Source organism: Paraburkholderia sp. GAS206C (assembly GCF_050435645.1).
Lineage (GTDB): Bacteria > Pseudomonadota > Gammaproteobacteria > Burkholderiales > Burkholderiaceae > Paraburkholderia > Paraburkholderia phenazinium_B.
In genome coordinates this window covers 228990-286660 of record NZ_JBNDKR010000011.1, presented here as the reverse complement: position 1 = coordinate 286660, position 57671 = coordinate 228990, and the positions used below count along the sequence as shown (strand labels likewise).

Genomic DNA, 57671 nt, shown 5'->3' with positions numbered 1-57671 from the left:
CGGCTTCAGGCCTTGGGCAAATCCATCCGTGTAAATCATCCGTTACCTCCTGCCTGGTTTCGAGGAAATAAGGGCGCAAAAAACGGTCTGATGCGCGGCCTGGCTTTGCCGCATGACCGTCGATACCGCCCTACCTTCACGACGAACGGGAGATCGAAGAATCGACAGCGTCACCTCACAAACCCCTGGCGCCGCAACGTAATCGCGCATTACGGGTTGCCGGCTGCTACGCGCAGGGATATTGTCCATATAATCTAAAAAATGCACCGCAACGGTCGGCAATGGTGGGGGACAAGGTTTTCGCCATGCCGGCCGCAGACTGAAAACTGACTCCGGGGTCAAACCGTGCGCCGTCCGCCGAAGCTGACATACCTCGCGCTGATCGCCGTTTCGCTCGTGTGCCTGCACGTCATATGTCTACTGGCGTTTCGTGCGCAGGCAACGGTCGTCACCTACCCGTTCATGGTGCTGGCGCCCTCGCTTGCCTGCGCCAGTTGCTGCTGGCGGGCCGCGACCGAGCTTCCCGCGTCGCGTTCGCCCTGGATTCTGCTGAGCGCCGGGATGTTTTTGTGGACGTGCGGCATCTTCCTGAGTGCCTGGGAAGATATTTTCCAGCACATTCCGCAAAGCGCCGCGTGGTTCTCCGATTTCTCGTTCTTCCTGTATGGCGTACCGGTTCTGCTCGCCGTTTCGTCGGTATCGGACAAGCAACGCATCCCCTTCTTCATCTGGATGGACGCGGCCCAGGCGCTGCTGACCGGCTTTCTCCTGTACGTGAGCATTTTCTCCGTGGTGCCGTTTTCCGACGCCCCGCTCGAGCCAGTCTCGGCTACAACCCTGGTTCTGACCTACAACGCCGAGAACGTCATTCTCGCGATCGCCGCGAGCCTGCGTCTGCTTGCCCAGCCGCGTGGACAGGAGCGCAGATTCTATGCGCTGCTGTTCTGCTTCCTGTGGATCTACGCCGTCGCGGCCTACGTCTATAACAACTGGGCCGCCTCGACCGATGGGCACGCGCCGATGGACATCCTCGTCGATCTGCCGTTCCTGTTCCTCGCCGTGGCAGCGGTGGCGTCGCGGCCGTCGCGCCCGCTGCTCGAGGAGGTGAAGCACAAGCAGGCGCTCGCGCTGTTCATCGAGAACGTCAGTCCGATCTTCTATACGGTGGCCCTGCTCGCGCTCAGCATCTCGCTGATACACGAGCATTTTTATGCAGGAACGGTGGGGATTTTCACGGCTCTCGTGGTCTATGCCACGCGCTCGACTACGCTGCAGGCCCGGTATATCCGCGTGCAACGCGAGCTGCACGAGGCACGCGACCGGCTCGAACAGATGGCGCTCACCGATGCGCTGACCAATACCGCCAATCGCCGGCGTTTCGACGACGCGCTGACGCTCGAGTGGAATCGCGCCGTGCGCAACCGGCATCCGCTCGCGCTGCTGCTGATCGATATCGACTACTTCAAGATGCTCAACGACCGCTATGGTCATCCTGCGGGAGACAGGTGTCTCGTATCCGTCGCGCTCGCGCTGCAGTCGGCGTTGCCGCGCAGCGGCGATCTGCTCGCGCGCTACGGCGGCGAGGAGTTTGCGGCCATTCTGCCCTCAACCGATGAAGCCGGCGCACGCCTGGTAGCCCTAACGATGCAGGACGCAATCCGCGCACTGAAGATCCGCAACGAGACCTCCACGGGGCTCTTTGTCACCGTCAGCGTCGGCATTGCGGTGTTCGAATCGGCACATGCCGGCACCGCTGAAATCATCGAGGCCGCCGATCAGGCGCTCTACCGGGCCAAGCAGCTTGGCCGCAATCGCATAGAAGCGACTGCGCAGCACGATTTTCTGCGCAATGGCACGCAGTAGGCTTGCGGTCGGCACGCGGCAAGTCGTGGCTCGAAGCGCCCTCGTCGCGCCAGTGTCAGCTTCGGCCTCATCAAAGCGATTCAGCCTGAATGTCCGCCTCTTCGAACCGCTTCCACCGGTAGATAGCCGCCGAAAGCAGCCAGCTGACGATAAACACGCCGACGATCCCATAGCCAATGAGGCCGAAATTGTCGTTCAGGCTGCCGATGAAACTCCAGAACGCACCCGACAGATGCAGCTGGTCGGCGAGCAACCCAAGCCCTTCGATCCCACCCACCAGCAGCGCCACGACGACCGAGATCGTGGTGATGGTGATGTTGTAGTAGAGCTTGCGGATCGGCTTGACGAAGGCCCAGCCATAGGCGCCCAGCATCAGGATGCTGTCGGTGGAATCGATCAGCGTCATGCCCGCAGTGAACAGCACCGGAAACACCAGGATCGACCAGATCGGCAGCCCTTGCGCCGCGCTCGCCGCGGAAATGCCCAGCAAACCAACCTCAGTTGCAGTATCGAAGCCAAGGCCGAACAGAAAACCCAGCAGGTACATATGCCGGCTTTTCGTGATCAGACGGAACAGCGGGCGGAAAATGCGTGCAAGAAAACCGCGGTTGTTCAGCAGCAGATCGAAGTCTTCGTCGTTGTAGGGCTCCCCGTTGCGCACGCGGCGAAACGCGCGGATCACCGAGCGCAGGATCACGAGGTTCATCAGCGCAATCGCGAACAGGAACAGTGTGGAGACGATCGTGCCGATCACCGCACCGATTTCCTTGAGCCCATCCATCCGGCTTTGCAGCGCCAGGGCCGTGGCGGCGATGCCGGCCGAGGCCAGCACCACGATCGTGGAATGCCCGAGCGAAAACATCAGCCCGATGCTGACCGGCCGCTTGCCGGCCTGCATCAGCTTGCGCGTCACGTTGTCGATGGCGGCGATGTGATCGGCATCCACCGCATGCCGCAAGCCGAACGAATAGGCCAGCAGGCTCGTACCCATCAGCAGCGGATAGTGGTGAAACGCGATGAACGCCCATAGCCAGGCGGCGATGTTGAACACCACCAGGAAGCCGTATAGCCCGACGATTTTCCGCCTCAATTGACCACCGCCGCCCAACAACGCTTTCATCAGATCCGTCACTGCCTGCCTCCCTGCATGCCCGGGTCGACAGCCTGCCGCCATGGCTCACTGTCGCGCTCTTGAAGTTGTCCGCCACAATAGTACTTTTTTCAAAAAAGATCATATCGATCCTGTTCCGTTTAGCATGCGGGACGGCCACTAACCGCCCAGCGAGCGCGGCACGCGCGGCGAGTGCGATAATCGAGGGCTACGACCGTGCCTTCAGGAGAGCATTTTGAGCAGCATCGACAATCCTTTACATGACCGCGAAGTCGGTGTGGCCGACCCGACCCAGGACACGACCCGTATCGACGACGTGCGGATCGGCGCGGTACGCCCGCTCATTTCACCGGCACTGCTGCAGGACGAGCTGCCGGTACCGCTGGGCGTGCAAACGCTCGTCGAGCAAAGCCGCGTGGCCATTGCCGACATCCTGCACGGTCGCGACGACCGGCTGGTGGTAGTGGTCGGCCCGTGTTCGATCCACGACCACGACCAGGCGCTCGACTACGCGCGCCGCCTCAAGCACGCCGCGGATGCGCTGAGCGAAGACCTGCTGATCGTGATGCGCGTGTACTTCGAAAAACCGCGCACCACGGTGGGCTGGAAAGGCTATATCAACGACCCGCGTCTCGACGGCAGTTTCCGCATCAACGAGGGGCTGCGCCGGGCGCGTCAACTGCTGCTGGAAATCAGCGAACTCGGTTTGCCCACCGCGACCGAATTCCTCGATCTGCTGAGCCCGCAATACATCGCCGATCTCGTGGCGTGGGGCGCGATTGGCGCGCGCACTACCGAAAGCCCGAGCCACCGTCAGCTTGCTTCGGGCATGAGCTGCCCGATCGGCTTCAAGAACGGCACCGATGGCGGCGTGCAGATCGCCGCCGACGCGATCGTGGCGGCACGAGCCAGCCACGCGTTCATGGGCATGACCAAAATGGGCATGGCGGCGATCTTCGAAACGCGCGGCAACGACGACGCGCACGTGATTCTGCGTGGCGGCAAGAAAGGGCCGAACTACGACAGCGCCTCAGTGGAAGAGAGTTGCGCGGCGCTCAGAAAGGCGGGCTTGCGCGAGCAGGTCATGATCGACTGCTCGCATGCCAATTCGGGCAAGTCGCATCTGCGACAGATCGAAGTGGCGCAAGACCTGGCGCAGCAGCTCAGTCAAGGCGAAAAGCGCATCATCGGCGTGATGATCGAGAGCAATCTGGAGGAAGGCCGCCAGGATCTGAAGCCGGGCGTGCCGCTGCGCTGCGGCGTGTCGATCACCGATGCGTGTCTGAGCTGGGTGCAGACCGAGCCCGTACTGGACACTCTGGCCAAGGCGGCACGCGAGCGCCGCGCACGCTGAAGCCAGCGCGCTGGTGTTTCCAGTGATGGCCATGGTGGCGCTGGTTGCCGTGAAGACGTTGCCGCGAATCGAAAAGCCATAGCGCACGCTGGCGCGGCCGACAACTCAGGGCCTGACGCTATCGCGCAGGCCTGTTCATCCGAGTCACCTGCCGCCTGTCAACGCCCAGCCGGGGCCGGCTCAGGCGTCACGCCGTGACCGCTCACGACGTTGTTGCGCTCGACGGTCATAACGGGTTCGCGTACCGTTTGCACTTCCTGCTCCGACTGTACATCGACCCACGGCGCATCGACCGAAAACGCGAACATGTTGACGCCGTTCGCGCTCTCGACCGACACCTTGCCGCGGTGCATCTCGGCGATCGCCTTGACGATCGCAAGACCGAGGCCGTGATTCTCGCGGCTATTCGTGCGTGACTCTTCCGCCCGGTAGAAGCGGTCGAACAGATGATCCAGTCTCGACGGGTCGATCGCCTGACCTGGGTTCGCCACCGCGATCCGCACCTGACCGTCCTGGCGCGAAATCGTCACCGTGACCGTGTCGCCGGGCGCGCAGTGCTGGATCGCATTCATCAGCAGATTGGTACAGGCGCGGCCGAACAGCGAACGGTTGACCGGCGCAAACGCATCGCCGCGTGACACGGCGCGCACCTGTGCCTCGTCGAACGGAATCTCGAGAAACTCCAGCGTGCGCGCCACTTCCGCGGCGAGCGACACTTCGACGAGCCCCGTGGCGCGCTCGCCCTGATCGGCCCGCGCAAGAAACAGCATGTCGTTGATGATCCCGCGCATGCGTTCGAACTCTTCCAGATTCGACTGCAGCGTGTGACGCAGATCTTCCACGGAACGGTTGCGTGTCAACGCAACCTCGGTTTGACCGATCAGAATCGTCACCGGCGTGCGCAGTTCATGGGCCACGTCGGCATTGAACGACTCGAGCCGCCCGTAAGCGCCGTCGAGCCGCTCCAGCGCGCCGTTGAAGGAATGGGCCAGATCGTTCAGTTCGTGCGGCAGCGCCGCCGTATTCAGGCGCTGCGAACGGTTGTTCGGACTGACCTCGGAGGCGTCCTTGGTCAGACGCCTGAGCGGCGCGAGACCGATACGCGTGACCGAGTAACTGAGGAGCAGCACCGCAAGACTGCCCAAGGTAGACAGCGCGGTGAGCGCGGCGCCGAAGGCCCGCATGGTGCGCACATTCGGCTGACAACTTGCCGCCACCTGCAGTTGCACCGCTGGCCGCACGCCCGCTGGCGGCACCACCAGCGTGCGCGTCAGCATGGCCGGCCCGCCCGCCACGGGCTCGACCCGCGTATAACCGCCCGCCCAGCTATCGGTGACGCGCCCCTGAACCGGCGCACCGTAGTGGAAATCCGGATCGTCGCTAGAAACCGAGTACATCGTCGCACCGTCGCGCGGCGACATATCGGTCAGCTTCTCGCGCGCCATCCGCCATTTATCCAGCGTAACCGAGTGGTACACGATGATCTTCGCGATCTCCATGCGGTCGTCGAGCGACTCGCGCAAATGGTGATCCAGCTGCGAGCGCATCACGAGAAACAGGCCCGAGCCGACCAGCGTGAACACCGACAATGCGACGAGGGCAAACATCATCGCAAGGCGGCGCGCAATCGAGCGGTTAATTGAGCGGGTCATAGCAATTCTGCCTCCTCCCGTACCTCGAGCACATAACCCATGCCGCGCACCGTATGCAGAAGCTTGGTGCGAAATGGACCGTCCAGTTTGGCGCGCAGGCGCTTGATGGCGGTTTCGACAACGTTCGTATGACTATCGAAGTTGACGTCCCAGACCAGTTCGGTAATCGCCGTCTTCGACAGGATATCGCCCTGGCGGCGTGCCAGCACGCTCAGCAGCTGGAATTCCTTGGCGGTGAGGTCGAGGCGCACGCCGTCGCGCGTGGCGCGCCGGCCAATCAGATCGACAAACAGATCGCCGACCGAAATCAGCGTCGATTCCTGCGAACGGGTGCGGCGCGCGAGAGCATGCAGGCGCTCCACCAGTTCGAGAAACGAAAACGGTTTGGTCAGATAGTCGTCCGCTCCTTCGCGCAGACCGCGCACGCGGTCGTTGATGTGGTCGCGAGCGGTCAGCATGATGACCGGTGTGGACTTGCGCATGCGCAGCGCCTTGAGCACGCTGAAGCCGTCGCGCTTGGGCAGCATCACATCGAGGACGATCACGTCGTAGTCGAACTCGGTGGCCAGATGCATGCCCTCTTCGCCATCGAGCGCAATGTCGACCACCCAGCCCTGCTCGGTCAAACCCGAGCGCAGGTAGTCCACCACCTTGTGTTCATCTTCGACGATGAGCAGTTTCATTCACGCCCCCTAATTCCTTACATTATACGAAACGCCCCGTTTTCCCGTGCGCGAGACGGGCACTCCCCCCTTTTTCCTGGTCATGCCCGGTCCATGCCGGGTACGTACCTGGCAATTGTCAGTTCGGATGGTTGTTCATTGCCTGCTTGTCCGTGACCGGTTGGCTGACATCCCAGCCGCCGCCCAATGCCTTTACCAGCGAGACCGACATGGTCATCTGCTGGCCGTGAATCTGCACATCCTGACGCTCGCTCGTCAGCAGCGACTGCTGCGCGGTGATGACGTCCAGATAGGCAACGAGGCCGCCCGAATAGCGGTCGTTGGCGAGCGACAGCAGGCTCTGCGCATCGACCACGGCCTGATGCGACTGTCTGGACGCGCCATCCAGCACCGACAGGCCGGTCACCCCATCCTGCACCTGCTGGAACGCGGTCAACACGGTCTGACGGTAATTCGCCTCGGCCTGCTGATAGCCTTCGCTCGCGAACTTGACGTTCGCCGAGCGGCGCCCGCCGTCGAACACTACCTGCGAAACAGCCGCGCCGAGCGTCCACATCAGACTGGGCGCGCTCAGCAGATCGGCGAAATTAGTGCTCTGCCAGCCGATACTCGGCGTGAGCGTCAGCGTCGGGAAAAAAGCCGCCTTGGCGACGCCGATCTGCGCATTCGCCGCAGCCATCGCGCGCTCCGCCGAGGCCACATCCGGGCGCCGTTGCAGCACATCGCTTGGCACACCTAGCGGAATTTCGGGCACCTTCGTCTCGATCACCTTGGGCTCGATCGAGAATTGCGGCGCCGGCACGCCGACCAGCGCGGCAATCGCATGCTCGAACTGCGCCCGTTGCACGAGCAGCAGTTGCGCCTGCACCTGGGTTGAATCCAGCTCCGACTTCTGCTGCAGCACGTCGAGCCCGGACACCGAGCCCAGATCGTGTTCCGACGTCACGTAGTCGAGCGCTTTCTGCTGCAGGACCACGGAGCGGTTTAACACGTCGATCTCGGCGTCGAGTTCGCGCAACGAGTAGTAGTCGCTGGCGAGATCAGTCGTCAGCACGAGTCGCGCATTGGCGAGATCGTCGGCTGACTGCTCGGCGGAGGCCTTGGCCCCTTCCACCTCGCGACGGATCCGGCCGAACAGGTCCGTGTCGTAGTCGATTTGCGGTCCGACAATCAGGCCGTTCTGCACGGTCGACTGGTTCGGCGTCGAATAGGTAGTGACCGGACGGTTCTTCGAGATCTTCAACCGCTCCGCCTGGCCGCCGAGATCGACCTCGGGTATCTCCTGCGCCGCGGTGTTGGCGAGCGTCGCCTTGGCTTGCTCGTAATGCGCGACCGCAGCGGCGAGTGTCTGGTTCTGGTCGAGCGCCTGGCCTTCCAGCGTATTGAGCGCAGCGTCGTTAAAGCTCATCCACCAGGTCAGATCCATCGGCGCGTGCGAGGGCTCTGCCACGTGCCAGTAAGAGTCGGTGCGCCACTCAGGCGGTGCATCGGCATGCGGCTGATGGTAATCGGGGCCCACGGTGCAGGCTGCCAGCAGCGCAGCCCCCACAGCCGCAGCCATCATACGCAGCGGCGGCACGGCGATCGGGCACCCGCGCATCACGCCGCCCCCTTGTTGGTGGCCGACGGCTGCTGGACTTGCACGTGATCGCCATCGGCAATCGAATCGCTCGGGTTGATGATGATCTTGTCGGTCGGCTCGATGCCGCTTTCGACTTCGAGCGTGTTGCCGAGATCCTGTGCAATCACGACCTTGCGCAGATGCACGATACCGTTGCTGTCGACAACGGCCATCTGCGTACCTTGTGCGCGGAACAGCAACGCATTGCCCGGCACGAGGATATTGGCGTGCGTCGTCGACGGTACTGCAACCTGCACATAGGCTCCCGGGCGCAGCGCGCCGTCCGCATTCGGCAGACGCACTTCGATCTGCAACGAACGGGTCGGCACGTCGATCGCACCGGCGATGTGCGTGATGGTGCCGTGGAACTGCTTACCCGGCAATTCGGCCTGGGTCACCACGACCTCCTGGCCGACTTTCACGTTCTGCGAGTAAGCCTGCGGCATCTGCACATAGACGCGCAGCGGATCGGACTGTGCCAGCGCGAACAATGCGCGGCTCGTGCCGCTGCCGGCATCGATCAGGTCGCCGACATCCACGTTACGCTGCGTCACCACGCCGTCGAACGGCGCCACGATCCGCTTGAACGATTCGAGCTGGTTCAGGCGCCGCACGTTGGCGTCCGCCGCGGCGAGATTCGCCAGGTCCTGCGTATAAGTGCTCTGCCGCTCGTCCAGTTCCTGTTGCGAGACCGCATCGCGCGTGCGCAGCTGCTGCCAGCGCTCGTATGAACTCTTGGCGAGGCCAAGGCTCGAGTTGATCTGATCGCGCTGTGCCTTGGCCTGCTGCAGTTCCTGGTCGATTTCCGGCGTGTCGAGATCGGCCAGCAACTGCCCCGCCTTCACGTGCGCGCCGATATCGACGTACCAGTGCAGCAGATAACCGGTGGCGCGCGCGAAGATCGGCGATTCGACATAGCCGCGCAGCGTACCCGGCAGCAGCGTATTACCGCTGCCGTCGGCCTGTTTGGGCGTCACCACGTTCACGTATTGCAACGCGTTCTGCTGGGTCGTTTCGGCCACCGAACGGTTTTGCAGGATGTCCGCCACCACGGTGCGCAAGGCACCGAGCGCAAGCAGCACGAGCACGATCCAGATCGCGATCTTGGCGCGTTTCCATTCCTGGTGGCGGGGCGGCAAAGCGTGCCCATCCTCAGTGTCCCGCGCGGGGATTGCTAGCGAAGCATGAGTTTTTTCGGTCATCTCAGTCAGCCGTCATTTAACGTTACGCGTGCTTGCCATCGCCGGCGCTAGCGCCGTCGTCGGGGCCCTGCTCGCCATGCGCGCCACCGTTACGGCGAGCGAGGCGCGTATGGATCGCCGCAAAAACCAGCGGCACAAAAAAGAGCGTTGAAATCGTTGCAAACAGCAGGCCGCCGATCACCGCACGGCCAAGCGGCGCATTCTGCTCCGCCCCTTCGCCGAGACCCAGCGCCATCGGAATCATGCCGATAATCATGGCGAAGGCCGTCATCAGCACCGGGCGGATCCGGCTCGCACCTGCCTCGAGCGCCGCGGTCAGCGGCGGCGCGCCGGCGTGCAGGCGCTGCCGCGCGAACGACACCATCAGAATACTGTTCGCGGTCGCCACGCCCATGGTCATGATGGCGCCGGTCAACGCCGGCACGCTCAGGTGCGTGCCGGTGAGGAACAGCATCCACATGATCCCGGCCAAAGCCGCCGGCAACGCGCTAATGATGATCAGCGGATCGACCCACGACTGGAAGTTCACGACGATCAGCAGATACACCAGCACGATGGCCATCGCAACGCCCACGCCCAAACCGAAGAACGACGTGCGCATGGTCTGCACCTGGCCGCGCACCACGATCTGGCTGCCGCGCGGCAGCGTCGCACGGGCCTGCTCCACCAGCTTGTTCACCTGCGCCGCGACGCTGCCCAGGTCGCGTTTTTCGACACTCACATACAGGTCGATCACCGGCCGGATGTTGTAGTGCGACACGAGTGCGAACTGCGTTTGCGGCCCGACCCGCACCAGGTTGCCGAGCAGTTGCGTCGGCCCGTTGGCCGTCGCCGACACAGGCGTGCGCAACAACTGATCGATCGACGAGATGTCGTACTGCGGCGTCTGTATCGCCACGCTGTACTCGACGCCGTTCTTGTTGTTGAACCAGAAGCTCGGCGATGTCTGCGTGCTGCCCGACAATGAGATGAGCACGTTCTGCGCCACGTTGTTGGCGTTGAGGTTCAACTGCTGCAAGCGGGTGCGATCCATGTCCAGATTGATCACCGGCTCGTCGACCAGTTGCTGGATGTGCGTGTCCACCGTGCCGGGAATCAGCCTCACCTGCTTGTAGAGCTTACGCGCCACGTCGAAGTTGCCTTGCTGGTCGTTGCCGACAACCTGCACATCGATGGCGGCAGGCAACCCGAAGTTCAGGATCTGCGTCACGATGTCGGCCGGCTGGAAGAAAAATTCCACGCCCGGAAAGCGCTGCGGCAGGATCTGGCGCAGCTTGTCGACATAGGTCTGGGTAGGCTTGTGGTCCTCGTTAAGCGCCACCTGAATCTCGCCGTCCAGCGTGCCGATCGTGCCGGAATTGCTATAGGATAGGTTGATACCGCTATACGGCAACCCCAGGTTGTCGAGAATCGTCACCAGTTCTTTCTGCGGCACCACTTCACGTACAACCTTTTCCACTTCATCGGCAAGACGCGCGGTTTCTTCAATCCGCGTGCCGGTCGGTGCGCGCATGTGCAGACGGATATCGCCAGCATCGACCGCCGGGAAGAAATCTTCGCCGAGCACGAACACCAGGCCCATCGAAACTATGCAGAAACCGAGGAAGATGGTGCCGAACCTGCCGCGACGTACCAGCACGGTACTCAGGATGACGATATAAGCTGCACGCATGCGCTCGAAGCCGGCGTCGAAGCGATGGTAAAGCCGCATGAACAGATTTGGCTTGCTGCCCGCTTTCGGCGCGTGCGCGTGACCCATCAGCAGCATGGCGAGCGTCGGCACCAGCGTACGCGAGAGGATGTACGACGCGATCATCGCGAACACCACGGCTTCGGCAAGCGGCACGAACAGGTATTTCGCCACGCCCGTCAGGAAGAACATCGGCACGAACACGATACAGATACACAGCGTGGAGACGAGCGCAGGCACCGCGATTTCGCCGGCACCTTCGAGAATCGCCTCGTGCAGATCCGTGCCCATATGCAGGTGCCGTTCGATGTTCTCGATTGTCACCGTGGCGTCGTCCACCAGAATCCCGACCGCCAGCGCAAGGCCGCCCAGCGTCATGATGTTGATCGTCTGACCTAACGCATGCAGGACGATCAGCGAGGTGAGAATCGACAGAGGAATCGACACCGCAATAATGCAGGTGCTTCGCCAGTTGCCGAGAAACAGCAGAATCATCGCTGCGGTCAGCGCGGCCGCAACGAGCGCTTCGCGGATCACGCCCTGCACCGCCGCCTTCACGAACACCGACTGGTCGAACAGCGCCTTGACGTCGAGGTCAGGCGGCAAGGCGGCCCGCGCGGTGGGCAGCAGCGCCTTCAACGAATCGACGATCGCCAGTGTCGAGGCACTGCCGGTCTTGAGCACCGACATCAGCACGCCGCGATGGCCATCCTGGCGCACGATATTGGTCTGAGGAGAGTAGCCGTCGCGCACATGCGCGACCTCTCGCAGATAGGTGGTCGCGCCATTGAGCGTGCGCACCGGCATGTCGTTGAGGCCCGCGATCGTGGCGGGCGACCCGTTCATGTTGACGGTGTATTCCTTGGGCCCGATCTTGGCCGTGCCGGTTGGCAAAATCAGGTTCTGCGCGTTAAAGGCATTCACCACGTCGGAAGGCGTCATGCCTTTTGCGAGCAAGGCGCGCGTGTCCAGGTCGACTGAAACGAGCCGTGTTTTACCGCCGTAGGGGTAAGGCACGGCTGCCCCTGGGATCGTCACGAGTTGCGGACGCAGGAAGTTGAGCGCGACGTCGTTGAGATCCTGCTCCGACTCTTTCGGACTCGACAGGCCGAGCTGGATCACCGGAATACTGGATGCCGAATAGCTGATCACCAGCGGCGGCGTGGCGCCCGGCGGCATCTGCTTCAACTGCGCCTGTTCGACCGCAACCGTCTGGGCGATGGCGGTCTGAATGTTGGCGTTCGGCTGCAGGAACAGCTTGATGATCGTGATGCCGGCGAGCGATTGCGACTCGATGTGCTCGATGTCGTTCACCGTCGTCGTCAGACTCCGCTCATTGACGGAGGTGATCCGGTTGGCCATGTCTTCGGCCGACAGACCCGTGTAGCTCCAGATGATGCTGACGACCGGAATATTGATTTCCGGCAACACGTCGACTGGCGTCGTCAACAGCACGAACGGCGTCGCCAGCAGGATCAGAATAGCCATCACGATGAACGTGTATGGCCGCTTTAGCGCAACGTTGACAATCCACATTGAAACGCGCCCGAAAGAATTCTGGAAAGGATGAGAAGTCGCCGTGACCTGAACGTACGCGTCGTACGCGTTACGTTCACGCCGGATCAACGGTGACGTGCACGCATGACATCCGGGCGAATCACAAACGGATGAACGCCGCGTGCCGCAACGCTAGCGGACGCAATGCCAAACCGGTCGCCCCCGCTGACCGGCGAAGCCACACATGTCCCACGGTAAATCTGAGCCTATGCTAGTTGGTTGGCACCAACGTCTGCATGGCGCCAAAATGGCAAATCTGTCAGGAAGGAGAATGTAAGCTGACGGGTGTCGACGGCTGATTCTGCCGGCCTGACGGGCGAGCAAAAACGTGCTCAGCATAGCCTGTCCGTGTGACGACGAGCATCGGGTATGTTCCCACCTGGGCGGTCTGCGCGGGGTTGCGAACGGTGTGCATCGAGGTGGCTGTGATTTGCTCTATGGCTTCGAAACTCGCCTTGTATTATTGAACGATCAGTCATAATATTCGGACCAGTGTTGGGTCGATTGGCTTTTTGGTGTATGCGGTTCATGACGCGGCCGCTTGCAGGGTTTTCTGAATAAAACGCCACGAAATAACAGCGTTCAGATAAAACGTATGGACACGGACAGTTCCACGGCGAAGACGCCACGGCGGTTCGTCTTTATCTATTTTTTGACCATTCATTCATGAATAAAACACTCGAACCGTCCGTCGCCGTGAATCATGAATCCAGCGCTGCAGCCGCGCCAGGCCCACTCGTCGCCGCATATGGCAGCTATGCGAAAGGCCTGTTTTGCTGTCTCGTCGCAACGGTGTCCTTCGGACTGATGTTCCCGGTGATGACGAGTGCGCTCACTCGCATCGATCCGTTCTCCTTCACGTCGCTGCGCTATCTGGTTGCGGGAGCAGCATTTCTGATGCTGCTGCATCGCAAGGAAGGCAGCGCCGCTTTTCGTCTGCAAGGCGAACCGGTCGTGCTCGCGTGGCTGCTCGGTTCGATCGGCTTCGCGGGTTTTGGCGCATTCGTCTTTCTTGGCCAGCAACTGGCAGGACGCGATGGCGCGCTCACCGCGTCGATCATGATGGCCACCCAGCCCATGCTCGGGCTGCTCGTCAATTCGGTAGTCCGGCGAGTGTTGCCGCCGGTCTATTCCTTTCTGTTCATTCTGCTGTCGTTTTGCGGTATCGCACTGGTGGTGACCAAGGGGGATATCGGCGGGCTGCTGCACGAGCCACAGCATTACGCGGCCAATGCACTTATCGTGGCCGGCGCGCTCTGCTGGGTGATCTATACGTTCGGTGCGACGTTTTTCAAGCAGTGGTCGCCGCTCAGATACACGACGCTGACGATCTGGCTTGGCCTCACCACGATCATCGCACTCAACCTCGCGCTCTTTGCCGTGCACGCGATCGCGGTGCCGCGGCTCGCGGCGGTGGGCGCGATCACACCGCATCTGCTGTATATGGGACTTGGCGCGGGCTTTATCGGCATCCTCAGCTGGAATCTCGGCAACCGGATCCTGACGCCATTGAACGGGGTGCTTTTCATGGACGTCGTGCCGCTCACGACGTTTATCGTCTCGGCGTTGGCCGGCGTGATCGCCACGCCGGCGCAGATTGCCGGTGCCTGCCTGACCGGCGCCGCGCTGGTTCTCAACAATCTGTATTTGCGGCGCCGGGCGCGGCGGGTTACGGCTCTGGGATAATCCGGGGCAACTCGACCGCAAATACAAAGTCCCCGGAGGCACGAACGCACTCCGGGGACGAATCTCGTATCGCTCTCGTCAGACGATAGACACTTCCAGTCGCTTGCCCAGCTTGTTAAACGCCGCTTCAATGGCGTCGAGTTTGGACGAGTGACGCGGATCGAGTAACCGATCGACCTGCGGCATGTGTACGTCCAGACGACGTGCAAGTTCTGATTTCCTGATCCCTTGGCGCATCATCTCGTTGGCAAGCAAAACCTTGGAGACGACGAGTGCCGGCAACGTCACAACTGCTTGTCCTTTCTTCGGCTTTGAGGGAGCAGGAATTTCCCGCTTCTCATCGAAGTAAATCTCAATGGCGCTTTCCAGTGCGTCCAGTGCGTTAAGCAGCGCCTCGTCTTTATCGTCTCCGACCGATACAGCTTCGGGGATATCCGGGAAGGTCACCAGGTACGTGTTGTTCGTATCCAGCTCCAGTTTCACAGGATAAGACAGCATGGCGATTTGATTCTCCTGGTTATCACACCCATTGATAGAAGTGTGAGTCACACATCTATGCATACAACAACCTTTTGGCCCACCTCACGGAGCAGTTGTGAAAAAAACCTTCGCCGGGGCCGTCACCTCACTTGATACCAAGTTGCTTCTTGATCTGCTCAACTAACCCAGTTCCTATTTCCTTCTTGCCATGGTCCGGAAAAATCGTGGTCTTGCCATTGAGCGTTACCCGGAAGTGGCTACCTGTGGCGGGTTCGAATTCGGCACCTAGTTTTTTTAGCCACCGTCTGAACTCGCTATAACTCATAAACCTCCTCTCGTTTACAAGTTACGGCAATAATACAACATTTGTGTTGTGTTACACAAGAACGGCACAACAGATCTGTTGTGCCGTTCTTTTTCGTCTCTCGGGAAAGGGCTGCTAGACAGGCCGCGGGGGCCGACGCGATTGCCAGCGCAGTTCAGCCTGCACCGGGCGCCTACTTCACCACACTCCACTTCCCATACTTCGCTACCGCCTGTTCATCGAAGTCGAAACCAAGCCCCGGTGTCTGATGCAAGATGATCCTGCCGTTCTTGTGCGCGAGTTGCCGGTCGATCAAACGACGGAAGTTAAGCACCTGATCGTCCCAGAAGTACTCCACGTACCGGGCATTCGGAGTGGCCGCCACAAGCGGCGCATGCGCATCGTGGAACCAGTGAGGGCACATCACAACCCCATAGCTCGCCGCAGTCGCCGCGATGCGACGCCACTCGGTAATGCCGCCGCACACCAGCGCATCCGACTGCAGGATCGCCGCACCGCCCTTGTCGAGCAGTTCCTTGTGGTACCAGCGGCCGTAACCGATCTCGCCAGTGGCAACCGGCACACGCGTAAGCCTGGCGAGACGCGCATGATTATCGATGTCGTCCGGTGAAAACGGCTCTTCAATAAAGTACGGATCGAACTGCTCGATACGGCGCACGTGCTGCAGCGCTTGCGTGACATCGGCCCAGCCATTGTTGATGTCGATCATCAGTTCGACGTCCGGACCAACCGCCTCGCGTGCCGCCCTCACCCGTGCCTCCTCTTCGCGCGGCGAGAGACGTCCGCCCTTCATCTTGACGGCCTTGAAGCCCAGTTCGACGTAGCCCGCCATCTCCTCACCGAGCATTTCCGGCGTCTTGCCCTCCAGATAATAGCCACCGCTCGCGTAGGCCGGCACAGTTTCGAGTTCGTTGGCGCCGAGGTATTTGTGCAGCGGCACGCCGTGCGTGCGCGCATTCAGATCCCACAGCGCCGTATCGAGAATACTGATGGCACGCATCACCGTCCCGGCGCGCCCCTGCAGCAGCGCCTCCTGGTACATCGCCTGCCACAGGCCCTCCACTGCATAAGAGTCCTTACCGATCAGTACCGGTGCCAGCAATTGCTCCACCGCGATACGCAGCAGCTCACCGCCCGCACTGCCCACGTAGCAAAAGCCAATGCCCTCGACGCCGTCGCTCGAACGCACCTTTACGAGGCCATAGTGGCGGGTGGACACAGTACGGGTGGCAAACGAGGTGACGCGATCGAGCGGGACGCCGGCTGCGCAGACCGACACTGATTCAATTCTGGGCATTTGAACACTCCTCCATTTTTTGGGTACCGGTCCACGTGTTGCGCGGATCTGGCATGAACGCAGTGTGATAGCCGTGAGGCATCAAAAACAGTATGCTTTGGCTTCTTCAAAAGATAAAAGTTTTATTCGATGGACTCGCGCTATCTGCAAAGCTTTGTCTACGTGGTCGAGTTGGGCTCGATTGCGGAAGCCGCCCGCAGGCTCGATCTGACGCCTGCTGCGGTGGCGCAACGCGTCAAGATGCTCGAAGAAGAGCTGGGGGCCAAACTCGTGCGCCGCTCGGGCCGCACGGTGGGAACGACCGAAGCCGGCGAGCGCATTCTCGAGCGGGCGCGCGCCGTCCTGCACGACATCCGCGATCTGAAGTCGGATCTGAACGACGCTTCGGAGCTGGCCGGCGAACTCCGCCTGGGCGGCACGCCCACCATGATGACGAGCCTGATCCCTGACGTGCTCGGCAAACTGCTCGCGCGGCATCCGCAGATGGATATCTATCTGGAGCCGGGCACCTCGGTCGATCTGTACCGCAAGGTCGTCAATGGCGATCTGGATGCCGCAGTGCTGGTTCAGCCGCTCTTCGATCTGCCCAAAAGCTGCGACTGGCATACGTTTCGTGAAGAACCGCTGGTGTTGCTCACGCCAGCTTCAATGCAGGTGAGCGATGTGCACGAAGCACTGCGCAGCCAGCCATTCTTGCGCTACGACCGCAACGTGGTGGGCGGTCAGCTCGCCGACGGCTATCTGCATCAGCACGGCATCAAGCCGCATCAACGCTGCGAACTGGACGGGCTCGATGCGATTGCGGTGATGGTCGACCGTGGCCTTGGCGTGTCGTTGGTGCCGGACTGGCTGATGACCCGTTTTGGCGGTCTGGCGCTTGCCAAATGGCCGCTGCCGCATGCGTTCCCGAAACGCGTGGTGGGGCTGCTGTGGGGACGTTCGTCGGCGCGCATGCGGCTGGTGCAGGCGTTCCTGCAGACGGCGATGGATCTGGGGCTCGAAGCACCGGGGGCGCCGGCCGCGAGTCAACCCAAGGCTTAGGCCACGCCGGAGCCCGTATCCGGCCGTTTTCGGCGAACACATAAGCCAGAACACGAGAAAATGAAGGCAAACACAAAAATAATTAACGTTTGAAGCAACCGCGCCACTCTTCTTCGTCGTTTGCGGGCACGCAATACTGCATTGGCACCTGAATGCCCGGCATGGGTGCCACAGCCAGCCTGTCGCGGCCCGGCCCACCACGGGCCTATCGCGCCGAGACAAACGAGGTCCGGCCAGGCAGGCCGGCCAAACAGAAACCGAAGGAGACACGTCCCATGAGCATCCCCACTGATGTCCTGCCAGCCACGCAAACGCCGCCGGCCACCCAGGGCCAGGCTTCGCATGGCGCAGGCCTGCGTGGCGTCCTGGCGCCGGTCCTGACACCGTTCAACGCGGACGGCTCAGCCTCGGTGGGACGCTTCGTCAAACACTGCCGCGCGCTGCTCAGTCAGGGCCTGGGGCTGGCCGCATTCGGCACGAACTCGGAAGCCAACTCGCTCAGCGTGCCGGAAAAGCGCCAGTTGCTCGACGCCCTGCTCGACGCCGGCTTGCCGGCAGCGCGCATGATGCCGGGCACCGGCGCCTGCGCGCTGCCCGACACCATCGAACTGACGCGCCATGCAGTGGAGAGCGGCTGCGCCGGCGTGCTGATGCTGCCGCCCTTCTACTACAAAGGCGTGAGCGACGAAGGCCTGTTTCGCAGCTTCGCTCAGGTGATCGATACGGTGGCCGATGCGCGCTTGCGGGTCTACCTGTATCACATCCCACAGGTCTCTCAGGTGGGGCTCAGCTTCGGCCTGATCGAGCGCCTGCTCAAGCGTTATCCGGGCGTAGTGGCGGGCATCAAGGACAGTTCGGGCGACTGGAACAACACCGCCGGCATGCTGAGCGAATTCCAGCCGGAAGGCTTCGACGTGTTCGCCGGCAGCGAGACCTTCCTGCTCGCCACGCTGAAAGGCGGCGGCGCGGGCTGCATCACGGCGACCGGCAACGTCAATTCCACGGCAATCGCACACCTCGCCTCCCACTGGCGCGACGCCGACGCTCCGCAGCAACAGCAACGACTCGACACCACACGCGCCGTGTTTCAGCGCTTTCCGATGATCGCCGCCATGAAGGCCGCGATTGCGTGGCAATCGGGCGACGAAGGATGGGCCGCGATGCGGCCGCCGCTCGTCGAACTCGACGCCGGGCAGCGCCACGACCTGCACACGGGGCTGTCGCAGATCGGCTTTGAGATCCCAGGGGCGGCCTCGCTCGCCGAGCGTTAGAAGCCGTGAGACCGCTGCGCCGGACAGCGAACGGCGCTGCGCAGATTGGCGCAGCGCCACACAATAATTCGCCCGCACGCTCACTAAAACAACCCGCGTGACGGGTCAGGAGACACGCTTTGTTCACCCGTACCTCGCTTTCCCCCGCGCTCGAGGCCGACCCGGCCGATCTGCTGTTCCGGCGCGTCGCCTTCCGCTTCATGCCGCTGCTGTTTATCGGCTACGTGGTTGCTTATCTGGACCGCGTCAACGTCGGCTTTGCGAAGCTGCAGATGCTCAACAGCCTGCATCTGAGCGAGGCAGCGTATGGACTCGGCGCCGGCCTCTTCTTCATTGGCTATTTTCTGTTCGAAGTGCCAAGCAATCTGTTGCTGCACAAGCTCGGCGCGAGACGCTGGATTGCCCGCATCATGGTCACGTGGGCGCTGCTGTCGATGGCCAATGCATGGGTCAGCACACCGCTTGAATTCTACGTGGTGCGCTTCTTTCTGGGCGTGGCCGAAGCAGGCTTCTTCCCCGGCATGGTGCTCTATCTGACCTACTGGTTCCCGTCGCACCGCCGCGGCAAGATGGTTGCGCTGCTGATGGCCGGCAATCCGGTATCGGGGCTGCTAGGCGGTCCGTTGTCTGGCTATCTGATGCACGCGTTGCAAGGCACGTGGGGACTGGATGGCTGGCAATGGCTCTTCGTTGTCGAAGCGCTGCCTTCGATTGTCCTTGGCGTCGTCATCCTTCGCTACCTTGACGATCGCGTCGCGGATGCGACATGGCTCAGCGCCGCCGAGAAGAGTCAGATCCAGAGCGAAATCGACGCCGACGCAGCCGTCCGCACACATGGTTCGGTACGCGCGGTGTTCACCTCGGCGCGCGTCTGGCTGCTCTGCCTGATCCTGTTCGGCGTCGTGATGGGCTCGTACGCACTGGGCTTCTGGCAACCCACTATCATTCGCGCCACAGGCGTCAGCGACCCGCTCACGATCGGCCTTCTGACGACGATTCCCTATTCCGTTGCCCTGATCTCGATGATCGCGGTTGGCCGCAACGCCGACCGCACCCGCGAGCGACGCTGGCATATCGTGCTGCCTGCGCTGATCGCTGCCACCGGCTTCTGCATCTGCGCGACGAACGGCGATAGCTCCGCGCTCTCCATGCTCGGACTCACACTCGCCGCAGCGGGCGTGGTGACCGCGCTGCCGATGTTCTGGGCGCTGCCCACCGCATTTCTGGGCGGAACCGGTGCCGCCGCGGGGATCGCCTTGATCAACTGCACCGGCAATCTCGCAGGGTTCATCAGCCCGGCCGTGATCGGCTGGCTGAAGACGCTCACCCACACGTTGTCTTCGGGACTGTTCGTCGTGGCCGGTACGCTGACACTGTCCGCAGTATTGATTCTGGCGTTTATCCCCGCGCGGCTCGTCAACCGGTAGACAGGGTACGAGCGCGGCCGGCTTGCCAGTGATGGCCCCGGATTGATTGTGCTGCTCGCGTTGGCCCCAACTGTATCTGTGAGAACAGCGGCGGCGTCGTGCAGAATAGCCAGGCATACTGACCGGCCACGCGGAGGACTAATCCGTCCAGGCTAGCCACACCGCGTCGCCGCCGCGAACCTATCCCTGGATAACCGCCCCATGACTGCCAGCGCCTTCCTGTCGGCCAATGTCCTGCTCGCCTACACCGCCTACTTTGTCGGCACCGCGAGCCCCGGCCCGAGCAACCTCGCCATCATGTCGCTCGCCATGGGTTCAGGCCGCAAGTCGGCTTTCGCCTTCGCGCTTGGCGTCATGTCGGGTTCGTTCTCGTGGGCGCTGCTAGCGTCGCTGGGCCTGTCTGCGGTCCTTGCCACCTATTCGCAACTGCTGGTAGCAATCCGCGTCGTGGGCGGTGTGTACCTGCTCTGGCTCGCGTGGAAATCGGCCCGCTCGGCCCTCACGCCGCTGGTGCCGATCACCCGCACTACGCGTGCGCCAGAATCTTCGCGACGGCTCTACGTGCGCGGCCTGTTGCTGCATCTCACCAACCCCAAGGCGATTCTGGTCTGGCTGTCGATTGTCTCGCTCGCCGTTCCTGCAGCAGGCGGCGCTGGCCGCACGGCTCCCGTCGTACTCGGTTGCATGGCGATTGGCGTGTTTGTATTCAGCAGTTACGCCGTGCTGTTTTCAACTGAAACCGCACGCCGCGTGTACGGTTCGATCCGGCGCTGGCTAGACGGCTCACTCGCCGTCGTGTTTAGCGTGGCTGGTCTCAAACTTCTGACTTCGCGCAGCTAGACGAACGAAGCGCGGCCTGCGCGTGCAACGCGTGTTAGCCTTGCGCTACTGTGGCGGATGCCACATGAGCGCAGCGCTACGGACATGAGATGAGCAGTCGGCAAACACAGGACGGGCAGAACACAGCGCAGCAGCACACGCCGTTGCAGATTCGTCTTTATGTGGCAAGTGCGGTCATTCTTGTGGTGGGCCTGATCGGTGCCGCCATCATTTATGTCGCGGCCCCAGCCAGGGACAGCGCAGAACTGATCTACGGCGTCGCCAACAACCAGCAATATCTGCTCGAACTGCAGCGCATCGGCGGCACAGCCGAGGTGGCGTTGGCTGAGTTTCATCAATGGTTCGACCGCCTGTGGCATGGCAAGCCGCTTGCGTATACGGTGGCGTTTTTATGTGTTGTGCTTGCTGGCGCCTGTATTCTGGCGGCCCGTAGCCGGTTCTTCGAACCGGCATATGAAGAGACTGACGATCAGGACTAGTCCAGCGGGATCGCGGAACATGGCTGGTCATGCAGGCTGGGAGCGCAACGCATGGACGGCACGTCCCTCGTGCGCACCGTCACCTGAGTCGATCGCTAGATCACGCGGTGGTTGCCGATCCGCTCCACCTCGCCCAGTCCGTTGATCACACACGCCTGACCGATCAGTTCCTCCCAGCTCAGTCCGGCATCTCCAAGTTGTTGCGCCGTCAAACTACCGCTGGCCACACCGATAAACACCCAGTACTGCAGCGGCCGGCTGCCAACGCCGAGCCCACCGGCATCCACGACCACGCCGAAATGCTTCTGCGCCCGATAGTGTTCGGGCCTGGCGTTCTTGTCGTCATCCGACTTCCATTCCTCGATAAAGCTGTCGTAGCGATTCGCGCGCAACGCCACGAAATCATAGGTCCACGCGTCGTTGAACACGGATTCGAGGAATGCCCGCCGCGCGCCCTCTGCACCCATTGCTTTGCACATCACGCCTAGCAACCCGCTATTGAGGTTCGATGTCGCATCGTTGAAGTGGGGCGGCAGGCCTACGACGATCCAGCTTGCGACAGCGTCTGCGTACCCGGTGACCGGTTGATCGAACTCCATGCGAATGCCGCGTGCGTCCCAATCCAGGAACTCCCGCATCAGGCATTCGACGTCATCCGCAAACACCCATTCATCGAGCTCGGCCCGGGCCCCGCCTGGATCGTCGCCTCCGCAACTGATGGCAAAGCGCGGTCGGCCGATCGCGTTGACGTATTCTTCGAATTGGGCACCACTTGTAATGACGGATCTAAAGACCGTGGTAGCGTGCGATGCGACTTTCATTGAAGATCTCCCGGGGGAACGTTCCTGGTGACAGACAGCACCGGAAAGAAAGTCCACGATACTCAATTTTTTATGCGCAGGGAAGCCATTAAATATAAATAAGTTTTACTAACCATTTTTTCCGGTTTCGACAACCGAATTAATTTAATCAATATTTTCATTCGACGAAACGCCACGCCACGCAAGCCTCTCCGCCAAATGAATATGAAAGAAAGTCGTAAACTTAAACAAGACTTTTAAAATCTTCGTCCGAATAAATTTATCTTTTATCGAGTCTTTTTCCAGCCAGCCGTGAAAATTTGAACTAGACTTGTCACACAGTCCGTTAGCATTCCTTGATGGTTCCCCGCACGTTACGACCATCTCTCGGTCGTGGCCGATGAAACGCCCGCACGTTGCGGGCGTCTTTTTTAAAGGAATGCGACTTAACTCAAGAACATGTCGACGATCACCCCTTTCGTCTGGGTCGAAGGCAGCATCGGCCAGCCGCGTCTGGGTGCAGCGGGTCATCTGCCGCTGCCCTTCGGCGGCGAATGGACTTTGCTTGTTCCGGAAGGCGGCTTGCGTGCCGGTCTGAGGGCATTGCTGCGAACCTTCTGTCTACGCGAAGAGACCATCTGGTCAATGTGTCACTGGGCATCGACGCGGCCTGGGCAGCCGTCTGCCGCCCCGGCCGCGTCAGGGCAACTCTGCGTGACGGCGCTTGATGAGCATGTGCCAGCGGCCTCGTCTGCGGTACGCGTGGCGGCGGATCTTCCCGCGGTACATCAGTCGTTTGCAAACCGTTCCGCCACGCGCGCAGCCAGCTTGTGCGCGATCGGGGGTGCAGCGATTCTGGCGTGCATCGGCATCGCCTATCTGTCGCATCAACATGCGAAACGGGACACTGCAGCGATGCCGCAACCCGGGCTCGCCAAAGGCGGTCGCATATCCGCACCCCTGCAAGTACCACGACATGGCGACACCAGCCAGGCCACCGCACAAAAATTCGTGCCAACGGCTTCGCAACCGCGCCTGGAAGAAACAGACCACACACGTCACGGCTTGCGCGAAACGAAACACGCACGACGGCATATCGCTCATACATCCGCTACGCGGGCAGTGAAAAACAGGCAACATGCTGGTCACGCAGTATCGTCGGTCACGTCACATCGACTCACCCATGCAAGCCACACGCACCGGTCGTTGGCGCGGGCATCGGCAGCCGGCAACTACTCGCCATTCGCGCCCGCCAGACTGGGCCACGATGAATATGCCACCATCACGATGCCAACGGATGCGCGTGCGAGCCATGAAACACTCGCACCGCCGCCAGCGCGTCGCGACAACGTGAGCGATACGGAATGGATGAACCACATTTCGCAGCGGCGCGTCACCGAAGTACCCGACGAATTCTCGAAGTAGCACTCGCACATCGAGAACCGACGCCAAACACACGCTGCGGCCAAACCCAAACCAGCGCTATATCACTCCCGGCGTCGACACCTGTGGCGTCACGCCCACTGCAGCCAGTGCCTCATGCATCGTGCTGAAGACGCACGATGCCTTGACCGCTTCCGTAATGCCATGCCGGTCCATGTCCGAGCGCAGATAGCGGTTCACGCGCGCGAACACCACCTCGACATTCTGCTGCTTCAGGAGGTCAAGCAGATCGTTCAATGAGCGTGCTGCCGAATAATCGAGGTCTGTGATAGCACTCGCGTCCACGACAAACCAGCGCACCTTGCTCGGTGCCTGGCCGATCAGCGCGCGCACATCTTCGACGAAGAAATGGTCGTTGGCATAGAACAGGTCCGCACCGAAGCGATAGACGATCAATCCCGGCGCGGTCTGCGTGCCCGGCCTCGCCGGCACCGGTTGCCAGCGTCCACCGGCGCCGGGTGCCAGCATCATCGTATGCGGCCTGTAGCTGTGCCGCACGTGTCGCAGCAACGAAAGCACGACCGCCAACAGAATCCCATGCTCGACACCGAGCACCACCACAGCAAGCGCCGTGATCACGGCCAGCGTGAACTCCCCTGGCGTTTCGCGGCGGATCGCCCTCAGGCTTTGCACATTGATGAGCCCGATCGCAATCGTGAACACGATGCTGGCGAGGATGCAGTGCGGCAGATATTGCAGATACCGGCTGAAAAACAGCAGCACCACGACGACCACGCCCGCAAACGCCAGTTGTCCGAACTGACTGCGCGTGCCGGCACGCTCGGCCATGGCGGTCTGGGTCGGGCTGCCGTTCACCACGAATGCGCCGGAAAAAGCAGCCACGGTATTGGCCGCCGCCAGCCCGAGAATGTCGGCATTCAGATCGACTTCCTCATGATAGCGCTGCGCAAACACGCGCCCGGCGGCCGCGCTCTGGGCGACGATCATCACGAAGCAGGAGGCCGCCACCGGCAGCAGTTCGACCATCTGGTGCCAGCTCGCAACCGGCAGCCGGAACGGCGGAAGACCACCAGCGACTGGGCCGAGAATCGAAATCCCGTGTCCGGCGAAGTCGTAGAGGTCGCTGGCGGCGATGCCACCCACCACCGCCAGCAAAGGCACCGGCAAACGCGGCGAGAAGCGCTTTGCCAACAGAATGCAGACGACCACGCCTGCTGAAACCGCGAGGGTCGGAAAGCTGACCTGCCCCAGATGACTCGCGATCTGCGCTAACTGGGCCGTGCTGTGCGACGACGTGAAGGCGATGCCGAGCATATCGCCCAGCATCGCGATGCCCACCTGCACGCCTACGCCCGCGAGAAAGCCGACCAGTACGGTACGCGACAGAAAGTCGGCGAGAAAGCCGAGTTTAAAGATCCGGGCCACCAGCAACAGCACGGCAGTCAGCAACGCAACCATGCCGGCCAGTGCAACGTATTGGGCGCTCGCGAGCGGCGCCATGGTGGAGAGCTGGCTGGAGAAAATGGTCGCAGTCGCCGAGTCTGCAGCAACCACCAGGTGCCGTGACGCGCCGAAGAACGCGAATGCCACCAGCGGCAGGAATACGGTATAGAGGCCAGTCACAGCCGGCATGCCGGCGATGCGCGCGTACCCGAGTACCTGGGGAATATCCATCGACGCCAGCGTGATGCCGGCAAAAGCGTCGCGCAACGCAGACGCACGATCAAGAGGGAGGATGCCTTTTAGCAGGCCAAAGCGCCTGGCCAGTTTTTCTGGGGTCTCTTGCATGCAGGAATGGGGTCTTAATCAGGTGGCAATCCCGCATCGTGCCGCGAGTGGGCACTTCAACGCAAGACTCGATTGCCAATCCATCAAGACAGCGGCCAGTCCCGGCTAGCGCCTGAGCTGCCCGGTACGCGGGTCGACGATCCTGGCAAAGCCGAACAGTGCCGCGATCAGGAGCGGACATGCAATGAGGAAAGTGACCAGCATCTTTCACCCCGTAACAAATAATTTTCCGCGAGTGTAAAGGATCGACCGTGCTTTTAAATCAGGTAAACCCCGCAAAACAAGGGGTCCAGGCAACATTCGGCCCACATTTGGCACACGCCCTCTACCTGACGCGACCGAAAGCTCTCTTTACCGCCATCAACAGGACGCCTACGAATCTTACGGTGCCGAAAGCCATGACTTGGCACTCGAATAGCAGCCAGACAGACCCACCAGGCAATGCGCAAGATGTCTCGGACGAACAGCCACGCAACCCCGGTCAAACGTCGTTATGCCCCATGAATTCTGCCGATTGCCCGGTACACCTTATAATCGGGCATGACTTTATCTCCGCTCCAAGCCCCCTTTTCACAGGCGGCCATGCTTACCCGCCCCGCCGTCCTCCGTCGCGCCGCCGTTGCCGTCCCGTGCACAGTGCAGGCGGTGGCCGCATGAAAACACCCAAACGCCTGCTCCCACTCGTTGAAGAAGGCCTGATCGACGAAGTCATCAGCCAGTTGATGAGCGGCAAGGAAGCCACCGTCTACGTCGTACGCAGTGGCGATTCGACCCGTTGCGCGAAGGTCTACAAGGACGCAAAACAGCGCAGTTTCCGCCAGGCCGCCTCGTATCGCGAGGGCCGCAAGGTCAAGAACAGCCGTGAAGCGCGCGCCATTGAAAAAGGCAGCCGTTACGGCCGCGAAGTGCAGGAACAGCACTGGCAGAACGCCGAGGTCGACGCGCTGTTCCGTTTAGCCAACGCCGGCGTGCGCGTGCCGCAACCGTATATCTGCACAGACGGCGTCCTGTTGATGGAACTGGTGACCGACGAAGACGGCAACGTCGCGCCGCGTCTGAACGATGTGGAGATGAGCGAAACGCGTGCGGTCGAACTGCACACGCGGCTGCTCAACGAAGTGGTGCGCATGCTATGCGCCGGTGTGATTCATGGAGATCTGTCCGAGTACAACATTTTGCTCGCCGCGGACGGCCCGGTGATCATCGACCTGCCGCAGGCCGTCGACGCCGCCGGCAATCTCGAAGCGCCCGCCATGCTAGAGCGCGACGTGGACAACCTGGCGACGTACTTTGGCCGCTTCGCACCGCATCTGCTAACTGCGAAGTACGGCAAGGAGATCTGGGCGCTATTCGAGGGCGGCGGCCTGCACCCTGAGGTGCAATTGACCGGGCGTGTCGAACTCGACACCACGCCGGTCGACCTCGATGCGGTACTGCAGGAACTCGAAGACACGCGTCTCGAGGAAGAAGCTCGCGTGCGGCATGAGCAATCGCTGCGCGAGGGCAGCTAAGCGCACCTACCGGGCCACCACGCGCTGCCGTGGCGCGCCCACCGAGGCGCGCATCGTCACCGTCACGGGAAACTCGCGGAAGATCTCCCACGAGGTTCCATAGCATTGATTCACCAGCCAGCGTACCGCGTTCTGCGTCAGGTCCGCAGTCGGAATATGCACTGAGGTCAGCGCGGGCGCTGCATACGCTGCCGAGTAGTCGTCGTCGTAGCCGATCACGGAGACGTCGTTCGGCACCGAAACACCTGCCTGCTGAAAGCGCGCCAATACGCTGATCGCCATTGTGTCGTTGGCGCAGAACACCGCGGTAAAGGACCGCTTCGAGTCGAGCAGCGTTTGCGCGGCTGCATAGCCGCCCTCCGGCGAGAAGTCCGATTCGATCAAGGTCACGTCCGCCCGTTCGATGCCGTGGCGCGCCAGTTCCGCAAAGAAACCGTCGACACGCGCCTGATTGTCCGAAGCACTAAAGGGCCCCGAGATCACCGCAAGCTCGCGATGCCCATGCTCGAGCAAGGTGCGTGCGGCCAGTTCGCCGCCGCGCCTATGATCCGCGCAGAACGACGCCTCCGGCAGCTGACCGAACGAGCGATTGAGAAACACCATCTTTGGGTGCATGCGATGCAGACGGTTGAGGTCGTCGTCATGCAGGTCATGGCTGATCACGATCACGCCATCGCAGTCGCGGCCAATCAGAAACTCCACTGCTTCGAGCGCCTGCTCGCGCGGCGACGACTCGCCGCAACCGGTCGCGACGACGACGTGCCGGTGCACCGCGCGCAACTCGGTATCGGTCTGCTTGAGGATCGTGCCGTAGTACGAACCGAAGAAAGTCGGCACGAACAGGCCGATCATGCCGAGCGACTGCGTCGCCATGGCGCGGCCGATCGAGGATGGCCGGAAATTCAGCGCCTCGATGGCGGCCCTGACGCGGCGCTCGGCGTCGGCCGAGACCGGTCCTTTGCCGGAAATCACCCGCGATGCCGTCGACATGCCGACTCCGGCTAACTCCGCCACGTCTTTCAGGGTTGCCACACGCGCTCCATCAAACCGTGCCGTTCACAGACGGGCGCCACCAGCCTCGTCGAACAGCGAAATATGTGCGCTGTCGAGCGAAAAGGCGCGCGCCTCCCCTACCTCGATGGGCGCTTTGTCCTGATCGATCGACGCGATCTGGGCGCCATGATAATCGAGCCAAATAACCCGGTGGTTGCCCATCGGTTCGATCAGCGAAACGGTGCCGCGCTCTGTAAAGTCGCCGCCGACGCGCACATCCTCGGGGCGCACGCCCAGCACGCAGGGCCGCGTCGTATCGGGGAGCGCCTTGAACGGATAGCGCGACACGTCGAGGTCGAGATGGTCTGTGCGAAAGCGCATGCCCTCCTCGCGCCGCTCCAGCCGTCCTTGCAGCATATTCATCGCGGGCGCGCCGAGAAAGCCGGCCACGAACAGATTATCCGGCCGCGCATAGACTTCGGCAGGCGTGCCGATCTGCTGGATCACGCCACCCCGCATCACAGCCATGCGGGTAGCGAGCGTCATCGCCTCCACCTGGTCGTGCGTGACGTAGATCATCGTCGCGCCGAGCCGTTGATGCAGCTGTTTCAATTCGCGGCGCAACTCGGTGCGCAGCTTGGCGTCGAGATTCGAGAGCGGCTCGTCGAACAGGAACACGTCCGCTTCGCGTACGATTGCGCGGCCAATCGCCACGCGTTGACGCTGGCCGCCGGACAGTTGCGCCGGCTTGCGTTTGAGCAGCGGCCCGAGTTGCAGCATCTCGGACGCACGCGTCACGCGCCGTTCGATCTCCGCCTTCGGCGTGCCGTTGATACGCAGTGCAAACGACAGATTGCGCTCTACGCTCATGGTCGGATACAGCGCATACGACTGGAACACCAGTGAGATGCGGCGATCTTTTGGATCGGCCCAGGTCATATCCTCGCCGCCTATTTCGATGCTGCCGTCGGTGACATCGATCAGGCCTGCAATGCTATGCAGCAAGGTGGACTTGCCGCAGCCCGACGGCCCGAGCAGCACGACGAATTCGCCCGCATTCACATCGAGATCGAGCGACTCGATGACCGTGTTCGCGCCCAGCTCGATGCGCAGATTGCGGACCGATACGTTCGATACGTTGGTCATGCCCCTATCCCTTGGCCTACCCTTTGACTGCGCCCGAAGCGATGCCGCGCACAAACCAGCGGCCCGAAATGAAGTAGATCGCGAGCGGCACCATCGAAGTGAGGATGGTCGCCGCCATGTTGACGTTGTAGAGACGCTCGCCCGTAGTGGTATTGATGATGTTGTTCAGCTGCACTGTCATCGGCAGGTTCCTGGTTCCCGCGAACACCAGCCCCAGAATGAAGTCGTTCCAGATGCCGGTGACCTGCATGATCATCGCAACCACGATGATCGGCGTGGACATCGGCAACATCAACTGCAGGAAGATGCGCCAGAAACCGCCGCCGTCGACACGGGCCGCCTTGAACAGTTCAAGCGGGATCGACGCGTAGTAATTGCGAAACAGCAGCGTCATGATCGGCATACCGAAGATTGTATGGATCACCACGATGCCTGGCAGCGAACTGAACAGGTGCACGCTCGCCAGCACGCGCACAAGCGGATAGACCATCACCTGCACGGGGATAAAGGCACCCATCAGCAGAACGGCGAACAGGATCCCTGCGCCGCGTGGCCGCCAGAACGACAGCGCATAGCCATTCACCGCGCCGATCGCGATAGAGAGAATGGTGCTGGGCACCACAATGCGCACGGAGTTCCAGAAACCGACCTGAATCCCGTTACAGTCGAGGCCCGTGCAGGCCGATGCCCACGCATCACGCCACGGCGCGAGCGTGAAATGCAGCGGCAGCGCCAGAATGTTGCCTACGCGGATCTCGCTCATCGGCTTGACCGAGGTGACGAGCATCACATATAGCGGCAACAGGAAGAACAAGGCCGCAGTAATCAGGAATGCGTAAATGCCGAAACGCGCGGGCGTGAAGCGCGAGCGGCGTTTCGGCCGAGGTTTGGGCGTAGTTGCGATTGCGGGTTTGCCAACTGAAGATACACCGGAAGGGAGCGTATTCATCAAACGTCCTTTCGGAAGGCGGCGCGACTGCGCACATAGAAGAACGGCGCGAGAATTGCCAGCACGGTGGTCAACAATACGACCGACGCCGCGGAGGCAAGTCCGATATTGGCGCGGCCAAACAGGTAATCCATGATGAACTTAGCCGGCACTTCGCTCGCCGTGCCAGGGCCGCCCAGGGTCATCGCTACCACTGCGTCGTATAGCTTCACCACCATCACGAACAGCAGCACGAATGCGGTGGACATCGAGGTCTTGAGCATCGGCACCACGATACTCGCATAGACCCGCCAGCGTGGAATGCCGTCGATGCGTGCCGCCTTCCAGATCTCGTCGTCGATGCCGCGCAGGCCGGCCAGCAACAGCGCCATCACGAGCCCGGAGGCCTGCCAGACCGTGGCGATCACGAGCGTATAGATCACCCAGTCCTGATCGACAATCCAGTCGAAGCGTGCGTGCGCAAAGCCGATGCGATGCAATACCTCCTGTATGCCCAGTTGGGGATTGAGAATCCACTGCCAGACGAGACCGGTGGCGACAAACGACATCGCATACGGATACAGAAATACCGTACGCAATGCGCCCTCTGCCACCACTCTCTGATCGATAAAGATCGCCAGCAGCAAACCGATCACCATGCACGCGATGATAAACAACACGCCATAGATCACGATGTGCTGCAGCGACACCATCCAGCGATCGTTCTGAAACAGCCGCACGTATTGCGACACCCCGGCGAACCGATCGGACGGGAACGTGCGCGACAAGGTAAACGATACCTTAGCCGTCCATAGCATCGTGCCTAGGTAGGCAAAAACGACCGTCACCACCATGGGCAACAGCGCAATCCAGGCGGCGAACGGCCAGCGCCGCCCAAGCGGCTTCGACCGCCTCGCCGGTCGTCGAGATGCCGAGGCCAGGCCGAGTGCGCGCATCGCGGTGCTCAGCTCTTCAGCGCGCTGGCAAACGCCTTTTGCGCATCTTCAGCCGACTCGTTCTTGTTCCAGAAGTTGGTGATGACGTCGGTCAGCGCACCCTGAACGTCCGGCGAAATCAGCATTTCCGGATTCGGCAACTGGCGCGACTTGTCCTTCATGATCGCAATGCCCTCTTTCGCGCAGATATCGAGGCTCGAGGTATCCACGTCCGGACGGATCGGGATCGAGCCTTTCTTCGCGCTAAAGGCCACCTGCGCCTCAGGAGAAGTCATGACAGTCGCGAGCAGGTTCTGCGCCTTGATCGCGTTGGCGTTGTCTGTCTTCGGGAATACGAAGACGTCGCCCGCCACCATATACGGCGAATGCGGACCAAAACCCGGGAAGCAGCCGAAGTCCTTGCCCGCCACCTGGTTGGCCGCCGAGAACTCGCCCTTTGCCCAGTCGCCCATGATCTGCATGCCCGCCTTGCCCGAAATCACCAGCGCCGTCGCATCATTCCAGTTGCGGCCGGGCGAACCCGGATCCACGTAGTTGTGCAGGCGCTTGAAGGTGGTCAGCACATTCTTGAAAGCGGCCGAATTCACCGCATTCTGGTCGCGGTCGCGATACACCTTCATATAGAGGTCCGTGCCGCCGACATCGGCAAACACCGCATCGAAGGTGATTTTTTCCTGCCATGCCTGGCCGCCCAGCGCGAGCGGAATGTAGCCGGCGGCTTTCAGCTTGTCGAGATCGGTGAACAGTTCATCGAAGGTCTGCGGCTCCGCTGCAATGCCCGCCTTCTTGAACGCAGGCTTCGAATAGAAGAACCAGTCCTGCATATGAATGTCGACGGGCGCGGCATAGAAGTGCCCGTTGACCTTGATAGACTCGAGAATCGACTGCGGGAAAATGGCGTTCCAGTTTTCCTTGGCGGCTACCGTGTCGACATTGTTGAGCATGCCCTGATCGATCAGGTCATGAAACTGCTTGGACGTATTGAACTGCGCTGCTGTGGGTGGATCCCCGCCTACGATCCGGTTGATGGCGGTGGAGCGTGCCTGATCGGCGCCGGCCACCGCGTTATCGACCCACAGGCCGCCGGCCTTGTTGTACGCATCCGCGAACTGCTTGATCGCGGCAGATTCGCCGCCCGAGGTCCACCAGTGGATCACGTTGGCCTTCAACGGATCGGCATGGGCAACCACGCCATTGAGAGCGAGGGCCAAGGCAATGCCGCTCAAGAGTTTCCTTCTGCAGTTCATTCCGTCTCCTTGAGGCTTTGCGCCTTTTTGTTTCCGGTCGACATACAAACCAGCTCAGCTTGTTCAGTTACGTGCCTCAGTTGAGTGACTCAGTTGCGTGCCTTACGTTCTGCCAGGAACTTTGCGATCAGCTCGGCACTGTGTTTGATGGTGCGCTTTTGCGTATCGTAGTCGACGTGCACCACGCCAAAGCGCCGTTCATAACCGAAGGCCCATTCGAAGTTGTCCATCAGCGACCAGACGAAATAACCACGAATATCGACGCCAGCCTTGACCGCGCTGTCCACCGCTGCAAGGTGGCGCTTGAGGAACGAGATCCGTTGCGGATCGTCGACGCGGCCCTCGATCACCTGGTCATCTGAAGCCATACCGTTCTCAGTGATATAGATCGGCGGCAGGTTCGCGTAGTTCTTGTTAAAACCGATCAGGAGATCGCGCAGCCCATCAGGGTGCACCTCCCAGCCCATCTGCGTGCGCTCGACACCTTCCAGCGGGACCTCGGCAAAGCCATGCGCGCCGTCGCTCTTCACGTTGGTGCGGAAGTAGTAGTTGATACCCAGGAAGTCGAGCGGTGCGGAAATAGTCTTCAGATCGCCGTCGAGCACCAGCGGCTCGGTACCCGGCCAGAGTTCGAACAGATCGTCCGGATACGCGCCCTTCAATAGCGGGTCGAGAATCCACGCATTGTGCTGAACTTCGAACAGATGCGCGGCGCGGCGATCAGCAGCATTTTCCGAATTTGCGGTGCCTCTGCCCACGTTGGCGACGATCCCTTTCAGCGACGCCGGATCATTGGCGCGCAACACCGGAATCGCCAAGCCGTGTGCAAGCAGCAGATGATGCATGGCCTGGGTGGCAAAGCGCGCATTCGACAGACCCGGCGCATGATGACCGTTACCGTAGCCGAGATATGCCGAGCACCACGGCTCGTTGAGGGTCATCCATGCATCGACCTGGCCCGCGAGTTCGCGGCTCATCAGGTCTGCGTAGTCGGTGAAGCGATACGCGGTGTCGCGGTTGAGCCAGCCACCGCGATCTTCCAGATGCTGCGGCAAGTCCCAGTGGTACAGCGTAACAAAGGTCTTGAGGCCCTTCTCCTTGAGACGGCCGAGCAGGCGCTTGTAGAAGTCGAGGCCCTTCTGGTTCGGTTTGCCTTGTTCGTCCATGACGCGCGGCCATGCAATCGAGAGACGATAGGCCTCGAAATTGAGCGAGCTCAGGAGGTCGAAATCGGCTTCCCAGCGATGATAGTGATCGCAGGCCACCTCGCCTGTATCGCCGGCCAGCACTTTGCCTGGAGTGGCTGAGAAGGTGTCCCAGATCGACGGCAGACGCCCGTCTTCATGAACGGCTCCCTCGATCTGATACGACGCGGTAGCCGCGCCGAGCAGGAACTGCTTGCGCCAGAGCACCGAATCGGCCGATGGCGAGAACGGATCACCGTTCAGGTCCTGGGACAGCGCGGATACGTCGTTTGCCACAGATTCTCCTTTGTCGACCAGAGCCGGCGCTCGAGCGCGCCACTCTGATCCCATGCAATTCGTTATGCAGAACCGCTGAGACCGGTTGGGTGGAAGCTGGGTGGAAGCGCTTCCACAAGACCTGCGAACGATAGCAGCGGCCAATTCCATGCAGCAATCAGGGTTTGTCTGGATGGGGGTGTTCTGCAATGATGGGGCTAATGGCTGGCATGGCGGAATTGCGCTCGCGGAACTCAACGCTTCGCAGAAACTCAGCACTGAAAGCACGATCGCAACGCGCCCGCCACCACCGCATTTTTCCACCAAGCGATCGGATTTTTGCGCGATGTTTACACCGCGGGGTCTACTCTAGTCACTGTGTTGAACAACCACAGCAGCGAATCTGATCTCATGGCACTTCCGCAAACACTCCAGGTCTACGACGCCGGAACTCACCGCGCGCAACCCGCCTCACACCACAACGTCATCCCCTTTCCTTCGCCACGCGTACTGTTGCCGGTGACGCTGCTCGGCGACTCCGAGCGCGACGCCCGTGCACAACTCAAGTCGCTATTGCACTCGCCGCTAGGCGTGTATGTGGTCAGCACCGAGGTCGTGCACGACCATGTTCACCTCGACCTCGATATTGCTCCAGACGACCTCGACTTCACGATGCACGCATTGATTACCTCGCTGCCCTACGCGATGATCGGACCGCTCAGGCGCCGCAACGCCAGCAAGGAGGCGCGCTAATCATGTATTCAGGCATCTGGTTGCCGCTCGTTACGCCGATGCGCAACGGCGAGGTCGACATCGACGCGCTACAGCATCTGGCGGAGTACTACTCGCGCACCGAGATCAGCGGCATGGTGGCGCTGGGCACAACCGGCGAAGCCGCGCTGCTGTCCGAGACCGAACGTGTCACGGTGCTGCAGGCTATCACCGACGCAGTTGGCAGCCGCCTGCCGGTACTGGTCGGCGTCGGCGGGTCGGACACACGCGAAGTGATCCGCGAGCTACGCCGCTATGAACATTGGGACTGCAGCGGCTATCTGGTCTCACCCCCTTCGTATATCTGTCCCGATCAGGCCGGCGTGCAATGGCACTTCGAACAGATTGCGCTCGCAACCGACCGCTCGATCGTGCTGTACGACGTACCGCATCGAAGCGGCGTCGCCATCGCGCCTGAGACGGTCGCGCGCCTGACCGAACTGGACAACGTCGTGGCGATCAAGGAGTGCGTAAAAGATCACTTCGACAAACTGCATAGCGCGCCCATCAGTCTACTCTGCGGCACGGACGATGCGTTCCTCGACTGCCTGCGTTCCGGCGGCGCGGGTGGGATTCTCGCCAGTGCGCATGTCTGCGCCGATCTGCTGATCGAAGTGCAGGCGCTCGTCGAATCGGACCATGTAGCAGAAGCGCAAACGCTCTTCACGAGCCTGCTGCCGGTCATCAAGCTGCTGTTCTCCGCGCCTAACCCGTCTGCGATCAAGGCCATGCTGGCGTTCGATCACCCCATGACGGACGAGACGCGCATGCCGATCACGCGAGCCTCCGCGCAAGTGGTGGCGAGCCTGGGTACTGCTCGCGAAGCTTTGCAGGATTTGCGCGCGGAGTTTGCTGGAGCGGCTCACTAAGCCGACTCAGTGAGTTGACTCGATGAGTCGACGCACTAAACGGGCTCGCCAGGCTGATTAGTGTTACTAACCGGCTCAATAGACAAGGGCCGCGCTTTCTAAAAGCGCGGCCCTTATCGCTTCCCGTCAACCAGGCTCTATCAAGCCGCCTCGTACTCGACAAACAGCTGGCAGACGGCATGCTCATCTTCGCAGGCGTGAAGCTGTTCACGGAACTGCTGGTCGCAAAATCGCTCCGCCACTTCCGCCAGCAGACGCAAATGCGCGGTATTGGCCCATTTCGGCACGAGCAGCACCACGATATCGCCAACCGGTTTTCCGTCCGGTGCATCGAAGGCGATCGGCGTGGCCGGCCTGACGTACAGCACCATCGCCTCGCGCAGACCCTTGATCTGGCCATGCGGAACCGCCACGCCCTGACCCAGTCCTGTCGAGCCCATCGCTTCTCGCGCGGCAAGGCCGGCGGTCACAGCGTCCGCCGGCAACCCATAGCGTTGCTGGAAAAAGCGGCCGAGTTCGTCGAACAGAGCTTGCCGGTCCGCGACGTCCAGACCGAGCAGCACGTGATCCCGCGACATCAGTTGTGCGATTGCGCTACCTGCAACGGCATTCTCATCCTCCTGCGACACCGCCACTTCAGACTCGCTGGACACGTTGATACGTGGCGGCGTCTCGGCGTGCATCAAGCCACGCCAGCTATCGGTAACCGTATCGGGGACTTCGAACAGTTGACCCAATTCCGCCGTGGGCGCCAGAACGGCCACCCGCTGGATCGCTCCATCGACTGCGGTCTTGGGCAAATAGAGAGAAAGCCGCACGCGGCCCGTTCCGGGCAGTGGCGCAACCCGGATGGTCCAAGGCTGGTCGCCGCAGTCGCGGGTCAGCGCCTGGCGTAAAGGTGTGGCGTGTTGTGCGTCGAGCGTGACGTGCATCATCACGTTGCGGCCCGCGGGGGCGTGGGATCGGGGTTGTACCCGGCTCTTGCCTGTTCCGAGAAGAGCCCGCAGGCTTGTCATTGGGTGCGCCATGTCGCGCCTCGTTTCAATTGCCTGATCTCAGGCTACACGAATTGGCGTTAAGCTCGCGTAAAAATTTCTCGGCATGGCCCAACCGCTTTTCCCGTCGCGCTCAGCGCGTGCGAACGCGACCGGAAAAAAGGTCGGAATATCATGCCGCCTGTCTCAGAGGCCGAGAATGCGCCGGGCTTCGAGTTCCGCCAGCTCGAGCGCAGCATCGGAGCTGCGCATCGGCCGGCCACAGCCACGTCCAGTGATCTGTTGCAGCGTCTTTTCGTTACGCGTAGTGGTCACGCGAAGCGCGCCTTTGAACATCTGTCCCGGAGCGGGAAACACGCAGGCCTCTACGGTCATGTTTCCCCTGGATTGTTTGAACGCCATACGATTCCCCATACTGTCGGGCGCATCGCCAGCGGGCGGCACGCCTTGCTGCTTCGCCTCAGTGCGCCGCGCCGTTGATGGCGAGACCTGCTGGGCGTGCTTCGAAGCGGTACTGAAGATGCGTCGGATAATGCGGATCCACTTCGCGCACCAGCCGGTCGATTTCCCGACCGAGTTCACCGCAGCCTTCCACCCCGAGTAGCTGGGTGGCTTTCGCGATTCCCTCGCCGAATTTCTCGACCATCAGTGCCGCCAGCGCCGGCGTTTCTACGCCTCGAGCGACGTCGCTGAGACGATGCGCCGCATAGCGCCGGATCTCCACGATCAACGCCTTGATCTCGTCATTTTTCATTTTCCAGCCTCGACTGTCGGCAGCCGCGCCGAAGTGCGGCCCGTACGACGTCACCGCCCTGTTCACCGGCAATAACGCTCCCTACACTTAGAACTCCGAATGCTCTAACGAGTCCATCATGATGCTTGTATTTCAGCACATGCCGCGTCAAGAACCCGCAAAACCGGACGGGGTAGCTGCAAAGATTGTGTAATGGGGCGCGGCGTTGTAGCGGCAGCGGGAAGATGAAAGGCTTATGTACGCTGTTTCGGTACATCTGAAAGACATATGTACGGGACTTCAACCTATCTTTGCTCTGCCTGGCGAATCATGTTGACTTCCGTTTGTGCGCGCGCCTAAAATCCGGGCGTCTTTACAAAAGGGGCTAATGCCTTGGACTCCAGTAGTTGTCGATCTTCGAATAGTTTCGCTGCCTGACCGGCAGGACGTCCGCGCTCTCTTCTATTAGCCGCCGTCTTGCCAGCAGGCAGACGTGCGCGCCGTAGCAATACTCCCCGTGCACCTTAAGCGCCATATGAACGCAGTGGTTTCGTGCGTCCGTATGGCACCGTGTCGCGAGCATCAACTCGCGGCACGGTGGCAACGCGTCAAGGCGTTCTTTGCTTGGGAAACGCATGCCGTTTTCGCCTCGCGCGGAGACGGCACGCCGCTCAGGACATCCAACCCGAGACTGCGCCAACGATAGCGGCGACGCTAACCAGTGCCGCCACGCCTGACACCAGCCAAAGGTAAAGACCACGCGGACGGTGTTGTCCGGAAAGCGAGGTCACGCTAAGGGCGATAAGCAGGCCGACCACCAGAGGCAACATCAAGGCATTGACCACCTGAGCGGCGACGTTCAACGACACGAGGTTCGGCGCAAGCCAGACAAGATACGCACTGCCGGCGACGGACACGATGTACACGCCGTAAAACCATGGCGCACCGGTGGGACGGTCTTCGAGCGAGCGCTTGTAGCCCGCTACTTCACCGAGCCCCCAGGCGAGCGACAGCGAACAGACGATGGCCGCCACCATCGACGCACCGAGCACACCCGCGCTAAACAGGAAGCGTCCGGCGTGCGGGCCGACGACCGTGGCGAGCGCGTCGCTGATCTCGCCGACGCTCTCGAGCGCATGCGGTTTGCCGTCACCCGACAGCGTGGCGGCAGCGGCGACCAGCACCGCTGCTGTCAGCAACTGGGTAAGGACGGCGCCCAACGCTGTTTCTGCGCGAGCCGCGCCGTAGTCTTGTGCCGTGAGTTTTTTATCGGCGACCGCAGCCTGTTGATAGAACACCATCCACGGATTGAAGGTCGCTCCGATCAGCGCAGCTGCCATATAACCAAACTGGCAATTGCCGAACGGGAGGCTTTTTATTTGCTGGAAAGCGTTACGGATATCGGGGTGGGCTTTCCAGGCCACCACGAAGAACGTCAGCTCGAAGGCGCCGATCAGGATGGCCGCCTTGTCGACGCGCTTGTGCGAGCCGGTCAGCACCACGGCAATCAAAGCAAACACGGCAAGGGGTAAAGTCAGGGAGCGCGACACACCATACATTTCACCGATGCCCGCTACGCCTGTGAACTCCGTGACCAGCGAGCCGAGTACCGCAATCACGAGGCCAGCGGCAGAGATCCATGCCCACACGGGACCGAAGTTCGAGCGGATCAGTTCGCCATGGCCGCAGCCCGCGAAGATGCCGAGCCTCACCGTGAGTTCCTGGACCATGTAAAGCAACGGGATCAAGACAAGCAGCACCACCATTAACTGCAGTCCCCATTGAGCGCCCGCTTGCGCAGCGGTGACGACATTGCCGGCATCGCAATCGGCCAGCATGACGAGCAGGCCGGGGCCCCAGAGGGCAAGCCAACGCAGATTGCGGGAGGTCTTCGGTTTGGGCAGAGATGCACCGGACATGCGTTATGAAAAGAAGCAAAGGTTGAGTTAAACGAGCCTGGCCGCGCATCACCATGCGGCCTGATTTCCACGCATGGGGACATGCGTGACACCGTACGATAGCAGGAGTGTGGCGAGAGTACCGGGAACGCCCCCGGTCATAGCCGCTCGGGCAGGTGCTGCGCGCACCCACACACAAGATGAACAGGGAACCATGACACTCGATTTTGTTATCCGCCTGCTTGCCGCATTTGCGTGCGGCATTGCCATCGGCCTCGAGCGCCAGATGCGGCAACGCACCGCCGGGCTGCGCACCATTACGCTCGTCGCGAGCGGCGCGTGTCTGTTCGTCACACTTGGCGTGTTGACCGGAAACGGCACCGGGGTCACGCAAATTGCCTCGTATGTGGTGTCCGGCGTCGGCTTTCTCGGTGGCGGCGTCATCATGCGCGACAAGGGTTCGATTCAGGGCATCAATACGGCAGCGACGCTTTGGTGCGCGGCGGCCGTCGGCGTGCTATGCGGCGCGGGACACTACGGTCCCGCCCTCGCCGGGACCACCATCGTGCTTATCACCAACACCGTGCTGCGCGAAGTGAGCCGTGCCATCAACACCGCGCCAGTGTCGGCGGCTGACCTCGTGCGCGACTACACGCTGACTGTAGTGTGCCGCGAAGAGGACGAAATCCATATCCGTGCAGCACTGTCCAATTCGATGTCGTCGACACCGTTGTCGTTTCAGAGTCTCACGAGCCGCGACTACGAGAACGATCCGCGACGTATCGAAGTCACCGCGACCCTCAAGCTGCATCCGAAGGATCAACCCAAGCTCGAGCACATCGCCAGCCGGCTGAGCATGGAAAAAGGCGTGTCGAGCGTGAGCTGGCTGGGGCTTGAAGCGCAGCCGACGCCGGAATAAGCGCGGAGACACGCAAAAGCACAGATGCGCCGTATCACGCCATCTGCACTTTTCCAGCGCTGATGTGCCCTCTATACTCGGACACAGAGCGGCACCTCTGCCGTACCGGAGTTCCGATGCACAACCCAAAACGCGCCTGTTCCAATGGAGGCATGGTTACCAGTCCACATGCGCTGGCCAGCGCCGCGGGGCTCGATGTGCTGCGCACAGGCGGCAATGCAATCGAGGCGGCGATCACCATCGGCGCAGCGCTAAGCGTGACCTACCCGCATTTCACCGGCCTCGGTGGTGACGCATTCTGGGTGATCGGCGATCGCAACGGCCTGTTGCGCACCGTGTCGGGCATCGGCCAGGCGGCGGCCGCACTGCCTGCGTTCTCCGGCGCCATCCCTGTGCGCGTCGCCGCAGCCGCGCTAACCACAGCGGCAACCGTCGACACATGGGATCAGGTGTATGCGATCAGCCAGTCTGCATGGCAAGGCCAAACGCCCTGGTCGACGCTGTTCGCAAAGGCGATCGATTACGCTTCCAACGGCTTTCCCATCACGCCCTCGCAGCACTTCTGGCAAAGTCTGCGTGCGGGCGAACTGCAGGCACTGCCGGGCTTCTCGAAGACGTTTGCACCAGACGGCCGGATTCCTGCCATCGGCGATCGCTTCGTTCAACCCGCGCTGGCACGTAGCCTCGAGCACATCGCGCGCTTCGGTGCGCGCGAGTTTTATGAGGGCGAACTGGCCGGGCGAATCGCGCGCGGCTTGCAGGAAGCCGGCTCGCCACTGACACAAGCCGACCTCGCGAAAACCCGCGCACGCGACGAGCCTCCCGTGCGCGTCGCCTATCGTGGCGGCGAGCTGGTGAGCATGCGTCCGCCCACGCAAGGTGTCACGACCTTGCAGATCATGGGCATCCTCGAACGCTTCGATCTCGGATCCATCGCAGAAGGCAGCGCCGACTATTACCATCTGCTTGTGGAAGCGGTGAAGTGCGCGTTCATCGACCGGGACCGCTTCGTCTGCGACCCGGATTTCCGGACTGTACCGGTCGACACGATGCTCGCGGATGCCACGCTCGACGCTCATGCCCGCTCCATCAGCATGCAAACCGCGCGTCCCTGGCCGCATGTGTTTCGCCCCGGCGACACGGTGTTCATCGGCGTCACGGATCGCGACGGCCGCAGCGTCAGCGTCCTGCAGACGGTCTACTTCGACTGGGGCAGTGGGGTCGTCGCAGGCGACACCGGGATTCTGTGGCACAACCGCGGCGCATCGTTCAGCACCGATCCCACGCATCACAATGCATTGCAACCTGGCAAGCGGCCATTTCACACGCTTAACCCCGGCATGTATCTGAAGGATGGACGTCCGCACCTGCTGTTCGGCACGCAAGGAGCAGATGGTCAACCGCAAACGCTCGCGGCCGTACTCACGCGCCTGATCGACTACGGTATGGACCCGTTAAGCGCCCTCGCCCGTCCGCGCTTTCTACTCGGCAAGACCTTCTCGGACACACGCGATGCGCTCAAACTCGAAGAAGATGCCGGCCCCGACGTATTCGCGGCGCTGGCCGCACGCGGTCATGATGTGAGCGCGATCCCGGCACAAAGTCCGCTTGCGGGCCATCCCGGCGCGATACGAATCGATGCGGACGGCACCGCCTACGGTGCGCACGACCCCCGCAGCGATGGCCGGGCCATGAGCGTTGAAGACGAAGACGTAGACGCTGCGCCCTGAACGCGATCTGGCGACAGGCACACCGCGAGTAGTCAGGCCTCGGTCATCCCCAGCAATTGCGCGAGGCTCTTCTCACCCGGCATGCGCGATGTTTCGATACGCTCTTCCAGCTCCCGCAGATGCGAGGTCATGCGGGCGACCGCGCCCGCTGCATCGCGCGCCTCGATGCAATCGACGATCGCCGCATGTTCGTCGTGCTCGCACGGCGCATTGCCCGGTGCTTCGTACACCCCAACAATCAGCGAAGTACGCGAAATCAGCTCCGTCAAATAGTTTTGCAGGATCGAGTTGCCGGCCAGCGCACCGATGCGCAAATGAAAGCAGCTCGTCAGGCGGGCCCACGCCGGTTGGTCGAAGCGGTGCATTGCCTTGTGCTCCTCGGCAAGCTGCTGCCGCAGTGCTTCGATATCGCGGGGACTGGCCTTCTCCACAGCCAGTTCCACGAGCGTGCGCTCCAGCGCGCGGCGTGCCTCGAAAATCTCGCGGGTTTCCTCGGGAGTGGGTGCTGCGATCACCGCACCCTTGTTAGGCCGCAGGACGACGATACCGTCATAGGCCAGCTTTTCGAGCACCCGCCGCACGACCGCTCGCCCTACTCCGAACAACTGGCATAGCTGCGGCTCCGGCAGCTTCGTGCCCGGCGTCAGACGATGGTCGAGCACACCGTCGAAGATCGACTGATAGATGCGGGCTTCCACCGCAGTGTCGTCTTCGGCATCATGGTCTTTGGTCTTCTGCCCGGTGGCGGCCGCCTTCGATTTCACGGTCATAGTGTTCTCTGATGTGTGCCCGCGTTGCGCTCCACTTCATCCATGTGTGCCACGATGCCCCCTGGCGTGGTCACCCACACGTCACCGCTCGAACGTGCCGCGGCAATATGCTGGAGCGCACGGCGCAGATGACGGAGCCGGTAAGGCTGCCCCACCAGATAGGGGTGCAGGGCAATCCCCATCACCAGCGCCTGGGGCTTGCTGCCGCGGTTGGCCTGCTCGAGCATTTCGTCGAACTGATCGACGATCATGTCGGCAAACGCGCACGCGTCCATCTGCCGGCCCACCAGCATCGGCAAGTCGTTCAGTTCCTGCGGATAAGGAATCGACCATAGCGGTGCACCACGGGTCGCCATGCGCACAGGCCGATCGTCGTGGCACCAGTTCAGTGTGTAGCGATAGCCGGTCTGCGCGAGCAGGTCAGGCGTCAAGTGCGATTCGGAGATCCACGGCGAGAGCCAGCCCGAAGGCGCCGTGCCGCTTTGCGCCGCAATCCGTTCGCGGCAATGCACGAGCAGCTCGCGCTCGGCGTCTTCGTCGAGATCGCTCTGCCGGTGCGCGTTGGTGTGTCCATGGCCGATCAGTTCGTCGCCACGTGCAACGCAGGCGGCAATCAACTCCGGGCAGTGATCGTAGAGCGCTGTATTGATGAGCGTACCCGCCGGCATCTCGAGCTGGTCGAACAGTTCGAGGCAACGCCATGCGCCCACCCGGTTGCCGTATTCGCGCCAGCTGTAGTTGAGCACATCCGGCTGCGGCGAAATGGGTCCGAGCGCCGCGCCGAGCCCCTCGCCAAAAGCGAAGTGTTCGATATTGAAGCCCAGATACACCGCAAGTCCGGTGTCTCCCGGCCAGCGAAAGCCGTCGGTATCCGTAATAGGCCGATAAGGAAAGCGCCCATGCGTTGCGATCGGGTCGCGGGCGCGATCGCGCGCTTCAGGCATGTTCCGTGAGTCTGTCATTTCAAATGAGCCATGAGTAACGGTTAGCGCTCCACATGAACCGGTTTGGCGTTGCCATGCCCCGCAACGGACCGAAGACGCACCGCTATTGCGCAAGAACGGGGCTTCAGATCGTTAGCGATTCGAGCTTCCGATCGTTTGCAATATGTGAGCCAACTTGCAGACATTAGACAGCGCAACGCGTTGGCGATTGTCAGGGCCGAGTCGAAGCGCATGGCATATGTCTTGCATTTGAGAGGTTCGCACGCGATCCGCCTGTACCGTTCACGAGGACCTCTTCTTCATGATCCAGCCTGCTTCAACCGTGCTCCACACGGAGGCCGCCGATATCGAGCTGGTGCACGTCTCGAAGCAATACGGCGATGCACTCGCCGTCGACGCGATCGACCTGCGCATACCGGGCGGCCAGTACTGTTGTCTGCTCGGCCCGTCCGGATGCGGCAAGACGTCGACGCTCAGGATGATCGCGGGACATGAATCGGTCACCGAGGGCGACATACTGCTTGGCGGGCGCAACGTCACCCGCGAAGAACCCGCGGCGCGCGGCACGGCGATGGTATTTCAGAGCTATGCCCTGTTTCCCCACCTGAGCGCGCTCGACAACGTCGCGTTCAGCCTGAAGATGCGCGGCGTCGCGAAAGAAGCACGCCGCAAACGTGCCGGCGAACTGCTGGAACTGGTCGCCATGTCCGCGTACGCCGAACGCAAGCCCACGCAATTGTCCGGCGGCCAGCAACAACGCGTCGCGCTCGCGCGGGCACTGCTGAACCAGCCGCGCTGCCTGTTGCTCGACGAGCCGCTCTCGGCGCTCGACCCGTTCCTGCGCGTACAGATGCGCGCCGAGCTCAAGCGCTGGCAGAAGGAGCTCGGCATCACCTTCGTGCATGTTACGCACTCCCAGGAAGAGGCGATGGCGCTGGCCGATCTGGTCGTCGTGATGAGCCATGGTCATATTGAACAAAGCGGCACTCCGCACGAAGTCTTCAACCGTCCGCGTACCGAGTTCGTGGCGCGTTTTCTCGGCGGCCACAACGTATTCAGCACCAATGGGCGCCTGTTTACCGTGCGTGCGGACCATTTGCGCGTGGTGCCGCATGGCGTCACACCTTTTCAGGCGGCCGCAGGCGACGGCGGTCTCGCGCGGATCGGCGGCGTGCCCTGCACCGTCCGCGAAGCCGAATACCAGGGGACCCATCTGCGCATGACACTCGTGCCACTCGACGGCTCACCGGAACTCGTCTCACTCGTGAGCGACGCCGACTACGATCCCGCGCGTCTCGGACCCGAGGCACGGGTGGTCGTGTGGTGGAACGAGCAGGATGCTCATCCGCTGGCCGCCTAAGCCGTCTCTTTTGGGTTACCCAGACCAGCCTTTACCGTTTTTTTGTCACACCCCACCAGAACGTCATATGAGCAGAACGTCACCTGAGGAGAATGCAATGAGTGAGCAGAACGAGCGCCCGGCCGCGGCCGAATCCGAGCTGACGGACAAAGGCCAGAAGCGCCGCACGCTCATCAAGGGCGCGGTTGCAGCGGCCGGCATTGCCGGCTTCCCGTACGTGCATGCGCAAGAGAAAATCGTATTGCGCTATCTGGGCACGGCCGTCAACCAGAGCTCCGACATCGCGAAGAAGTTCAAGGAAGATACCGGCATCGAGATTCAATATATTCCGGTCACGACCGACGACGTCGCCAAACGCATCATCACGCAGCCCAATTCGTTCGATATCGTCGATACCGAATATTTCTCGCTGAAGAAGCTGATTCCCGCGGGCACGCTCGCAGGCATGGACGCAAAGAAGATCAAGCTCGCCGACAAGATCACGCCGGTGCTCACCAAGGGCGAAGTGAACGGCAAGAAGATCGGCGACCAGGGCACTGCGCCGAAGAAGGTGATGTTCCTGACGGGTCCGCGCTCCACCGAGTTCTCGGCCACACCAACCGAGTGGATGACGCTGATTCCGACCACCTATAACGCGGACACGCTCGGTATTCGGCCTGACCTGATCAAACGCCCTATCAACAGCTGGGCCGAATTGCTGAACCCCGAGTTCAAGGGCAAGGCAGCGCTGCTCAACATTCCCGCGATCGGCATCATGGATTCGGCGATGGCCATCGAAGCAATGGGCCACGTCAAGTACGGCGACAAGGGCAACATGACCAAGGCCGAGATCGATCAGACCATCAAGATCCTGATCGACGCCAAGCGCTCCGGCCAGTTCCGCGCTTTCTGGAAGGACTTCAACGAGAGCGTCAACCTGATGGCCTCCGGCGAAGTGGTGATCCAGTCGATGTGGTCACCAGCCGTGACGAAGGTGCGCACGATGGGCGTTGCCTGCAAGTTCCAGCCCCTCAAGGAAGGCTATCGCTCGTGGGCCTCGGGCTTCGCCTTCCCGCGCTCGCTGACAGGCCGCAAGCTCGATGCCGGCTACGAGTTCGTCAACTGGTTCCAGGACGGCTGGGCGGGTGCCTATCTGATGCGCCAGGGCTATTACTCAGGTGTGCTCGAGACCGCGAAGACGCACATGCAACCGTACGAGTGGGACTACTGGATCGAAGGCAAGCCGGCCGCGCAGGACATCCATGCGCCGGACGGGCAGTTGCTGGAGAAAGCCGGCACCGTGCGCGACGGCGGCTCGTACGACGAGCGCATGGGTGCGATTGCGTGCTGGAACGCCGTGATGGACGAGAACATCTATATGGTCCAGAAGTGGAACGAGTTCATCGCCGCATAGTTCTTCGCACACCTGTATAAGACAGGCCGCGGTTGCTGCTGCATAACGCGGTAGCAACCGCAGTTTTCCCGACGACGGATATCCCGCCATGGCATCGATCGAGCTTTCCACCCACGCACAGGATCAACCGGTGCGGCACCGCCGCACGCCGGCCTGGCTGCAGGCGACGCCGCTGACGCTGACCTTCCTGCTGTTCTTCATCGTGCCGCTCGTCATTACGTTGATCGTCAGCTTCTGGGACTACAACGAATATCAGATCATCCCCGCCTTCACGCTGAAAAACTACCGGGCGATTTTCGACGGCTGTTCGTCGATGACGGATATGTGCGTCACCTTCAAGACGTACCTGTCCACCATCAAATTCTGCGTGATCGTCTGGGCGGTGACGCTCATGCTAGGTTTCTCGATTGCCTACTTTCTGGCCTTCCACGTGCGCACGACGGCGATGCAGACCATCCTGTTCCTGATCTGCACGATTCCGTTCTGGACGTCGAACGTGATCCGCATGATCTCGTGGATCCCGCTGCTCGGCCGCAATGGCCTCGTCAACCAGGCGCTGCTTGGCGCGCATCTGATCGACGCGCCACTCGAATGGCTGCTGTACTCGAATTTCTCGGTGGTGCTCGCCTTCGTCCACCTTTTCACATTCTTCATGATCGTGCCGATCTTCAACGCGATGATGCGGATCGACCGTTCGCTCCTCGAAGCGGCGCGCGACGCTGGCGCCAGCGGCTGGCAGGTGATCCGCGACGTGGTGCTGCCGTTATCCAAAACCGGCATTGTGATCGGCTCGATCTTCGTGATCACTATCGTGATGGGCGACTTCCTGACCGTCGGCGTGATGGGCGGCCAGCAGATCGCTTCGGTCGGCAAGATCATTCAGGTGCAAACCGGTTATCTGCAGTTTCCGGCGGCGGCGGCCAACGCGATCATCCTGCTCGCCGTGGTGTTGATGATCGTGTGGGGTTTGACGCGGGTGGTCGACATCCGCAAGGAGCTTTGACATGCAGATCGTCCGCCGCAAGCATCGCGAGCGCCGCCCGGCCAGTTTCTACTGGCTGGCGCTGCTGTTCGGGCTATTCGTGCTGTTTCTGTATGGCCCCGTCATCACCATCTTCATTCTCTCGTTCCAGGGACCGGAAGGCGGCCTCACGTTCCCGATGCGCGGCGTCTCGCTGCACTGGTTCTCGGTGCTGCGCGACGGCGTCGGCGATATCGATATCTGGGCAGCGTTTTTGCGCTCGGTGCGCCTCGCGCTGGCCGTGACGGTGCTGACCGTGCTGTTCTCGGTGGCAGCGGGACTCGCGTTCCGCAAGCGGTTTCGCGGCGATACGGCGGTGTTTTATGTGTCGGTGGCGAGCCTGATCATGCCTTCGATCATCGTGTCGCTTGGCATCGGCCTGACGTTTCGTCTGCTCGATAGCGGCATCAAGTATCTGGCCACTGCTTTGGGTAACCAGGCATTCGTCGACAACTATTCCACTACGATGGGCCTCTTCACCTCGGCACTCGGTGCGCATCTGACGTGGACCTTGCCGTTCGGTCTGCTCGTGATGTTCGCCGTATTCAATCGCTTCAATCCGGCCTATGAAGAAGCGGGACGCGATCTTGGCGCGACGCCATGGCAAAACTTCAGGCATATCGTGCTGCCGATCATCGGGCCTTCCGTGATCGGCGTGGCCATGTTTGGCTTCACGCTTTCGTGGGACGAGATTGCCCGGACCTCGCAGGCTATCGGCGATCAGAACACGTTGCCGTTGGAATTGCAGGGACTTACTACGTCGGTGACGACACCGGTGATCTACGCGCTCGGCACGATGACCACGGTGTTGTCGCTCACGGTAATGGTGAGCTGTCTTCTCGCTGTGCGCTGGCTTACGCGCAAGCGGCTGGCTGCGGCACTGCGATAGCAGGCACGGGACACCGCCACTCACGCGTCCCGTGCCCCGTTGGTGTCACCCCAGTTTCGCCTGCAACTCGGCCGCGCCGCCGCGGCGATACAGCACCAGCGTCGCCACGAAGCCGCACAGAGCCGCAAAGATCAGCCAATAGGCGGGCGCGGCCTTGTCGCCGGTCATCTCGATCAGGAAAGTCGAAACGGCCGGGGTGAATCCGCCAAAAATTGCGGTTGCCAGACTGAACGCGAGCGAGAAGCCGGCCACCCGCACCTCGACTGGCATCACTTCGGTCAAGGCTGGCACCATCGCACCGTTGTAGGCGCCGAAGAAGAACGAGAAATACAGCAGCACTGTCAGCATACGCAGGAAGCTCGGCGCATGCGCGAGCCATTCCAATGCCGGATACGCCGTCACGATGGCCAGCGCGGAAATGAACAGCAACAGTGGACGCCGGCCGATACGATCCGAGATCGCCCCGCCGATAGGCAGCCAGATAAAGTTCGATACGCCCACCAGCAGCGTGACGACGAGCGCGTCCGATGTGCTCAGATGCAGCACGGCGCGGCCGAAGGTCGGCGTATAGACGGTGATCAGGTAGAACGTAGTCGTGGTCATCGCGACCATCATCATCCCGGCAATGACGGTCTTCCAGTTGGTCAACATCGAGCGGAACACTTCAGCCGTCGCCGGATGATGGCGGCGCGCCTGGAACTCAGCGGTTTCCTGCAGCGAGCGGCGCAGCACGTACAGGAACGGCACGATCAAGCAACCGATCAGGAACGGCAGGCGCCAACCCCAGGCACCGATCTGCGCAGACGTCAGCAGCAGGTTCAGCGCATAGCCGAGTGCCGCCGCCACGACGATCGCTACCTGCTGGCTGGCCGACTGCCATGACGTGTAAAAGCCTTTCTTGCCGGGTGTCGCCATTTCGGCCAGATAGACCGACACGCCGCCCAGCTCCGCTCCCGCGGAAAAGCCCTGCAGCAGACGGCCCAGAAGGACCAATGCCGGCGCCAGCAGACCGATCGTGGCGAAGCCCGGCACAATCGCGATCAGGATCGTGCCGCTCGCCATGATCGCCAGTGTGACGATCAGGCCGCGGCGGCGCCCCACCTTGTCGATATATGCGCCGAGAACGATCGCCCCTAACGGCCGCATCAGGAAACCGGCCCCGAAGACGGCGAAGGTCTGCATCAGCGAGGCGAACTCGCTGGCGGCCGGGAAAAACGTCTTCGCGATGTACGTGGCGTAGAAGCCGAACAGGAAGAAGTCGAATTGTTCGAGGAAATTGCCGCTCGTCACGCGCAGTACCGCGCCGAACTTCGAAAGACGCGGAGCGGTACCGCCAGGCGCCTCGGTGGGTTGAACGGATTCCATGTCGTCTCCTGAATCGTTAAATGCGCAATTAATCATTATTCTGCTAGCGCAAGTGTACGACGTCAGGTGTCCTGCCGCCAGCCGGGGGCAGCCCCTGGTGTCCTGCGTGACGCCCTACTGCCTTGTTGGCGGGGCGATCCGGTCAACCGTCGGCCAGACCATCTCCAGCTCCAGCGCAATCGAGCGCGCAAGCCCCTCCATATCCGGAAACAACGACGCATTGGTAATGTTCATCCGGTAGAGCGCACGCATGGCATCGTCCCGGACCGCGCGCGGCAGGACGACCTTGCGCAGCAGTTCGTCATCGCTTGAGTAATTGTTAAGGATTTCATCAAGCGGCTTTTGCAGCAAACCGGGCAAGACGAAGGTGCCGGCCTGGGCAATCAGCCGCTGATCCATCTCCGACGGCTCGCCAAACCAGATCACCGGATTCTTGTCGGTCAGAAAGAATTTTTCGAAGTTGCCTTTGCGGCGCGGATCGATCATGTCGCGCGTGAGATGCGGCGTGCTCGCCGGAATGGCGCGGTTGGTCCATAGGGCCGGCGTATTCACCGCGAAAATCGCGGCGTCCGAAACCGCGCGCTCCAGCGCAAAGAAAGCCGCAACGAAGGGCGACTTCGTGAAATCGAGCATCCGGGTCGGTGCGCCATGGTGCTGCATCAGGCCGAGGCAGCGCAAATCGTCCGAGAGCGCGCGCACATCGGAGAGATAGTTGTGGGCCTTGCGGCGAAAGATACGGATGGCGCGCTGTTCCTGAATACGCCATGTCGAGCGGTCGGGCACAAAGGCCGCAAGGTAACGTGACAGGGAACTCTGCAACAACCAGTTGGCATCCTGCTGACCACGAAATGCCCAGCCATCGAGCTCAGCAGTCAAACTCATGAACTGCTGCCAACTCGAAACCACCGTCGTCTTCACCTTGCTCCCCCTCATCTGGTTGCGTCATTCAGTTCGAACCCACCCGATTGTGTCACTCGATCCTGCAGGCCGAATCGCGCGCCGCCATACGCATTGCGCGCTCGAGCGCGCCCGCCTCGTTGCCGTGAACCCGATACAGCGGCTCGCCTGCCGCCACCGTCTGGCCGATCCTGCACAGCAGATCGATGCCAGCGCCGGCGTCTGCGGGCGCGCCCGCTTCGCGCGCGATCTCCGCGATCAGCCAGCCATCGATCGACGTGACGACGCCTGCATGCGTGGCCATGACATCACGGACCTCTCGTGCAGGTAACGCCGGCGATGCATGCCGCCCCTGCGAATCGACGATCCGTTCGAACGCCGCGCGCGCTGCACCGCTTGCCAGCAGCTCTACGGCAATCCGCTTGCCGTCGGCTACGTCCTGCACATCCGGTGCCCATGCCAGAATATGCGCGGCAAATGTCAATGCCTTGTCACGCAGGTCGACGGGCGCATCGGCATTGTTATCGAGCACCAGACCCACGTCGCGGACCTCGAGCGCAGGGCCGATACCGCGGCCGATCGGCGCCGTGCCATCGGTCACCAGCGCCTTGACCGTCAACCCCAGCCCATTGCCGACGTATTCGAACAGATCGCCAAGCGAACGCGCTTCCTCGCTGGTTTTCAGCTTGGCGCGCGGCCCGCACGGAAGATCGACCATCACATGCGTCGATCCAGCAGAGCACTTTTTCGACAGGATCGACGCCACCGACCACCGGTTGGACGCCAGCCCAAGCGGCCGCGTGAATGCGTTGATCCGCTCGTCGACCAGCGAATGATTCAGACGGCCATTCCACGCAATGCAGGCCCGCGCTTCATGGACGCAGCGCCGCACGTCCTCCGCCGTCAGGTCGACGCGCGCGAGCGTCTCCATCGCATCGGCGGTGCCGGCGGCGGAGGTAATGGCGCGCGAGGAAGTCTTCGGCATCGCCAGGCCGTAGGCCGCGACAATCGGCACCACGATCAGCGTGATCCGGCTGCCGGGAATGCCGCCCATCGAATGCTTGTCGACGACAATCGGTTCGTTCCACTCTATGCGCGGCATCAGCCTGGTGCGGGTTTTGGCAAGCGCCAATACCTCGGCGTCGCTCAGATGCTCGCACGCATGCAGCAGAAAGCGGTTGATGTCGCTCTCGGCGTAGCGCAACGCCAGCATGTCGTCGAACAACGCATCGTATTGAGCCTCATTGAGCGCGTCGCCCGCCAGCTTGGCACGCAGAAACGGGGCACTCGCAGGTGGTGGAAGAATCGCGCGTTCGAGCGCTGCAATGAAACGCTCGATGCCTTGCTGCAACGTGCCGTCATTGAAAACCTGCACGGTGGGCACATCCGCCGTATGCGCTTCAACCTGGCGTTGCACTCTCAGGCGCACCTGCTCGGGTGTTTCCCGGCCACGCGCCAGAATCCGCGCGGCCAGCATTTCATGCGGCGCACTCACTTCGATCACCACCATGCCCGGCACCCGCGCCGCCAACTCCGCAATCATGCCGCGCGAGCCGTTTGCAATCACATGCCGGCCTTCGGCCAATACGTCGAGCAATTCACGCCGCAGGCCATAGCGTAGACCGTGTGCCGACCAGGTGATCAGGAAAGCACCGGTACGCTCGAGTTCGGCGAATGCCGCTTCATCGAGCGCTTCGTGATTCTCGCCAGGCGACCCCGCGGGCCGGGTAATCACGCGACGGGCAAAGCAGAACCGGTCTGCGAGATGACGCGCGCCCTCGATCAGCGCATCCTTGCCGGCGCCGCTCGGACCCACCACGAAGAAGAGAATGCCGGAGGCCATGAGCCGCTTATCCGACCTGCCCGATCCATTGGCTCATCACTCGGCCTCGTCGAGACCAATGTCGACGCACGCCGCCGCCTGATTGATCTTGCTGGTGGAGATGTAATCGACGCCGGTCTTCGCCACCGCACCGATGGTCGCGAGGCTGATGCCCCCGGACGCTTCCAGCAACACGCGTCCGCCGACCAGTTCCACCGCCCGGGTCATGTCCTCGACGGACATGTTATCGAGCATGATCACATCGACACCGGCATCCAGCGCCTCCTTGACCTGCTCAAGGCGGTCGCATTCGACTTCCAGCTTGGTCAGCACCGGCAATTGCCGGCGAGCGCGCTGCACGGCCTTGGCGATGCCACCGCACACGGCAATATGGTTGTCCTTGATCATCACACCGTTATCGAGCCCGAGACGGTGATTCAGGCCGCCACCGCAGGTCACCGCGTGCTTTTCCAGCATGCGCAGACCCGGCGTGGTTTTGCGTGTATCGATCAGACGCGCCCGCGTGCCGGCCACCGCCGCAACATATTGCTCGGTGAGATTGGCAATCCCCGACAGCCGTTGCACGATATTGAGCGCGGTGCGCTCAGCCGTCAGTACGCTGCGCGCCGTGCCGCTCACATTGAGCATCACCGTGCCCCGCTCCACCTTTTGCCCGTCTTTCACGCGCACCGACACTTCGAGCGTCGGGTCATAGCGTTTGAAGATGCGCGCCGCCACGTCGATGCCGGCCACGATCAGTGTCTCGCGCGCGTTCATGAAGAAAGCGCCGGTCTCGTCCGCTTCGATCATCAGTTGCGCAGTGAGGTCGCAATAGCCGATATCTTCGGTCAGCCAAAGATCGATCAGGCGATCCGTCTGGAATACGTCGTACATTTTGTCTTCCTTTCCAGGTGAAATGGAATTTGGTTGTTCATAACCGGTGAAGCGCCGTTCATCGGTGCTTCATGCGCCGGTCGGCCATCATCAGGAGGCCGTTACATGCGAGGGCAAACACGGTAAGAAACAGGGCAACTGCCATGATCGTGCGGATATCCCCAAGGTTCATCGCACTGGTCAGCATATAACCTAGCCCGCGCTGCGAGGCGAACATCTCGCCGATCAGCACGCCCAGTAAAGTCAACGAGAAGCCGAGCCGCAGGCCGGCAACCACCTCCGGAAAGATCGCCGGCAGCACGACATGCGCAATCGTACGGAAAAACGACAGACGCATGGTCTTCGATGCACGCAGATAGACCGGCCGCATCTGGCGGATCGCATTCATCGTGAACATCAGGATCGGGATCAGGCCGTGCATCACGCCAAAAGCCACCTTCGCCGACAGGCCGAGGCCAAATACGAGCAGCACCAAGGGATACAACGTCACCTTCGGCAGCGAATACAGGTTCAACAGAATCGGCTCCGCGACGCGGCCCGACATGCGATTGATGCCGAACAGCACGCCGAGCGCCACCCCGCCGATGAGCGCTATCACGAGTGCATAGACAAGGGCACGGGCGGTCTCCGCGACGTTGCCCCAGAACGCTTCAGTGCCGAGCATCTGGGCCAGCGCCTCGAGCGTGCTCCATGGCGAACTCAACGAATGCTCGCCGATCGCCCAGTGCAGGCATTGCCAGCACACGACAATGGCCAGCGCAACCAGCAGCGGATCGAGGAATTTTTTCATGGTGGCGTCTCCGCTATACGCAACGCTAGCGTTGCCGGCGCGACTGAAACCGTTGATCGATCCGGTTCAGCACTGCGTTGACGAGCGTCACCAGCACGAGCACGAACAGCATCAGCGAATACATGTCGTCGTTCTGGAAGTTGTTGTACGCGTAACCGATTGCATAGCCGATGCCCGAACCGGACAGGATGAATTCCGATGCGATGACGCCGATGAACGCATAGGCCACCGCAAGCTTCACGCCGGTGAACAGATACGGCAGCGTGGCAGGCAGCTTGATGTGAAGCGCGCAACGCCACGGCGAAAGACGCATCACCTGAGCGCTTTTATGCAAGGCACGCGGAATACGGTCGAGTCCGTTCAGCGTCGCGGTAATCATCGTCACCACCGAAAGCATCACGGCAATGGCAATGATCGGCAGCGAGCCAACGCCGAGCACTACGATAAAGATGGGATAGAAAATGAAGGTGGGGATGGCGTAGTAGCTCGATAGCAGCGGTTCGATCGAGCGGCGCAGCGACGGTAGCGCGTGAATGCCGAGACCCAGGACGAAACCGAGCAGCACGGAGACAATCGACGCCGCGACGATCTCGATCAGACTCGTAACAATGTCGTGATCGAATTTGCCGCCGCGCAGCAGCTCGATGCCATGCGTGAACATCGCGGATGGCGCAATCAGCACGCTCGGCGCAATGATGCCGCTGCGGCACAGCAGCTCGATCAGTACGATGAAGCCAACCACCACAGCGATACGGATCAGACTTTCCGTCTTCACTTCGAACTCCCAGGTTCGCATAGAAATACTGCGAAAAACACTGCGCAGCTAGTGCGCGCCCATTACCTTCAATGATTCGACACGCAGCTTTTCCCACAAGCGGGCATTGATCTCGCCGAAGCGCGGTGTCGAGACGACGCGGCTATCGCGCGAACGCTCCCAGCCGGTCTCGACGATATCGATGAAGAGCCCGGGCCGCGCCGACATCACGCCGACCCGGTCGGACAGCATCGCCGCTTCGTCGAGTGCGTGGGTGATCAGCAGCACCGTGGCAGACGTTTCGCGCCACAGGCGCAGCAACTCGTCGCCCATCAGCAGGCGTGTTTGCTGATCGAGCGCGCCGAACGGCTCATCGAGCAAAATCAGGCGAGGCTGCAACACCAGCGTTCGGGCGATGCACACGCGTTGCCGCATGCCGCCCGACAACTGCGAAGGATACGCCTTGGCGAAATCCTTCAGGCCCATGAAACCCATCGCATAGTCAACCCGCCGCTGAATCTCGGCGCCATCCACGCCCGCCATGCGCAGTCCGAACGAAATGTTGTCGCGCAGATTCAGCCAAGGAAAAGACGCGTCTTCCTGGAACACGACGCCGACTCCATCGGGCACGCCCGTCACAGGTTGTCCTTCGAACATTACCGTGCCGGAGCTGGGTCTGGAGAGTCCCGCAAGCGCATCGAGCAGAGTGGACTTGCCACATCCGGACGGACCGACCACCGAGAAGAACTCGCCCTTGGTCAGCGTGAGATCGATCGGGCCGAGCGCATGAAACAGTTCCTTCGAATCGCTGCGCGTGAAATAGCGGGTAACGCCGGTTAGCTCGACATGCGCCTCGGGCGAGGCCGGCGCCTGTTGCGCAGGCGACTCGACAACCTGCAGCGTCGGATGACCGTTGCGTGCCTTCATAGCGTACTCTTCGCTTTCAGATCGGGGGGCAGAAAGCTCGTGTCGACCAGCTTCGACCAGTCGACATCGCCGTTCAGCTCGCCTACAAGCTTCAGGCCGTCCGTCATGCGGTCAAGTTCACTGCGGTTGAATTCACCGTCGCTCCACATGCGTGACTTGACCATGTTGTCGACGGCTTCGCGTGCGACGTCTGGCGTGAGTTTGAAGCTTGTCTCCAGTAGTTTCGCGGCGCCGGCCGGATCCGCGTACAACGCATCCACACCCGCACGCCGCCCGGCAATGATCGCGCGCAACTCATCCGGATGGGACCTGGCGAACTCGCGGGTTGTAATGCCGACCGAGGTGGTCATGGGCTGCAGAATGTCGCCCGCCCGATACACGGTGCGGTAATTGGCTTTGCGCACAATCGAAAGCGGTTCAATCAGCACTGCACCGGAGACGGCCCCCTGCTCGAGCATCGTCAGACCGTTAACGTAGCCACCCGAGGCGACGCGGGTCACCTTGCCTGCGTCGACGCCCTTTTGCTTGAGCACCATCAGCAACAGCATTTCGGACACGCCGCGGGGCGACGTAATCGCGACCTTCTTGCCGGCCAGATCAGCAACGGTTTGCACGTTGCCGTTGGGCATGGCAACCATCGACGCCTCCGCGACGCTACGCGTGCCGACATTCACGATGACGAGATCCATCCCCTGGCGCTGCGCGGCGAGCGCGGCCGCGACTGCGACTTCGCCGTACGGCGTCTTGCTGGCGAGGATATTGCGCACGGTCGTGCCACCGCCGCTCGAGGTGAGAATGCCGGTGATGTCGACGCCGGCCTTCTTGAACAGGCCTCTGTCCATCGCGACGGCATATGGAAGGCCGTAGAGGCTGCTGCCCCACTGCGTGACGGAGATTTCATCCGCCTGCGTGACGCTGACGGACCCGCAGAACACACCGGCCACCGATAGCAGGAACGACGCGCCGAGCGCTGCGCCGATCTGCCTGACGAACCACTTCATATAGAGCACTCCCGATCACGAAATCAGACGGCTATAGAAGCTGGGTACCGCCAAAGCGCTCGATCTATAAGTGCCAAATGAGCGTACACGCGGTAATTCCAAGCTTAGTTGCAACCTCTATGCCACTGTTAGCGGTGTTTACCCGATCCGGTTCAATGGCCGGAAAAAATGCGTCAACCCCTTTAAATTCAATGTTCTGCATTTCGAACGATCGTGCTTGAGGCGCTTAAAGCAAGCGCCGCCGCAGAAACAGGCCGCACCATCAAACAACATGTACACACTATAAATGCGCACTTTTCAGATTCGGCCCACGCTTGGTGCACTGCCAGGCGCAGGCACACCGGCGCTCGCAAACGTCCGCGCTATTCCAGCTCAGGACCGCAAAGCTTGCGCAGCAGATACAACACCGCCACCCGCTCGACAGCGTTGAGATCGCTCATCGTGAGTTCGCTGATACGCGCAGCGGTCGGCGTGGTCAGTTCGAGCAACTGGCGCCCGCGCTCCGTGAGTTCTACCACGCTCTTGCGCCGATCGTCCTGATTGGCTTGCAACTCCACAAGCCCGCGTGCCTGCAGACGTTCGATGATGCCGCGCACGGTCGCCCCATCGATGGCCGTCGCCTTGCCGAGATCGCTCATTGACGAAGGCCCGAGCCGCCGGTTCGCACTGAGCACCGCGAACTGCACCGCCGTCAACTGCGGATCGTCGATGGTCTGAGCGAAGATCGCGAGGTGGCGCTGGTAGGCCCGGCGCAGCAGATGACCGATCTGCTCCGAGAACTCATACGTGGATATATCGACCTGCGTGGGTGGCGTCGGCTCGGAAGGGGACTTGGGCGGCGCCATGATCGATGGATCTCTTGAAAGTGTTGTCGTGAATCGAAGCGGGGTCGGACAACGCCATTCTACAAAGATTTCGCGTAAGCACGTTGCGGAGCCGTCCGGCAAAAGCCTCAGCCACAGTGGCCTCGAGCAGCATTCCGCATGTCAAACAGCACTTTTGACCAAGACCGACCCCGCGCCCCGGCGTCTATACTGTCCCCATCGAAATCAGTCTCCCGTCACCCGGTTTGCTGCGATGCCTCATTATCTTTGCCACGAGCAGCCCGATCTGCTCG

At 61.5% G+C, this 57671-nt stretch carries 52 protein-coding genes (2 of these 52 cut by a window edge); 19 read left to right on the top strand and 33 right to left on the bottom strand.

From position 1 onward, the window contains the following. Positions 1 to 39: the 5' end (the start) of a DUF899 family protein gene (locus P3T20_RS29715; RefSeq protein WP_083611693.1), read on the bottom strand. Its footprint begins 768 nt before the window's first position; 39 of the gene's 807 nt are visible here — the first part of the coding sequence; it begins with the start codon at positions 37 to 39; its stop codon lies beyond the left edge, outside the window. Between the two features lie 306 nt (positions 40 to 345). Here P3T20_RS29715 and P3T20_RS29710 point away from each other — a divergent pair, with 306 nt between their 5' ends. Continuing rightward, positions 346 to 1863 carry a GGDEF domain-containing protein gene (locus P3T20_RS29710; RefSeq protein WP_074268149.1) on the top strand — a complete coding sequence of 506 codons (1518 nt, stop codon included), beginning with the start codon at positions 346 to 348 and terminating at the stop codon, positions 1861 to 1863. 70 nt (positions 1864 to 1933) lie between these two features. On the opposite strand, the gene P3T20_RS29705 is transcribed toward P3T20_RS29710, so the two are convergent. After that, positions 1934 to 2983 (bottom strand): HoxN/HupN/NixA family nickel/cobalt transporter, encoded by a 1050-nt coding sequence (locus tag P3T20_RS29705; protein WP_429288679.1) that lies wholly within the window; start codon positions 2981 to 2983, stop codon positions 1934 to 1936. Positions 2984 to 3209: 226 nt separating this feature from the next. On the opposite strand from P3T20_RS29705, the gene P3T20_RS29700 reads away from it, so the two are divergent. Then, positions 3210 to 4328 carry a 3-deoxy-7-phosphoheptulonate synthase gene (locus P3T20_RS29700; protein WP_074268148.1) on the top strand — a complete coding sequence of 373 codons (1119 nt, stop codon included), beginning with the start codon at positions 3210 to 3212 and terminating at the stop codon, positions 4326 to 4328. 158 nt (positions 4329 to 4486) lie between these two features. On the opposite strand, the gene P3T20_RS29695 is transcribed toward P3T20_RS29700, so the two are convergent. From P3T20_RS29695 to P3T20_RS29675, 5 genes are all read right to left on the bottom strand, one after another. Further along, positions 4487 to 5968 (bottom strand): heavy metal sensor histidine kinase, encoded by a 1482-nt coding sequence (locus P3T20_RS29695; RefSeq protein WP_174567564.1) that lies wholly within the window; start codon positions 5966 to 5968, stop codon positions 4487 to 4489. An 8-nt stretch (positions 5969 to 5976) separates the two neighbouring features. Continuing rightward, positions 5977 to 6663: a heavy metal response regulator transcription factor gene (locus tag P3T20_RS29690; RefSeq protein ID WP_074268147.1), complete on the bottom strand. Its 687-nt coding sequence runs from the start codon at positions 6661 to 6663 to the stop codon at positions 5977 to 5979. Between the two features lie 118 nt (positions 6664 to 6781). Beyond that, entirely contained in the window at positions 6782 to 8263 is a 1482-nt protein-coding gene (locus P3T20_RS29685) for an efflux transporter outer membrane subunit (RefSeq protein WP_074268146.1), read from the bottom strand. Then, on the bottom strand, positions 8263 to 9486 hold the full coding sequence (locus tag P3T20_RS29680; protein WP_429288630.1) for an efflux RND transporter periplasmic adaptor subunit: 1224 nt from the start codon (positions 9484 to 9486) through the stop codon (positions 8263 to 8265). The genes P3T20_RS29685 and P3T20_RS29680 overlap by 1 nt, the downstream gene beginning before the upstream one ends. A gap of 22 nt (positions 9487 to 9508) precedes the next feature. Beyond that, complete coding sequence (locus tag P3T20_RS29675; RefSeq protein WP_429288629.1) at positions 9509 to 12712, bottom strand: efflux RND transporter permease subunit; 3204 nt, start codon at positions 12710 to 12712, stop codon at positions 9509 to 9511. A 687-nt stretch (positions 12713 to 13399) separates the two neighbouring features. On the opposite strand from P3T20_RS29675, the gene P3T20_RS29670 reads away from it, so the two are divergent. Continuing rightward, on the top strand, positions 13400 to 14419 hold the full coding sequence (locus P3T20_RS29670) for a DMT family transporter (protein WP_429288628.1): 1020 nt from the start codon (positions 13400 to 13402) through the stop codon (positions 14417 to 14419). Between the two features lie 78 nt (positions 14420 to 14497). Here the strand turns inward: P3T20_RS29670 and P3T20_RS29665 are convergent, their stop codons facing one another. The 3 genes from P3T20_RS29665 to P3T20_RS29655 form a co-directional block, all read right to left on the bottom strand. Next, complete coding sequence (locus tag P3T20_RS29665) at positions 14498 to 14917, bottom strand: type II toxin-antitoxin system HicB family antitoxin (RefSeq protein WP_074268143.1); 420 nt, start codon at positions 14915 to 14917, stop codon at positions 14498 to 14500. 127 nt (positions 14918 to 15044) lie between these two features. Continuing rightward, positions 15045 to 15224: a type II toxin-antitoxin system HicA family toxin gene (locus P3T20_RS29660; protein WP_429288627.1), complete on the bottom strand. Its 180-nt coding sequence runs from the start codon at positions 15222 to 15224 to the stop codon at positions 15045 to 15047. A gap of 172 nt (positions 15225 to 15396) precedes the next feature. Further along, the gene (locus P3T20_RS29655) at positions 15397 to 16521 is read right to left on the bottom strand and encodes a mandelate racemase/muconate lactonizing enzyme family protein (RefSeq protein ID WP_429288626.1); all 1125 of its coding nucleotides are present in this window, start codon (positions 16519 to 16521) and stop codon (positions 15397 to 15399) included. A gap of 129 nt (positions 16522 to 16650) precedes the next feature. Here P3T20_RS29655 and P3T20_RS29650 point away from each other — a divergent pair, with 129 nt between their 5' ends. The 5 genes from P3T20_RS29650 to P3T20_RS29630 all read left to right on the top strand — a co-directional run bounded on the left by P3T20_RS29650 (position 16651) and on the right by P3T20_RS29630 (position 21579). Continuing rightward, positions 16651 to 17562 (top strand): LysR family transcriptional regulator, encoded by a 912-nt coding sequence (locus P3T20_RS29650; protein ID WP_074268140.1) that lies wholly within the window; start codon positions 16651 to 16653, stop codon positions 17560 to 17562. Between the two features lie 275 nt (positions 17563 to 17837). Continuing rightward, on the top strand, positions 17838 to 18833 hold the full coding sequence (locus P3T20_RS29645; RefSeq protein WP_429288625.1) for a dihydrodipicolinate synthase family protein: 996 nt from the start codon (positions 17838 to 17840) through the stop codon (positions 18831 to 18833). A gap of 119 nt (positions 18834 to 18952) precedes the next feature. Beyond that, positions 18953 to 20260 (top strand): MFS transporter, encoded by a 1308-nt coding sequence (locus P3T20_RS29640; protein ID WP_429288624.1) that lies wholly within the window; start codon positions 18953 to 18955, stop codon positions 20258 to 20260. 201 nt (positions 20261 to 20461) lie between these two features. Further along, positions 20462 to 21100, top strand: coding sequence for a LysE family translocator (locus tag P3T20_RS29635; RefSeq protein WP_429288623.1), 639 nt, complete (start codon positions 20462 to 20464; stop codon positions 21098 to 21100). Between the two features lie 89 nt (positions 21101 to 21189). Continuing rightward, on the top strand, positions 21190 to 21579 hold the full coding sequence (locus P3T20_RS29630) for a hypothetical protein (protein ID WP_429288622.1): 390 nt from the start codon (positions 21190 to 21192) through the stop codon (positions 21577 to 21579). Between the two features lie 95 nt (positions 21580 to 21674). Here P3T20_RS29630 and P3T20_RS29625 read toward each other — a convergent pair whose 3' ends face one another. Continuing rightward, a complete protein-coding gene (locus P3T20_RS29625; protein ID WP_429288621.1) occupies positions 21675 to 22400 on the bottom strand; it encodes a hypothetical protein in 726 nt (241 codons plus the stop codon). A gap of 438 nt (positions 22401 to 22838) precedes the next feature. Between P3T20_RS29625 and P3T20_RS29620 the strand changes: the two genes are divergently transcribed. Further along, complete coding sequence (locus P3T20_RS29620; RefSeq protein ID WP_429288620.1) at positions 22839 to 23804, top strand: hypothetical protein; 966 nt, start codon at positions 22839 to 22841, stop codon at positions 23802 to 23804. A 57-nt stretch (positions 23805 to 23861) separates the two neighbouring features. Here the strand turns inward: P3T20_RS29620 and P3T20_RS29615 are convergent, their stop codons facing one another. After that, positions 23862 to 25571: a SulP family inorganic anion transporter gene (locus tag P3T20_RS29615; protein WP_429288619.1), complete on the bottom strand. Its 1710-nt coding sequence runs from the start codon at positions 25569 to 25571 to the stop codon at positions 23862 to 23864. 653 nt (positions 25572 to 26224) lie between these two features. Here P3T20_RS29615 and P3T20_RS29610 point away from each other — a divergent pair. Then, positions 26225 to 27082: a PA4780 family RIO1-like protein kinase gene (locus P3T20_RS29610; RefSeq protein WP_074268133.1), complete on the top strand. Its 858-nt coding sequence runs from the start codon at positions 26225 to 26227 to the stop codon at positions 27080 to 27082. A gap of 6 nt (positions 27083 to 27088) precedes the next feature. Here the strand turns inward: P3T20_RS29610 and P3T20_RS29605 are convergent, their stop codons facing one another. The 6 genes from P3T20_RS29605 to P3T20_RS29580 form a co-directional block, all read right to left on the bottom strand. Beyond that, positions 27089 to 28114, bottom strand: coding sequence for a LacI family DNA-binding transcriptional regulator (locus P3T20_RS29605; RefSeq protein WP_074268132.1), 1026 nt, complete (start codon positions 28112 to 28114; stop codon positions 27089 to 27091). A gap of 24 nt (positions 28115 to 28138) precedes the next feature. Continuing rightward, positions 28139 to 29221, bottom strand: coding sequence for an ABC transporter ATP-binding protein (locus P3T20_RS29600; protein ID WP_429288618.1), 1083 nt, complete (start codon positions 29219 to 29221; stop codon positions 28139 to 28141). 16 nt (positions 29222 to 29237) lie between these two features. Then, positions 29238 to 30170: a carbohydrate ABC transporter permease gene (locus P3T20_RS29595; RefSeq protein WP_429288617.1), complete on the bottom strand. Its 933-nt coding sequence runs from the start codon at positions 30168 to 30170 to the stop codon at positions 29238 to 29240. Continuing rightward, the gene (locus P3T20_RS29590; protein ID WP_429288616.1) at positions 30170 to 31105 is read right to left on the bottom strand and encodes a carbohydrate ABC transporter permease; all 936 of its coding nucleotides are present in this window, start codon (positions 31103 to 31105) and stop codon (positions 30170 to 30172) included. Before P3T20_RS29590 ends, P3T20_RS29595 begins: the two co-directional genes overlap by 1 nt. An 8-nt stretch (positions 31106 to 31113) precedes the next feature. Next, entirely contained in the window at positions 31114 to 32352 is a 1239-nt protein-coding gene (locus tag P3T20_RS29585) for an ABC transporter substrate-binding protein (protein ID WP_074268128.1), read from the bottom strand. A gap of 89 nt (positions 32353 to 32441) precedes the next feature. Continuing rightward, entirely contained in the window at positions 32442 to 33833 is a 1392-nt protein-coding gene (locus P3T20_RS29580) for a GH1 family beta-glucosidase (protein WP_429288615.1), read from the bottom strand. 390 nt (positions 33834 to 34223) lie between these two features. Here P3T20_RS29580 and P3T20_RS29575 point away from each other — a divergent pair, with 390 nt between their 5' ends. Together P3T20_RS29575 and P3T20_RS29570 are read left to right on the top strand one after the other, a co-directional pair. Continuing rightward, positions 34224 to 34565, top strand: coding sequence for a hypothetical protein (locus tag P3T20_RS29575; protein ID WP_074268126.1), 342 nt, complete (start codon positions 34224 to 34226; stop codon positions 34563 to 34565). Positions 34566 to 34567: 2 nt separating this feature from the next. Next, positions 34568 to 35452: a 4-hydroxy-tetrahydrodipicolinate synthase family protein gene (locus P3T20_RS29570; RefSeq protein ID WP_429288614.1), complete on the top strand. Its 885-nt coding sequence runs from the start codon at positions 34568 to 34570 to the stop codon at positions 35450 to 35452. 140 nt (positions 35453 to 35592) lie between these two features. Here the strand turns inward: P3T20_RS29570 and P3T20_RS29565 are convergent, their stop codons facing one another. From P3T20_RS29565 to P3T20_RS29550, 4 genes are all read right to left on the bottom strand, one after another. Next, the gene (locus P3T20_RS29565; RefSeq protein WP_429288613.1) at positions 35593 to 36480 is read right to left on the bottom strand and encodes a PTS sugar transporter subunit IIA; all 888 of its coding nucleotides are present in this window, start codon (positions 36478 to 36480) and stop codon (positions 35593 to 35595) included. A gap of 153 nt (positions 36481 to 36633) precedes the next feature. After that, the gene (locus P3T20_RS29560) at positions 36634 to 36822 is read right to left on the bottom strand and encodes a hypothetical protein (RefSeq protein WP_074268124.1); all 189 of its coding nucleotides are present in this window, start codon (positions 36820 to 36822) and stop codon (positions 36634 to 36636) included. Positions 36823 to 36907: 85 nt separating this feature from the next. Next, positions 36908 to 37201: a hypothetical protein gene (locus P3T20_RS29555; protein ID WP_429288612.1), complete on the bottom strand. Its 294-nt coding sequence runs from the start codon at positions 37199 to 37201 to the stop codon at positions 36908 to 36910. Between the two features lie 650 nt (positions 37202 to 37851). Continuing rightward, positions 37852 to 39099 carry an NRAMP family divalent metal transporter gene (locus P3T20_RS29550; protein WP_429288611.1) on the bottom strand — a complete coding sequence of 416 codons (1248 nt, stop codon included), beginning with the start codon at positions 39097 to 39099 and terminating at the stop codon, positions 37852 to 37854. A gap of 193 nt (positions 39100 to 39292) precedes the next feature. On the opposite strand from P3T20_RS29550, the gene P3T20_RS29545 reads away from it, so the two are divergent. Both P3T20_RS29545 and ggt read left to right on the top strand, forming a co-directional pair. After that, positions 39293 to 39997, top strand: a complete 705-nt coding sequence (locus tag P3T20_RS29545) for an MgtC/SapB family protein (RefSeq protein ID WP_429288610.1) — start codon at positions 39293 to 39295, stop codon at positions 39995 to 39997. A 116-nt stretch (positions 39998 to 40113) separates the two neighbouring features. Next, on the top strand, positions 40114 to 41727 hold the full coding sequence (gene ggt, locus P3T20_RS29540) for a gamma-glutamyltransferase (RefSeq protein WP_429288609.1): 1614 nt from the start codon (positions 40114 to 40116) through the stop codon (positions 41725 to 41727). Between the two features lie 32 nt (positions 41728 to 41759). Here ggt and P3T20_RS29535 read toward each other — a convergent pair whose 3' ends face one another. Together P3T20_RS29535 and P3T20_RS29530 are read right to left on the bottom strand one after the other, a co-directional pair. Beyond that, positions 41760 to 42497, bottom strand: coding sequence for a GntR family transcriptional regulator (locus P3T20_RS29535; RefSeq protein ID WP_429288608.1), 738 nt, complete (start codon positions 42495 to 42497; stop codon positions 41760 to 41762). Beyond that, on the bottom strand, positions 42494 to 43459 hold the full coding sequence (locus P3T20_RS29530; protein ID WP_074268120.1) for a polysaccharide deacetylase family protein: 966 nt from the start codon (positions 43457 to 43459) through the stop codon (positions 42494 to 42496). The genes P3T20_RS29535 and P3T20_RS29530 overlap by 4 nt, the downstream gene beginning before the upstream one ends. 283 nt (positions 43460 to 43742) lie before the next feature. Between P3T20_RS29530 and P3T20_RS29525 the strand changes: the two genes are divergently transcribed. From P3T20_RS29525 to P3T20_RS29510, 4 genes are all read left to right on the top strand, one after another. Beyond that, entirely contained in the window at positions 43743 to 44801 is a 1059-nt protein-coding gene (locus P3T20_RS29525; RefSeq protein WP_429288607.1) for an ABC transporter ATP-binding protein, read from the top strand. A 97-nt stretch (positions 44802 to 44898) separates the two neighbouring features. Further along, positions 44899 to 46194, top strand: a complete 1296-nt coding sequence (locus tag P3T20_RS29520; RefSeq protein ID WP_074268118.1) for an ABC transporter substrate-binding protein — start codon at positions 44899 to 44901, stop codon at positions 46192 to 46194. A gap of 88 nt (positions 46195 to 46282) precedes the next feature. After that, on the top strand, positions 46283 to 47197 hold the full coding sequence (locus P3T20_RS29515; RefSeq protein ID WP_429288606.1) for an ABC transporter permease: 915 nt from the start codon (positions 46283 to 46285) through the stop codon (positions 47195 to 47197). Between the two features lies 1 nt (position 47198). Next, a complete protein-coding gene (locus P3T20_RS29510) occupies positions 47199 to 48104 on the top strand; it encodes an ABC transporter permease (RefSeq protein WP_429288605.1) in 906 nt (301 codons plus the stop codon). 45 nt (positions 48105 to 48149) lie between these two features. On the opposite strand, the gene P3T20_RS29505 is transcribed toward P3T20_RS29510, so the two are convergent. The 9 genes from P3T20_RS29505 to P3T20_RS29465 all read right to left on the bottom strand — a co-directional run bounded on the left by P3T20_RS29505 (position 48150) and on the right by P3T20_RS29465 (position 57399). Next, complete coding sequence (locus P3T20_RS29505; protein ID WP_074268115.1) at positions 48150 to 49469, bottom strand: MFS transporter; 1320 nt, start codon at positions 49467 to 49469, stop codon at positions 48150 to 48152. Between the two features lie 114 nt (positions 49470 to 49583). Next, positions 49584 to 50351, bottom strand: a complete 768-nt coding sequence (locus P3T20_RS29500) for an FRG domain-containing protein (RefSeq protein WP_429288604.1) — start codon at positions 50349 to 50351, stop codon at positions 49584 to 49586. 88 nt (positions 50352 to 50439) lie between these two features. Then, the gene (gene phnN / locus P3T20_RS29495; protein ID WP_429288603.1) at positions 50440 to 52209 is read right to left on the bottom strand and encodes a phosphonate metabolism protein/1,5-bisphosphokinase (PRPP-forming) PhnN; all 1770 of its coding nucleotides are present in this window, start codon (positions 52207 to 52209) and stop codon (positions 50440 to 50442) included. A gap of 36 nt (positions 52210 to 52245) precedes the next feature. Next, positions 52246 to 53082, bottom strand: coding sequence for a carboxylating nicotinate-nucleotide diphosphorylase (nadC, locus tag P3T20_RS29490; protein WP_429288602.1), 837 nt, complete (start codon positions 53080 to 53082; stop codon positions 52246 to 52248). A 58-nt stretch (positions 53083 to 53140) separates the two neighbouring features. Further along, the gene (locus P3T20_RS29485; protein ID WP_429288601.1) at positions 53141 to 53872 is read right to left on the bottom strand and encodes an ABC transporter permease; all 732 of its coding nucleotides are present in this window, start codon (positions 53870 to 53872) and stop codon (positions 53141 to 53143) included. Positions 53873 to 53897: 25 nt separating this feature from the next. Further along, on the bottom strand, positions 53898 to 54668 hold the full coding sequence (locus P3T20_RS29480) for an ABC transporter permease (protein ID WP_429288600.1): 771 nt from the start codon (positions 54666 to 54668) through the stop codon (positions 53898 to 53900). Between the two features lie 27 nt (positions 54669 to 54695). Beyond that, entirely contained in the window at positions 54696 to 55553 is an 858-nt protein-coding gene (locus P3T20_RS29475; protein ID WP_074268110.1) for an ABC transporter ATP-binding protein, read from the bottom strand. Continuing rightward, the gene (locus tag P3T20_RS29470; protein WP_429288599.1) at positions 55550 to 56554 is read right to left on the bottom strand and encodes an ABC transporter substrate-binding protein; all 1005 of its coding nucleotides are present in this window, start codon (positions 56552 to 56554) and stop codon (positions 55550 to 55552) included. The genes P3T20_RS29475 and P3T20_RS29470 overlap by 4 nt, the downstream gene beginning before the upstream one ends. 362 nt (positions 56555 to 56916) lie before the next feature. After that, positions 56917 to 57399: a MarR family winged helix-turn-helix transcriptional regulator gene (locus P3T20_RS29465; protein ID WP_074268108.1), complete on the bottom strand. Its 483-nt coding sequence runs from the start codon at positions 57397 to 57399 to the stop codon at positions 56917 to 56919. A 232-nt stretch (positions 57400 to 57631) separates the two neighbouring features. On the opposite strand from P3T20_RS29465, the gene P3T20_RS29460 reads away from it, so the two are divergent. Next, positions 57632 to 57671, top strand: partial view of an alanyl-tRNA editing protein gene (locus tag P3T20_RS29460; RefSeq protein WP_429288598.1) — the 5' portion only. 692 nt of this gene lie beyond the right edge of the window; 40 of the gene's 732 nt are visible here — the first part of the coding sequence; the start codon lies at positions 57632 to 57634; its stop codon lies off the right edge, out of view.

Bases quoted from the DNA above. Each gene is read 5' to 3' on its own strand.
- P3T20_RS29705 (WP_429288679.1), bottom strand. From the start codon at position 2,983: ATGAAAGCGTTGTTGGGCGGCGGTGGTCAATTGAGGCGGAAAATCGTC.
- P3T20_RS29690 (WP_074268147.1), bottom strand. From the start codon at position 6,663: ATGAAACTGCTCATCGTCGAAGATGAACACAAGGTGGTGGACTACCTG.
- P3T20_RS29685 (WP_074268146.1), bottom strand. From the start codon at position 8,263: ATGCGCGGGTGCCCGATCGCCGTGCCGCCGCTGCGTATGATGGCTGCG.
- P3T20_RS29680 (WP_429288630.1), bottom strand. From the start codon at position 9,486: ATGACCGAAAAAACTCATGCTTCGCTAGCAATCCCCGCGCGGGACACT.
- P3T20_RS29675 (WP_429288629.1), bottom strand. From the start codon at position 12,712: ATGTGGATTGTCAACGTTGCGCTAAAGCGGCCATACACGTTCATCGTG.
- P3T20_RS29670 (WP_429288628.1), top strand. From the start codon at position 13,400: ATGAATAAAACACTCGAACCGTCCGTCGCCGTGAATCATGAATCCAGC.
- P3T20_RS29665 (WP_074268143.1), bottom strand. From the start codon at position 14,917: ATGCTGTCTTATCCTGTGAAACTGGAGCTGGATACGAACAACACGTAC.
- P3T20_RS29660 (WP_429288627.1), bottom strand. From the start codon at position 15,224: ATGAGTTATAGCGAGTTCAGACGGTGGCTAAAAAAACTAGGTGCCGAA.
- P3T20_RS29655 (WP_429288626.1), bottom strand. From the start codon at position 16,521: ATGCCCAGAATTGAATCAGTGTCGGTCTGCGCAGCCGGCGTCCCGCTC.
- P3T20_RS29650 (WP_074268140.1), top strand. From the start codon at position 16,651: ATGGACTCGCGCTATCTGCAAAGCTTTGTCTACGTGGTCGAGTTGGGC.
- P3T20_RS29645 (WP_429288625.1), top strand. From the start codon at position 17,838: ATGAGCATCCCCACTGATGTCCTGCCAGCCACGCAAACGCCGCCGGCC.
- P3T20_RS29635 (WP_429288623.1), top strand. From the start codon at position 20,462: ATGACTGCCAGCGCCTTCCTGTCGGCCAATGTCCTGCTCGCCTACACC.
- P3T20_RS29630 (WP_429288622.1), top strand. From the start codon at position 21,190: ATGAGCAGTCGGCAAACACAGGACGGGCAGAACACAGCGCAGCAGCAC.
- P3T20_RS29625 (WP_429288621.1), bottom strand. From the start codon at position 22,400: ATGAAAGTCGCATCGCACGCTACCACGGTCTTTAGATCCGTCATTACA.
- P3T20_RS29620 (WP_429288620.1), top strand. From the start codon at position 22,839: ATGTCGACGATCACCCCTTTCGTCTGGGTCGAAGGCAGCATCGGCCAG.
- P3T20_RS29615 (WP_429288619.1), bottom strand. From the start codon at position 25,571: ATGCAAGAGACCCCAGAAAAACTGGCCAGGCGCTTTGGCCTGCTAAAA.
- P3T20_RS29610 (WP_074268133.1), top strand. From the start codon at position 26,225: ATGAAAACACCCAAACGCCTGCTCCCACTCGTTGAAGAAGGCCTGATC.
- P3T20_RS29600 (WP_429288618.1), bottom strand. From the start codon at position 29,221: ATGACCAACGTATCGAACGTATCGGTCCGCAATCTGCGCATCGAGCTG.
- P3T20_RS29595 (WP_429288617.1), bottom strand. From the start codon at position 30,170: ATGAATACGCTCCCTTCCGGTGTATCTTCAGTTGGCAAACCCGCAATC.
- P3T20_RS29590 (WP_429288616.1), bottom strand. From the start codon at position 31,105: ATGCGCGCACTCGGCCTGGCCTCGGCATCTCGACGACCGGCGAGGCGG.
- P3T20_RS29585 (WP_074268128.1), bottom strand. From the start codon at position 32,352: ATGAACTGCAGAAGGAAACTCTTGAGCGGCATTGCCTTGGCCCTCGCT.
- P3T20_RS29575 (WP_074268126.1), top strand. From the start codon at position 34,224: ATGGCACTTCCGCAAACACTCCAGGTCTACGACGCCGGAACTCACCGC.
- P3T20_RS29570 (WP_429288614.1), top strand. From the start codon at position 34,568: ATGTATTCAGGCATCTGGTTGCCGCTCGTTACGCCGATGCGCAACGGC.
- P3T20_RS29565 (WP_429288613.1), bottom strand. From the start codon at position 36,480: ATGGCGCACCCAATGACAAGCCTGCGGGCTCTTCTCGGAACAGGCAAG.
- P3T20_RS29560 (WP_074268124.1), bottom strand. From the start codon at position 36,822: ATGACCGTAGAGGCCTGCGTGTTTCCCGCTCCGGGACAGATGTTCAAA.
- P3T20_RS29555 (WP_429288612.1), bottom strand. From the start codon at position 37,201: ATGAAAAATGACGAGATCAAGGCGTTGATCGTGGAGATCCGGCGCTAT.
- P3T20_RS29550 (WP_429288611.1), bottom strand. From the start codon at position 39,099: ATGTCCGGTGCATCTCTGCCCAAACCGAAGACCTCCCGCAATCTGCGT.
- P3T20_RS29545 (WP_429288610.1), top strand. From the start codon at position 39,293: ATGACACTCGATTTTGTTATCCGCCTGCTTGCCGCATTTGCGTGCGGC.
- ggt (WP_429288609.1), top strand. From the start codon at position 40,114: ATGCACAACCCAAAACGCGCCTGTTCCAATGGAGGCATGGTTACCAGT.
- P3T20_RS29535 (WP_429288608.1), bottom strand. From the start codon at position 42,497: ATGACCGTGAAATCGAAGGCGGCCGCCACCGGGCAGAAGACCAAAGAC.
- P3T20_RS29530 (WP_074268120.1), bottom strand. From the start codon at position 43,459: ATGACAGACTCACGGAACATGCCTGAAGCGCGCGATCGCGCCCGCGAC.
- P3T20_RS29525 (WP_429288607.1), top strand. From the start codon at position 43,743: ATGATCCAGCCTGCTTCAACCGTGCTCCACACGGAGGCCGCCGATATC.
- P3T20_RS29520 (WP_074268118.1), top strand. From the start codon at position 44,899: ATGAGTGAGCAGAACGAGCGCCCGGCCGCGGCCGAATCCGAGCTGACG.
- P3T20_RS29515 (WP_429288606.1), top strand. From the start codon at position 46,283: ATGGCATCGATCGAGCTTTCCACCCACGCACAGGATCAACCGGTGCGG.
- P3T20_RS29510 (WP_429288605.1), top strand. From the start codon at position 47,199: ATGCAGATCGTCCGCCGCAAGCATCGCGAGCGCCGCCCGGCCAGTTTC.
- P3T20_RS29505 (WP_074268115.1), bottom strand. From the start codon at position 49,469: ATGGAATCCGTTCAACCCACCGAGGCGCCTGGCGGTACCGCTCCGCGT.
- P3T20_RS29500 (WP_429288604.1), bottom strand. From the start codon at position 50,351: ATGAGTTTGACTGCTGAGCTCGATGGCTGGGCATTTCGTGGTCAGCAG.
- phnN (WP_429288603.1), bottom strand. From the start codon at position 52,209: ATGGCCTCCGGCATTCTCTTCTTCGTGGTGGGTCCGAGCGGCGCCGGC.
- nadC (WP_429288602.1), bottom strand. From the start codon at position 53,082: ATGTACGACGTATTCCAGACGGATCGCCTGATCGATCTTTGGCTGACC.
- P3T20_RS29485 (WP_429288601.1), bottom strand. From the start codon at position 53,872: ATGAAAAAATTCCTCGATCCGCTGCTGGTTGCGCTGGCCATTGTCGTG.
- P3T20_RS29480 (WP_429288600.1), bottom strand. From the start codon at position 54,668: ATGCGAACCTGGGAGTTCGAAGTGAAGACGGAAAGTCTGATCCGTATC.
- P3T20_RS29475 (WP_074268110.1), bottom strand. From the start codon at position 55,553: ATGAAGGCACGCAACGGTCATCCGACGCTGCAGGTTGTCGAGTCGCCT.
- P3T20_RS29470 (WP_429288599.1), bottom strand. From the start codon at position 56,554: ATGAAGTGGTTCGTCAGGCAGATCGGCGCAGCGCTCGGCGCGTCGTTC.
- P3T20_RS29465 (WP_074268108.1), bottom strand. From the start codon at position 57,399: ATGGCGCCGCCCAAGTCCCCTTCCGAGCCGACGCCACCCACGCAGGTC.